Origin of the sequence: Bacillus sp. AG4(2022), from assembly GCF_031844465.1 — a bacterium.
GTDB classification, from domain to species: domain Bacteria; phylum Bacillota; class Bacilli; order Bacillales; family Cytobacillaceae; genus Bacillus_AB; species Bacillus_AB infantis.
In genome coordinates this window covers 454,784-512,454 of sequence record NZ_JAUZVH010000001.1, presented here as the reverse complement: position 1 = coordinate 512,454, position 57,671 = coordinate 454,784, and the positions used below count along the sequence as shown (strand labels likewise).

The following is a 57,671-nucleotide window of genomic DNA, read 5'->3' as shown; positions in this document are numbered from 1 at the left end:
AATATATAGTGGAAGAAGCGAAGCCGGAGAGCTTTGCCGGTGTAGATATCGCATTATTCTCAGCAGGCGGCGGCGTTTCAAAAGAGCTCGCTCCGCATGCTGTTGAGCATGGCGCCATTGTGGTTGATAATACAAGCGCATTCCGCATGTCGGAAAACGTGCCGCTCGTTGTCCCTGAGGTGAATGAAGAAGACCTTAAAAAGCATAATGGGATTATCGCCAATCCGAACTGCTCTACCATTCAGATGGTTGCAGCCCTTGAACCGCTGCGGAAGAAGCATGGCTTGAGCAAGGTCATTGTTTCTACGTATCAGGCTGTTTCCGGTTCTGGCGCTGCGGCAGTTGAAGAGCTGTACAGCCAGACTAAGGCGATCATTAATAATGAAGAGCATGAGCCGAAGATCCTTCCGGTCAAAGGCGACAAAAAGCATTATCAGATTGCCTTTAATGCCATCCCTCAAATTGATATGTTCCAGGATAATGGATTTACATTTGAAGAAATGAAAATGATCAACGAAACAAAAAAAATCATGGATATGCCTGATCTTCAGGTGGCGGCTACCTGTGTCCGCCTGCCTGTAGCAACCGGCCACTCGGAGTCAGTATACTTTGAGCTGGAAGCCGGAGGTGTGGATGCACAGGAAATCAAAGACATCCTTAAGGATGCCCCTGGTGTTGTGCTTCAGGATGATCCTGAAAACCAAATCTACCCGATGCCTGCAGATTGTGTAGGCAAAAACGATATCTTTGTCGGCCGGATCCGCAAGGACCTTGACAATGACAAAGGCTTCCACATGTGGGTAGTCTCTGATAACCTGTTGAAAGGCGCTGCCTGGAATTCTGTGCAGATCGCTGAAAGCTTAATCAAACTGGAATTGGTGAAATAAGTGGAAACGGATATTTTTGAGGTGTTACGATGAAGATAATCGTCCAGAAGTTCGGAGGCACATCCGTACGGGATGACAGCAGCCGGGCGCACGCAAAAAGGCATATTAAAAAAGCTTTGTCGGAAGGCTATAAAGTAGTGGCTGTCGTTTCCGCAATGGGGCGGCAGGGAGATCCGTACGCAACTGATACCCTCTTATCGCTGATCGGCGGGAGCGGCAGCAAAATCAGCAAGCGGGAAAATGATCTTCTTTTATCTTGCGGCGAAACCATTTCGAGCATTGTGTTCACCAATATGCTGAAGGAAGAAGGCATCGAGGCATCCGCATTGACGGGTGCACAGGCCGGCTTCAGGACCAACAGCGATTTCACGAACGCGAAGATCATTGAAATGAAATGCGACAGATTGCTCAGGGAGCTTGAGGAATCCGATGTCGTCGTAGTGGCAGGCTTCCAGGGAGCAGCCAAGAATGGCGATATCACGACCATCGGCAGAGGCGGGAGCGATACATCAGCCGCTGCTCTCGGGGCTGCGCTTCAGGCAGAGTGGATTGATATCTTTACAGATGTAGAAGGCATCATGACGGCCGACCCGCGCATCGCCGAGAATGCAAGGGCGCTTTCAGTGGTCACCTATACAGAGGTCTGCAATCTTGCCTATCAGGGAGCCAAGGTCATCCATCCCCGTGCGGTGGAGATCGCCATGCAGGCCAAGGTGCCGATCAGAATCAGGTCCACTTATTCCGACGGACTTGGAACACTGGTCACAAGCATCAATAAAAACAGCCGCGGCAGCGATATTAAAGAGCGCCCTGTAACCGGCATCGCGCATTTGTCCAATGTGACGCAGATCAAGGTCTTTGCCAAAAAGGACCAGTACAACCTGCAGGCAGAGGTCTTCAAAGCAATGGCCAATGAACAGATCAGCGTCGATTTTATCAATATTTCGCCGAATGGCGTTGTATATACCGTTTCTGAGGATATGGCTGACAAAGCGGTCAAAACGCTTGAGCAGCTGGGCCATGAGCCGGTGCTTGAGCGGCATTGTGCCAAGGTTTCCGTTGTGGGAGCAGGAATGGCGGGAGTACCGGGTGTCACTTCAAAGATTGTCACGGCACTTTCAGAGGAAAGCATCAGAATCCTCCAGTCAGCGGACAGCCATACAACCATCTGGGTGCTGGTCAAGCAGAAGGATCTTGTCAAGGCAGTCAATGCCCTTCATGATGCCTTTCAGCTTGAGCATGAGTCCTTAGAATTCGAACAGACAGATATATAGGCAGGGAGTTGTAAAGAATGGTTCTATTTGGAAGAGTTTCTACAGCAATGGTGACGCCTTTTGATAAAAAAGGCCATGTGGATTTTACAAAAACAACGCAGCTTATCAACCATTTAATCGAGAACGGAACAGATTCCCTCGTGGTTGCCGGCACAACAGGGGAATCGCCGACACTGACAAAAGAAGAAAAGCTGGCTCTGTTCAAGCATGTCGTCAAAGTGGTCGACAAAAGAATCCCTATCATTGCAGGAACAGGCAGCAATGATACGTATGCTTCTGTTGAGATGACAAAGAAAGCGGAGCAGATCGGTGTGGATGCCGTTATGGTCGTTGCTCCGTATTATAATAAACCAAACCAGGAAGGATTGTACCAGCACTTCAAAACGGTTGCTGAAAGCACATCCCTGCCTGTCATGGTTTACAATATCCCGGGAAGGTCTGTAGTCAATATCGCGCCGGAAACAGTGATCAGATTATCACAGATTCCTAACATCAAGGCTGTCAAAGAAGCGAGCGGCGATTTGAACAGCATGACAGCGATCATTGCCGGCACTGATGAAGACTTCCTTCTTTATTCTGGAGACGATGGATTGACGCTTCCAGCGATGGCGATAGGCGCAGCAGGAGTGGTTTCTGTAGCTTCTCATGTGATCGGGATTGAAATGCAGAGCATGATCTCTTCTTTCCTTGAGGGAAATGTCGGAGAAGCTGCTGCCAAGCATCAGAAGCTCCTTCCGCTCATGGAAGGCCTCTTTGCCGCACCAAGTCCGGTCCCAGTCAAGACTGCGCTTCAGCTGAAGGGCATCGACACAGGTTCAGTAAGGCTGCCGCTTGTTCCTCTTACAGAACAGGAAAGAGCCACACTGCTCAACTTGTTCCAAAACTAAATAAAACGATTTCTATCAGGCCGGAGAGCATTGCTCCCGGTCTTTTCCTATAGAGATGACCGCTGCCCCCAATACGAATAAATAAAATTGGTTGTCATAAAATTCATTAATCAAGTATAATGGGTGTAACTGAACTCGTCCGATTATGCAATACATTTTTTGAATATTCTTTCATAGATAAAAGCGGCCTTGAATAGGGGCTGCTTTGCCATAAAGCAGGCCAGCTGTGAGGAAGGCCAGAAACCAGTGTGGGCTGCTCCGGATTCAGGAAGGAAGAGTGATGGCTTATCCTAGGAAATAGGTTTGCCTGTCAGATCCGTTCCTAAGCCGGTCCCGGCTTTAGGCCGCCATCATGCTTTTTTGCTGAACCATGCAGTCAGTATACATAAAAGTTTTGAGGACGTTTTCTGTTTATAAGCGTGTTAAGCTATACAGCTATATATATTAAAAAGGCTCGCCCCTGTCCGGGGCACAGCCGAAACAGCATTGGAGGAGCTTTTAGGTGAATATTAGAAAAAATGAAAGCATCAGGCTGATCGCCCTCGGCGGCGTCGGGGAAATCGGCAAAAATATGTACCTTGCAGAAGTGGATGAAGATCTGTATGTCATCGACGCAGGGCTAATGTTTCCGGAGAACGAAATGCTTGGGATTGATATTGTGATTCCCGATGTTTCCTATCTGGTACAGAATAAAGACAGAATCCGGGGCATTTTCCTGACACATGGACATGAGGACCACATTGGGGCTCTTTCTTATGTGCTTAAAAAGGTATCTGTCCCTGTCTATGGCACAAAGCTGACCCTTGCTTTGGCCAAGGCGAAGATGAAGGAGCAGGACTACAGGGGCAAAGCAGAACTGATTGAAATCAATTCCGATTCAGTGCTTGAATTTGAACATTCGAGTGTATCTTTTTTCCGGACCAATCACAGCATCCCTGATTCAGTCGGAATATGCATCCATACTTCAGAGGGAAGCATCGTCTACACCGGCGACTTTAAGTTTGACCAGGCTGCTCCTGAATTGTACAAAGCGGAGATTGGAAAAATGGCCGGAATCGGCGACAATGGGGTATTATGCCTTCTGTCAGACAGTACAGATGCAGAAAGGCCCGGATACTCAACATCCGAGGCAGTCGTGCAAAAAGCGATGGCACATGCATTCTACAGCGCAAAAGGAAGGGTCATCGCAGCCTGCTTTGCTTCTGATTTAATTCAGATCCAGCATATATTCGATGCGGCAGAGGAAAGCGGCAGGAAAGTTGCCGTGGCAGGGAAGAGCATCCAAAAGGTATATGACCTGGCAGTCCAGCTCGGTTATTTGGCTGTCAAAGATGATATCCTCATACCTTTATCAGAGCTTGGCAGCTTCAGGGACCATGAAGTGGTCATCCTGACGGCCGGCTCCCAGGGCGAGCCGATCGAGGCGCTGCAGAAAATGGCGAAAAGGACCCACAGGCAGGTGACGATCCAGGAAGGTGACACCGTCTACCTCGCTGCTGCCCCGATCAGAGGGGGAGAAGTGTTCATCTATAAGACGATGGATATGCTTTACAGGGCCGGAGCGACCGTGATCACCGGAAAGAACAGTGCCACTGCATCAAGCCATGGAAGCCAGGAAGAATTGAAATTCATGATCAATCTGATGAAGCCGAAACATTTCATCCCTGTGCATGGAGAATATAAAACCCTGAAATCGCATGGAAAGCTAGCAGCAGAATGCGGAATCAGCCAGGACTCGATCCTCATTCCTGAAAAAGGGGATGTCTTTGAAATCAAGGATGGCAGAATCAAGCAAAGCGGCCGGGTGCCGGCTGGAAATGTACTCATTGACGGGATCGGCGTTGGTGATGTCGGGAATATCGTCCTGAGGGACAGAAGGCTGCTTTCACAGGACGGGATCTTGATCGTTGTCGTGACGCTGAACCGCCATGATAAGCAGATAGCGGCAGGGCCTGAAATCATTTCACGCGGTTTTGTATACGTGCGGGAATCTGAAAAGCTGCTGGTTCAGGCAGCCGATATGGTCAAGGAAATCGTCCATCGCGGCTCCCAGAAAGAAAGTTTTGACTGGGCTGCTGTCAAACAGGATATGCGCGATGAGCTCAATCAATTCTTCTACGAAAAAACAAAGCGCCGTCCGATGATCCTGCCGATCATCATGGAAGTGAAGCAATAGATTACAGCATATGTTAAGAGGCTATGAAGCAGCTGCTTCATGGCCTTTATTTTGATTAAAACTGTAAATCCTCCCGCGGGAAAGAATTGCCCGTTTTTTGGCTGTGCCGGAATGAAAAAGGCATTGGCGTCCATACTAACGATATTAAGCCTTGAAAGGAGAATACAGGATGGATGAGAATTTTTTTCAAAATGCCAATGAAGGCGGAGGAAGTCCGGAACAGCCCAAGGAAGATAAACCATCAGCACTGATGGAAAAAATACAGCAGCTGGGCCAGACGAATGTGCCCCAGCTTTCACAGGATACAACCATTCATTGTTTGACGATCGTCGGACAAATCGAAGGGCATCTTCAGCTGCCGCCGCAAAATAAAACGACGAAATATGAGCATCTGATCCCCCAGATTGTAGCAATAGAGCAAAACCCAAAAATTGAAGGGCTGCTGGTGATCCTGAATACAGTGGGGGGAGACGTAGAGGCCGGGCTGGCCATTTCTGAAATGCTTGCTTCCCTTTCTAAGCCGACCGTATCAATCGTACTTGGAGGCGGGCATAGCATCGGTGTTCCGATTGCTGTATCCTGTGACTATAGTTTTATAGCGGAAACGGCAACAATGACGATCCATCCGATCCGCCTGACTGGATTGGTCATCGGGGTCCCGCAGACTTTTGAATATCTGGACAAGATGCAGGATAGGGTCATCAATTTTGTGACAGGGCATTCAAAGGTGTCTGAGCAGCAATTCAAGGACCTGATGTTTGCAAAAGGAAATCTGACCAGGGATATTGGAACGAATGTAGTCGGTGCAGATGCGGTATCCTACGGCTTGATTGATGCAGTCGGCGGTGTCGGGCCGGCCCTTAAGAAGCTGAATGAGCTGATTGACCTGAACAAAGGCAAGGAAGAGGGGCTGGTGCAATGATTTTATACACATCGATGCCCCAGGAGCTGATTTTCCAGCCGGAAGAAAGCGCATTTGCCAGACAAAAATTCCTTTCTTTTGAAGGGATACCTGTGCTTGCCGAAGCTGTCGGTGATATGCCCCAGCAATATACAGTGATAAGGGTCATGAGCACAGACCCGAATCATTTTCTGGATGATAGATGCATGCCCGGTTCTAAAATTACAATAGTATAACCCAAAATCCGGGCTATATGCTATAATATTGTTATACTACTAAGAGCAGCCATATGGCTGCTTTCCTTGTCATGCTGCGGCTTTCAAGGAAGCAGCGGTGCGGCCGGATTGCCGGGATGGAGAAAGGGCAGTTCCGTTTATGCTCCGCCTTTTTAGGGCTCGGCAGTCTGCCGGGTTTTCTTTGTTTTAAGATGAGTGGCGGACGTCTGCCGCATACCGGCTGAGGCAATAATGAATCAGGATAGAAATCTGCAGTACAGGGTGATGAAATGGCAAAAAGAAAAAGAAGGCAATCGAAGAGCAAAGAAAAACTGAAAAAAACTGTGCAATATGAACTGACTGGATTGATAATGATTGCTCTGTCAGTGATTTCAATAGCAAAACTCGGTGCGGTCGGGACATCGATCGTCATGTTCTTCCGTTTTTTCATGGGAGAATGGTACATACTGGGACTTCTGGGGATGGCTGTGTATGGAGGATATCTGATGTGGAAAAGGGAACGGCCGTATCTTTTCCATACTAAGCTGATGGGGCTGTACCTGGTCATCGCGTCCATGCTGCTTCTCAGCCATGTGACACTTTTCCAGCTGCTTTCAAACGGCGGCAAGTTTGAAGATCCAAGCGTCATCGGCAACACATGGGAGCTATTCTGGATGGAGGCAGGCGGCGAAACGAGCACGACCGATCTCGGCGGCGGCATGGTTGGCTCGGTGCTGTTTGCGATGTCTTACTTCTTGTTTGATGAAGCCGGCACAAAGCTGATTGCTGCTTTACTGATTATAATCGGGCTTGTGCTGCTGACCGGAAAGACCTTTGGGGAAGCCGCAGGCAAGCTGTTTATCTCCATTTGGGGCTTCATCAAAAAGCAATGGGAAGCGTTTTTGGAAGATATGAAGGAATCGAAGCGTAAATTCCGTGAAAGAAGCGATGAGCGGAGGCAGAGGCAGGAAGAGCTGCGCCAGTCAGCCGAAGAGCGGGAGCCTGAACCGTCCGCCAATATTTCCCAGCCGCCGCTGCCGGCTGAAGAAGAGCCTTCGCCTGAACCGATCATTTCAAGCTTCGCTGAGCGGGCTTACCAGCAGCAGCCCGAACCCGTGCCGGAAGCAGCAAAACGGAAGTCCAAGCCGGGCGGCGAAGAGGCAGCAGAGGAAGAGTCTGCACCAGCCATCACTTTTACAGAGGTGGAAAATGTGGACTATGAGCTTCCTCCGCTGAGCCTTCTTACTCTGCCGAGGCAGGCGGATCAAAGCGGTGAGTATGAACAGATACATGCCAATGCCGCCAAGCTTGAGCGCACCTTCCAGAGCTTCGGGGTCAAGGCCCGGGTTACTCAGGTCCATTTAGGGCCGGCAGTAACCAAGTATGAGGTCCATCCCGATGTGGGCGTGAAGGTAAGCAAAATCGTAAGTTTAAGTGATGACCTGGCCCTTGCCCTTGCAGCAAAGGGAATCAGGATCGAGGCCCCGATCCCTGGCAAATCGGCGGTGGGGATTGAAGTGCCGAATACAGAGGTTGCCATGGTGTCTCTGCGTGAAGTGCTGGAGTCCAAACAGAACGACAGGCCGGACAGCAAGCTGATGATCGGCCTTGGCCGCGATATCACAGGTGAAGCTGTCCTGGCTGAGCTGAATAAGATGCCCCATCTGCTTGTTGCCGGGGCAACGGGCAGCGGGAAAAGTGTCTGCATCAATGGCATTATCACAAGCATCCTGATGCGCGCCAAGCCGCATGAAGTGAAATTGATGATGATCGACCCGAAAATGGTCGAGCTAAATGTGTATAACGGTGCGCCCCATCTGCTGGCACCTGTTGTCACCGATCCAAAGAAAGCGTCACAGGCGCTGAAAAAAGTGGTCAGTGAGATGGAAAGGCGCTACGAATTATTTTCCCATACAGGGACCCGGAACATTGAAGGCTATAATGAGCATGTTAAACGGCATAATGCAGAAGAAGAGGCACAGCAGCCCCTCCTGCCTTATATCGTCGTCATTGTGGACGAGCTGGCAGACCTGATGATGGTGGCATCCTCGGACGTTGAGGATGCCATTACAAGGCTCGCACAGATGGCGAGGGCCGCAGGGATCCATTTGATCATCGCGACCCAGCGTCCATCTGTAGATGTCATCACAGGTGTCATCAAGGCGAATATTCCTTCAAGGATCGCTTTTGCAGTATCCTCCATGACTGATTCCAGGACCATCCTGGACATGGGAGGAGCAGAAAAGCTCCTTGGACGGGGGGATATGCTGTTCCTTCCTGTTGGCGCTTCTAAGCCGGTCAGGGTCCAGGGCGCTTTTCTTTCCGACGAAGAAGTTGAAGAGGTAGTCGATTTCGTCATTTCCCAGCAGAAAGCGCAGTATCAGGAAGAGATGATCCCCGATGATGTGCCGGAAACGGCGTCAGAGGTTGATGACGACCTTTACGAAGAAGCGGTGGAGCTAATAGTGGAGATGCAGACTGCATCCGTCAGCATGCTTCAGAGGCGCTTCAGGATCGGCTATACCCGGGCGGCAAGGCTCATTGATGAAATGGAGCTGAGGGGGATTGTAGGACCATACGAAGGCAGCAAGCCTAGGGCGGTCCTGGTTGCCAAGGCATCAGAGGAAGCAAGTTCATAATCGGAAGAAAACCGGTCCAGGGAGACCGGTTTTTTTTTGAGCTGAAAAAAAGATAGCAGAACAGAAGTGAATAAGGTTATACTATTAAAAGCGCTTTCATAGTATTGGAGGGCCGGCACTATTTTTATAGTCAGCGAGTCTTGCGTTATGGAAGGATTTTCAATTTAGTTAGGGAATAAATAACAGGAAAGCGCTTAAAAAAGAATGGTTTTCCCTAGTATTTCCGTTTCTGAATCGGGTGATTTTTAAGTGTTTTCTGATAAAGGGATCTAAACCACCTTTTTTCGACAAATTCTCGAAATTCTATTTATTTATTAAATAAAAAGTGTTATAGTATTTTCGATTAGTAGGAATCATTAAACATCAGAGGTCTGATGTCTTGAGAAAAAAGGTTGGAGGAACCCTGCATGTCAATTAAGTCAGATAACCGGCATCTATACCTGCAAGTCATCGATCGATTAAAGCAGGACATTGAAGAAGGGCTCTATAAAGAAAGAGAAAAGCTTCCTTCTGAATTTGACCTTGCAAAGCAGCTTGGAGTAAGCAGAGCTACACTGCGTGAAGCGCTCCGTATTCTTGAAGAAGAAAACGTGATTATCCGCAGGCATGGTGTAGGAACCTTTGTGAATGCAAAGCCTCTCTTCACTTCAGGAATCGAGCAGCTTAACAGCGTGACCAATATGATTCTGCAGGCAGGGATGAAACCAGGAACCGTATTCTTAAGCTCAGTCACTCAGGGGCCGACCGAAGAGGATGTGCGCCGTTTCTCATGTTCCGCGGAGGAAGGGATTGTGGTTATCGAAAGGGTCAGGACAGCGAATGGGGAGCCTGTAGTCTACTGTGTGGACAAGCTGCCGGAAAAGATACTCCCGGAAAGCTTCACGCATGACCAGGAATCGATTTTTAATGTGCTCGAAGAAGAAGCCAATAAAAAAATCACCTATGCCGTTGCCCAGATTGAACCGATCGGCTACCACGAGAAGATTTCCCCGATTCTTGAATGTGAACCGGAAACTGCACTGCTTGTGTTAAAGCAGATGCATTACGACGAAATGGATGAACCAGTCCTTTACTCGGTGAATTATTTTAAGGCCGACAAGTTCAGCTTCCATGTCCTTCGCAGGAGAATATAATTTTTTTGCGGAAGTGAAAGCGAAAACAAATCTGTTTTTCAGAATATTCCTGCTAAAATTTCAAACAAATTCCTTGGGGGGTACAAACCTTGAAAAAGCGTAAATTTGGTTTGGCGCTGTCACTTGTTCTTGCAGCCGGCACGATTCTTGGTGCTTGCGGAAACAGTGAAGAAAAAGACGATGCAGCTGGTGAAGGCGGCACAGACAAAGAAAAAGCATTCTCTGTTGCAATGGTAACTGATGTCGGCGGTGTTGATGATAAATCATTCAACCAATCTGCCTGGGAAGGTCTTCAGGCATTTGGTGAAGAAAACGGCCTGGAAAAAGGCAAAGGCGGCTTTGACTATCTTCAGTCACAATCAGACGCTGACTACGCAACAAACCTGAACAACCTTGTTCGCCAGGACTTTGATGTTGTGTTCGGTATTGGATTCATGATGCAGGGAGCTGTTGATGAAATCGCTCAGCAGCAGAAAGATGCCCACTTCGCGATCGTTGATGCAGAAGTACAGCAGCCTAACGTTGCAAGCATCCTTTTCAAAGAGCAGGAAGCTTCTTTCCTTGCTGGGATTGCAGCTGGTCTAACAACTAAATCAAACAAAATCGGCTTCATCGGCGGTATTGAAGGAGCAGTTATCGAGCGCTTCGAATCCGGCTTCCTTGCAGGTGTACAGGCGATCAACCCTGAAGCACAAGTAGATGTACAGTACGCTGGCGCATTTGATAAAGCTGAACTTGGCCAGACAATTGCTGCTAAGATGTACTCTTCTGGAGCAGATGTTATTTTCCACGCTGCCGGAGGAACTGGTAACGGACTATTCAAAGAAGCACGCGACCTTAAGCAGAAAGATCCTTCTAAAGAAATCTGGGCAATCGGCGTTGACTCCGACCAGACAGCTGAAGGTGTTGTCGGCGACCATAACGTCATCATCACTTCTGCACTTAAGCGCGTTGACAATGCAGTGAAAGACCTTTCAACAAAAGCTATGGATGGCAACTTCCCTGGCGGCGAAATCACTACTTACGGTTTAGCTGAAGACGGTGTAGGCCTTGCAGAAATCAATGACGAAGTTTCTGTGAAATCCGACATCGAAGCTGCTGTAACTGAGTGGCAGGATAAAATCAAGAGCGGCGATGTTGTTGTACCTGGTACAAGAGCTGAGCTTGAAAACTTCAAGGCTGAATAATACAAAAAGGGAATAAGGGGGTTGTAAGGCCCACTTATTCCTTTTTAATGCAAATTGCGGCTGGAACATTAATTGAAGAGCAGAATGATTCTGCCTTTCACTTAGTGTTTTAGATATCTTCTCTGAAATATAGATGTTTAAGAAACCTTGAAAACCGGAATGCAAAGCCGCAGGCCGGAGGAATCGGCACCTGCCGGATTTTTTTACAGCTTCTAAGGTATGACCTCTTACTACTATATTTTCTATTAATTTGTGCGAGGAGTGGAAGAATGGAATACGTTATTGAAATGCTCAATATCCGCAAAGAATTTCCGGGCATCGTCGCAAACGACAATATTACTCTTCAATTGAAGAAGGGTGAGATCCACGCTCTCTTAGGTGAGAACGGGGCAGGAAAATCAACGCTGATGAACGTGCTGTTTGGCCTGTATCAGCCTGAAAAAGGTGAAATCCGCGTCAACGGAAAGCCGGTCAGCATCACTAACCCGAACATAGCCAATGACCTTGGCATCGGCATGGTCCATCAGCACTTCATGCTGGTCGACACGTTTACTGTCACTGAAAATATCATTCTCGGAAAAGAAACAACAACCGCCGGGAGAATCGATATTAAAAAAGCTGAACAGGAAGTAAGGGAAATCTCTGAGCGCTACGGCTTATCCGTAGATCCCCAGGCAAAGATATCCGATATTTCTGTAGGGATGCAGCAGCGTGTTGAAATCCTGAAGACGTTATACAGGGGAGCTGAAATCCTGATTTTTGATGAGCCGACCGCTGTTCTGACTCCGCAGGAAATCGGCGAGCTGATCCAGATTTTCCGGACATTGATCAAAGAAGGCAAATCGATTATCCTGATCACGCACAAGCTGAAAGAGATCATGGAGGTCTGCGACAGGGTTACAGTCATCCGCAAAGGTGTCGGCATCGGAACAGTCAACGTAAGCGAGACAGACCCGAATGCGCTGGCAAGCCTGATGGTCGGACGTGAAGTCACGTTCAAGACAGATAAGAAGGCTGCAGATCCAAAAGAGGTTGCATTTGAAATCAATGGGCTTACGGTTAAAGATTCGAGGGGCGTCCCTGTTGTAAACAATCTCAATTTAAAGATAAAAGCAGGCGAAATTGTCGGAATTGCCGGTGTTGACGGCAATGGACAAACAGAGCTGATCGAAGCGATCACCGGACTGAGAAAAGCAGAGGACGGCACCATCAGCCTGAACGGCAAAAATATCAGAAATCTGTCTCCAAGGAAAATCACTGAAAGCGGGATCGGCCATATTCCTCAGGACAGGCATAAGCATGGACTGGTGCTCGATTTTCCGATTGGCGACAATATCGTGCTGCAGACATACTACAAAAAGCCTTTCTCCAGGTATGGTGTATTAAACTTTAAAGAGATTTACGATAAGGCCCGCAAGCTGATAAAAGAATATGATGTCAGAACGCCGACTGAGTATACAGAGGCAAGGGCATTGTCAGGCGGAAACCAGCAAAAAGCGATCATCGGCCGTGAAATTGACCGCGACCCTGATTTGCTCATCGCTGCCCAGCCGACAAGGGGCCTTGATGTAGGGGCCATTGAATTCATCCATAAGCGCCTGATTGAGCAGCGTGATAACGGCAAAGCCGTTCTGCTTCTTTCTTTCGAGCTGGATGAAATCATGAATGTCAGCGACCGGATTGCCGTTATTTATGAAGGTGAGATTGTAGCGGTCGTAGATCCGGCTGAAACGACAGAGCAGGAACTGGGGCTGCTGATGGCAGGGTCGAAAAGAAAGGAAGCGGGTGAAAAGTCTAATGTCTAGTCGTTTGAAAAATATAATGATTCCTTTAATAGCGGTTCTGCTGGGAGTTATTGTCGGCACCATCATCATGATTGCGACAGGCTATGATGCGGTTGCCGGTTATACAGCATTGTGGAACGGAGCATTTGGCGAAGTGTATTACACTGGTGAGGTCGTCCGCCAGGTAACGCCATATATATTGGCCGGTTTGGCTGTAGCGTTTGCATTCAGGACAGGGCTGTTCAATATAGGTGTCGAAGGGCAGCTGATTGTCGGATGGCTTGCGGCTGTCTGGGTCGGGCTTGCCTTCGATGACCTCCCTAAGTTCATTCATCTTCCGCTTGCTGTACTGGCAGCAGCGGCAGCAGGTGCACTTTGGGCATTCATCCCTGGCTTGCTGAAGGCTAAGTTCAAGGTTCACGAAGTTATCGTGACTATCATGATGAACTATATTGCCTTGCATGTAACAAACTATATTGTTCGTTCAGTATTGACTGACAATGCGGACAGAACTGAAAATATCGCAGAGTCAGCTTCTCTGAGATCACCATTCTTTGAAAGCATCACTGACTATTCAAGGCTTCACTGGGGAATTTTGATTGCACTCGTTTGTGTGTTCATCATGTGGTTCCTGCTGGAGAAGACTTCCAAAGGATATGAACTGAAGGCAGTAGGCTTTAACCAGCATGCATCCCAGTATGCCGGAATGAATGTAAGCTCTAATATTATTTTATCAATGGTCATTTCAGGTGCTTTTGCAGGGCTTGCCGGCGCAATGGAAGGTCTGGGCACCTTTGGCTATGCAGCAATCAAAGGCGGGTTCACCGGCGTCGGTTTTGATGGAATCGCAGTTGCGCTCCTAGGGGCAAACGGTCCGATCGGAATCGTCTTTGCCGCTATCCTGTTCGGCGGCCTTAAAGTAGGGGCACTGAATATGCCTCTTGAGGCCGGCGTGCCGAATGAACTGGTAGATATCATCATCGCGCTGATTGTATTCTTTGTAGCAGCCAGCTACATGATTCGCATCGTCATTGATAAGTTTGGCAAGAAGGGGGTGAAATAAGTGGGCTTTATGGATATTTTGCTGATCATTGTTCCTTCCACGCTATTATGGGCGGCACCGCTTATTTTCACTGCATTGGGCGGAAATTTCTCTGAGCGCTCGGGTGTTGTCAACATCGGACTCGAAGGATTAATGGTTATAGGAGCGTTCACTGCAATCGTATTTAACCTGACATTTGTTGATTCACTGGGAAAAGCAACTCCATGGCTCGCTTTGGTCGCAGCGCTGGTTGTCGGCGGACTGTTCGCCCTCATCCATGCGGTAGCCTCCATCACATTCCGGGCTGATCAGACTGTTTCCGGGGTAGCCATCAACCTGCTGGCAATCGGACTTGCATTATTCCTTGTCAAGTTCATCTATGATAAAGGCCAGACAGATATCATCCAGGTGGGCTTCAGCAAGGTCGATATACCATTATTAAGCGATATACCAATCATAGGGGAAATCCTTTTCTCCAATACCTATTATACATCCTTTGTTGCTATCATCATCGCTTTCATTGCATGGTATGTGATGTTCAAAACGCCATTCGGCCTCCGTCTGAGATCAGTCGGTGAACATCCGATGGCTGCTGATACGATGGGCATCAATGTAACAAGAATGCGTTATATCGGCGTAGTCATATCAGGTGCGCTTGCAGGTGTCGGCGGCGGAGTTTATGCACAGTCGATTTCTTCTGACTTCGGGCACGCTACCATCAGCGGGCAGGGCTTTATGGCTTTGGCAGCACTGATCTTCGGTAAATGGCATCCGCTTGGAGCAATGGGCGCTGCTTTGTTCTTCGGCTTTGCCCAGAGCTTGAGCATTGTAGGCTCCAGCCTGCCGCTGCTTGAGAACATTCCGAATGTTTATCTGCTGATTGCGCCTTATGTCCTGACCATCCTGGCATTGACAGGCTTCATCGGCCGCGCAGATGCACCGAAGGCACTCGGTACTCCATATATAAAAGGAAAAAGATAATCATATTGAACCCGGTCATGCAGGCCGGGTTTTTCAATTGTTTTGCTAGATTGCCATTTAAGGAAAAAATTAACTGAATAGATTGACTCTTGGAAAAACCTGCCTTAAAATTAAATAGTTAATATTCTATCATTTCTGATCGGGGCCGTCATATGCCAAAATCCTTGTTTTTCGATGATTATCATACAGATAAGATTGTTTCCTATAGCAGATGGTTCTTTCTCCTTCTGGTCCTCTTCATAAGCCATTCACCAGCTGCTCCATTTCAGGCAGAGAAGACAGCGCTTCCGGCAGTCCTTGCCGTATTTTCCTTCATCTATATTTCAGCTGCCCATATATGTACAAGCTTTATAAAAAACGGAAAAGCAAGCAGGCGCCTTGCGGCTGTATGGACTGGCTGCGACCATATTGCTGCAGCTGTCCTGTTTATGATTTCTGGAGACGGGGCTGCCGTCTTTTATCCGCTGGCCATCCTGCTTACCGTGACTGCAGCCATCAGGATGCGCACTAAAGGTGCACTGTTTTCAGCATTGTTCTTTTCAGCTTCTATTCTGGCCGGGACAGATTTAGGGCAAGATGCAGAACACCTTCTTCTTCCATTGGGGAGCCTCTGGATAACCGGAATTCTGGCCGGTGGTGCCGCTGTCAGGGAAACGAGGCAAAAGTCTCAGATCGAAAAATTAAAAAGAATGGTGTACACAGATTTCCTAACCGGGCTTGCCAATAGAAGAGCATTCCATGAGCAGCTGAACCTTATAGAAAAAACAGCGGAACCCTGCTTCATCCTTTTAGCTGATGTAGATAATTTCAAAGGTATCAACGACTATTACGGCCATCTTGAAGGCGATGAAGTGCTGAAAAAGCTGGGCCGCACTTTCATGAGGGCTGAAAAGCTGAACGGCTGCAGAATTTACCGCTATGGAGGAGAAGAATTTGCCTTCCTTATCCCTGGGAACCGCGAGGAAAAGGTCATTAACATCCTGACGGGCCTTCTGGACAGTGTGGCTCAGGAGGTTATGGCCGGAGGGAAACAGCCTGTCACAATGAGCTTTGGCGCCAGTTTCTTAAGCAGCGGAAATACAAAGCTTGCACTTGAAGAAGCCGATGCCCTGCTTTACCAGGCCAAAACCAGCGGGAAAAGCAGGGCCATTTTCAGCAGCGGCCTTATCATGAAGAATACGCTGCCATCAAAAAAAATCATGAGTGCCAATAGCGGATAAGTATAATCAAAGAGCAGTCTCCATAAAAGGGGCTGCTTTGTTTATCACAAAAATACCCTCTTTGGCATACCCTCCCTGCGCATCAATCATTTGCTATCTCAATTTAGGAAACGTTATAGTTAGAATATGTTTTATTTTTATGGAGAAGATTAAAAAATAACCTGAGCAGCGTCTACATAAGATAAGAAAAGCGCAAGCGCCTTGCTCACCCCCGACAAGCACAAGACGATCCTCCCGGAAAGGCGTTCTTTGCCTTTTTGGGATGATTGGCTTGTGACCTCGAGGGGGTAGGCGCTGGAGCTAGACAGTAATCAAATTAGAAAAAAATATATTATCTTATCTTTTGGAAAAGCAGGAATTTAGGAGGATGTATATGGCCGTTATGGATGAAATCGTAAAAAAGATGGAAGGGTATGACCTCCATATAGTCAAGACCGGCAAATTCAAAACCAATACACTGATTTGGAAAATGAAAGCTCCTCTTCAAAAAGAAGATGCGACTCTAAGAGCACTTTTCCCTTATGTCCTGCAGAGCAGTTCAAGCAGATTTCCAGCCACAGGGCTTCTCCGCTCGCATCTTGATGATTTATACGGCGCCAGTCTGTATGTGGATTTGGCAAAAAAGGGCGAGTACCATGTTGTTACTTTTTCAATGGATATCGCCAATGAGAAATTTCTTTCGGATCCTGCACCACTGTTAAGGAAGGCTTTTGAATTCCTTGCTGAAATCCTGCTGAAGCCAAATGCGCAGGATGGGAAATTCAATGAGGAAACAGTCAGACAGGAAAAAAGGACGCAAAAGCAGCGGATTCAATCTGTGTTTGATGATAAAATGAGATATTCCAATTTCAGGCTTGTTGAAGAAATGTGCAAAGGGGAGCCTTATGCCCTCCATGTAAACGGAGAAATGGACGAAGTCGACAGCATCACCCCTGAAAAGCTTTACCAATATTATGAACGGGCATTTGCAGAAGATCAGCTCGATTTTTATGTGATCGGTGACGTTGATCCTGGCGAAGTTGAAGCGATGGCAGGGGAGTATCTCAAGTTCTCTCCGAGAGAGCCTAAGCAGCTTCCACGCGGTTCTTCCGCTGAAGCTGGGGATGTAAATGAAGTCAAAGAAATCCAGGATGTAAAACAAGGGAAGCTCAACATAGGCTACCGGACCAATATCCTCTATGGAGATAAAGATTACTACGCCCTCCAGGTTTTCAACGGCATTTTCGGCGGCTTTTCACATTCGAAGCTGTTTATCAATGTCAGGGAAAAAGCAAGCCTTGCCTATTACGTCGCCAGCAGGCTTGAAAGCCATAAAGGATTGATGATGGTCATGTCCGGCATCGATAATAAAAACTATGACCAGGCAGTCGGCATTATAAAAGACCAGATGGAAGCCATGGTAAACGGCGACTTTACGGAAGAAGAAATGGCACAGACAAAGGCAGTGATCAAGAATCAGCTGCTTGAAACGATCGACACTGCCAGGGGAATGACAGAGATCCTTTATCATAACGTAGTTGCCGGCCAGGAAATTTCCCTTGACCTGTGGATGGATGAGATGGACAAAGCCACGAAAGAAGATATTGTCGCCGCAGCAAAAAAAATCAGCATGGATACCGTATATTTCTTAACAGGAACGGAGGCGGGCGAATAAATGGAAACGATCGTTTTTGACCAATTGAAAGAAAAATTATATTACGAAAAAATGGCCAATGGCCTTGATGTCTATATACTGCCAAAGCAGGGCTTTAACAAAACTTATGCCACCTTTACAACCAAATACGGCTCAGTGGACAATCACTTTGTCCCGCTTGGACAGGAGGAGTTTGTGAAGGTACCTGATGGCATCGCCCACTTCCTTGAGCATAAATTGTTTGAAAAAGAGGACGGCGACGTTTTCCAGCAGTTCAGCAAACAGGGCGCTTCTGCCAATGCTTTTACCTCTTTCACAAGGACAGCATATCTGTTTTCCAGCACCTCAGACGTTGAACGGAACCTGGAGACACTGATTGACTTTGTCCAGGATCCTTATTTTACGGAAAAGACCGTAGAAAAGGAGAAAGGCATCATTGGGCAGGAAATCACCATGTATGATGACAATCCGGACTGGCGCCTTTATTTCGGCCTCATCCAGAATATGTATCAGAATCATCCTGTAAAAATTGATATTGCCGGAACAGTGGAATCAATCTCCCATATTACCAAGGATCTATTGTATGAATGCTATAACACCTTCTACCACCCGAGCAATATGCTGCTGTTTGTTACCGGTCCGGTTGATCCTGAAGCGATTATGGGGCAGATCAGGAGCAACCAGGAGAAAAAGGAATATAGTGACCAGCCGGCAATCGAACGCAGGTTTGAGCAGGAAATGACCGGTGTTGCGGAGAAGAAGCAGGTTCTGAAGATGAATGTGCAAAGCTCTAAATGCTTATTGGGCGTCAAAGCGCTTAATGTGAAGCAGGAAGGCGCTGAAATGCTGAAGAATGAGCTGACGCTGAATGTTATGCTGGATATCCTGTTCGGCAAAAGCTCCAAAAATTACGAAACGCTGTACAGGGAAGGGCTTATTGATGAAACCTTCTCGTATGATTATACACAAGAGCAGGGATTCGGCTTTGCGATGCTTGGAGGGGACACAAGCGATCCGGATCAGCTTGCCGGTACATTGAGGAGCATGCTGCTTGAAGCAAAGACTGGCGATGTATTCAGCCAGGAAGCGCTGGACAGAACGAAAAAGAAAAAAATCGGAGCATTCCTCCGTTCCGTCAATTCGCCCGAATATATCGCCAACCAGTTCACCCGTTATGCTTTCAATGAAATGGACCTGTTCGAAGTGGTGCCTGAAATCGAGAAAATCAGTTTAGAACAGCTGAAAGAGACAGCAAATGTTTTTCTGTCCGAGGACAGATTTACTGTCTGCCAGGTTGTTCCCAAATAAAAAGGATAGCGCCGGTTTCCGGCGCTTTCTGTCATTGTGGAAAAGGGAGCGGAACAGAAAATGAAGAAATTTACGTTGGTGACCGGTGCGAGCGGAGGCATAGGAAGGGCAATTGCCCTCAAGCTTGCTGAAGAGGGGCACTCGCTTTACCTGCATTATAACAGGAACATAGAGGCCATAGAGAAGCTGCTGGGAGAGCTTGCACAATTCGAAGGGGAATATATCCCGGTCCAGGGTGATCTGGCAGATCCTCTCGGCTATAAGAAAATCGCCGGCAGCATCTTTTCCCTGGATGCGATTATCCATAATTCCGGGGCAGGCTTTTATGGATTACTGGAAGATACAGACGACCAGATTCTCGAACAGCTGATGCGGGTGCATGTGCTGTCTCCTTATGCGCTTACCAGGGAGCTGCTGCCCAAATTGATCCAAAAGCGCCAGGGCAGCATAATCATGGTTTCGTCCATCTGGGGCCAGGCAGGTGCCGCCTGTGAAACAGCCTATTCAGCAGCAAAAGGTGCGCAGATCGCGTTTGTGAAAGCCTTGAGCAAGGAGGTCGCCCTAAATGGGGTGAGAGTGAATGCGATAGCCCCTGGTGCTGTAAAAACACCGATGATGGAATCATTCAGTGAATCGGAAATAATGGAGATAGAGGAAGAAATACCGATGGGGCGGATGGCAGCACCAGAAGAGGTTGCGAATGCAGCAGCTTTCCTGCTTTCTGAAGGGTCTTCCTATATCACTGGCCAGGTGCTGGGAATCAATGGCGGCTGGTATACGTAAAATTACAGACAGATGCATATTTTGCCCCTCCTGTAAGCAAAATAACTTTGTACTATACTACAAGGAGGTACGAACAATGTCTGTATTGGATAACTGGAATCATTGGAAGGATTTCTTGGGAGACCGTCTTCACCATGCCCAGAATGAAGGCATGAACAAAGATGTAGTCAATGACCTTGCTTATCAGATTGGCGACTATCTTGCAAAACAGGTTGATCCGCAAAATGATCAGGAAAAGGTGTTGGCTGATCTATGGTCAGTGGCAAGCCAGGAAGAGCAGCATGCCATTGCCAATATGATGGTCAAGCTAGTTCAGAACGACGGAACACAGCAGCAATAGAACTTTCCATACAGGTTCATTCCAAAGAGAGGCCAACCCTCTCTTTTTTTCTTTGCAGTCAATGAAAAAATTGAGGAATGATTCGAAAGACATTGGTTTTTTCTTTCATCTTCAGGGAAAATCATTTATTATAGAAGCTAGACAAAATTATGCAGGAAAATGTCGGATTTGGCACGATCTGGGAGGTTTACCTATGGAAAAAACGGAATGGTACCTGGAATATGAAATTCAAAAAAACCGGCCTGGGCTGCTTGGTGACATTTCTTCGCTCCTTGGAATGCTTTCCATTAATATCGTCACCATCAATGGAGTGGATGAAGGGCGAAGGGGATTGCTGATCCTTGCAAAAGATCATGAACAAATCCAAAGACTAGAGTCTATTTTACATACAATGGACACAATAAAGGTAATAAAGCTCAGGGAACCGAAGCTGAGGGACAGGCTGGCGGTGCGCCATGGCCGATACATACAGAGGGACGCAGACGATAAGAAAACGTTCCGTTTCGTCCGGGATGAGCTGGGGCTGCTCGTCGATTTCCTGGCAGAGCTGTTCAAGCAGGAAGGACATAAGCTGATTGGCATCAGGGGCATGCCTCGCGTCGGCAAAACAGAATCGATCGTGGCATCAAGTGTCTGCGCCAACAAGAGATGGCTGTTTATGTCATCGACATTGCTTAAGCAGACGATCCGGAATCAGCTGATTCAGGATGAATACAACGAAAATAATCTGTTTATCATTGATGGGATCGTTTCAACCAGAAGGGCAAATGAAAGGCATTGGCAGCTGGTGAGGGAGATCATGCGCCTTCCGGCAGTCAAGGTCGTTGAGCATCCGGATATTTTTGTGCAGAATACAGAATATTCGATGGAGGATTTTGATTATATTATTGAACTGCGCCATGATCACAATGAAGAGATCAAGTATGATGTGGTTGAGAATAATGATATGTTCTCCGGGACTGATTTTGGAGGATTTGATTTTTAGTAAGGTGGAAGGTGTTTGTATTGACAGAACTAGGCAATCATTTAAAAGAGGCGAGGATCGAAAGAGGCATGAGCCTTGATGATCTTCAGACAGCCACAAAGATTCAGAAGCGCTATCTCGTAGGCATTGAAGAAGGAAACTACAGCATGATGCCGGGCAAATTCTATGTCCGGGCATTCATCAAGCAATATGCCGAGGCTGTCGGCATAGACCCGGAAGAACTTTTTGAGCAGTATAAGAATGACATCCCTGTCACCGCTGCAAGTGATGACATACCGGAAAAGCTATCAAGGGTTCAGACCAGGAAAAATATTTCAGGCAGCAGCTCCAAGCTGGCGGACCTGCTCCCGAAAATACTGATTGGCGTCTTTGTTGTCGGCGTTATTGCGCTTCTCTATTATTTCATCGTTATGGCAAACAACGGGAAAGATGAGGGTGAGCCGGCCGATAATGGCAATACGCAGGGTGTTGAGTATGGCCAGTCGGATGATCTTGCAAAAGAAGAGCCTAAGGAAGAGGAAGGCCAGGAAGAAGGCGGCGGTGCTGCTGAGGAAGAAGAGCCGGCTGAAGAAGAAAAGCCGGAACCGCCTGCACAGGAAGTCGCTGTCGTCGAGTCAGCTGGCAATGATACCGTATATGAAGTGAAAAATGCTGATCAATTCGTGCTGAAAGTGGTCAGCACGGGCGAAACCTGGGTGAGCATCAAGAATGGCAAAGGCTATTCTTTCTTCGAGGGAATGCTTTTAAAAGGTTCTGCCGAAAGCCAGACAATTGATTTGTCGAAAGAGCCTGAGGCTGTACTCGTAGTAGGAAACACCTCCCAGACTGAATTGTATATCAATGACCAGAAGCTGGAATATGCTATTCCTTCTTCCCAGAGTGTAAAGCAGGATATTACCATCCGCTACACAAAAACGACAGAATAGCCATCCGTGTGATGGCTATTTTTTCTCCCGGCGGCCAAAGAAACAAGGTTCAGCCCGATAAAAAAGTGAAAAAATTGCTATATTTATTTTTTTGCTGTAAAACTATAGAGTAAGACTTTTCTGGGGGCATGGATGTTTTCTCCGCCTTTAGCGCAAGTCTGCCGAAACTACATAGCTTTTTGGAGGTACATAATGAACTTGCCTAATAAAATTACCGTATCAAGGATCTTCTTGATTCCGCTTTTTTTAATTGTGATGCTTGTTCCCTTCTCATGGGGGGAGGCAGCCTTTTTAGGGGCTGAAATGCCTGTCACGCATCTTGTCGGGGCCTTGATTTTCATCATTGCTTCTGCGACAGACTGGGTTGATGGCTATTACGCAAGGAAGCTGAACATGGTCACCAATCTCGGAAAGTTCCTTGATCCGCTCGCAGATAAGCTGCTTGTATCAGCAGCCTTGATCGTCCTGGTCGACCTTGAACTGGCAGCTTCCTGGATTGTCATTGTGATTATCAGCCGTGAGTTCGCGGTTACAGGCCTAAGGCTTGTCCTTGCAGGCGAAGGGGAAGTTGTGGCAGCCAATATGCTTGGCAAGGTGAAAACATGGGCGCAGATCGTCGCCATTTCGGCACTCTTGCTGCATAACATCATCTTTGAATTGATTTCCGTGCCATTCGATGACATTGCGCTTTGGGTGGCGATGATCTTTACAATCTGGTCAGGCTGGGATTATTTTTATAAAAATAGAGCAGCTTTCATCAATTCCAAGTAATAGGCAAGTGATGTAAGATGAGGCGTCAACAGGAGGGGACAAAGGAAATGAATGCAGAAATCATTGCGGTGGGTTCAGAGCTTTTGCTAGGACAAATCAACAATACAAACGCCAGATTCCTCTCCAGGCAGCTGGCGGATATCGGCATCAATGTGTTTTACCATACGGTTGTTGGAGACAATCCTTCCAGGCTCAAAGCGGCCATCGGGATAGCCGAGGAGCGCTCTGACCTGGTCATCTTCACAGGGGGCCTCGGCCCGACCAAGGATGATCTGACAAAAGAGGCCATTGCAGAGCATCTGGGCGCCGAGCTTGTCCACAATGAAGAGGCGCTCCGCCAAATCGAGCTTTATTTCGAAAGGACCGGCCGGGTGATGACAGAGAACAACCGGAAGCAGGCGATTGTACTTAAAGGCTCTGAAGTGCTTCCGAATGACCATGGCATGGCACCTGGAATGGTATATACAAAAGGTACTAAAACGTATATGCTCCTTCCCGGCCCTCCAAAGGAAATGGAGCCGATGTTCCTCGCATACGGCCACCCCGCACTGCTTGCCAGGATGGATTCTCAGGACAAAATCCTCTCCAGGGTGCTCCGGTTCTTCGGGATCGGGGAAGCTATGCTTGAGACAGAAATCGAGGACCTGATTGACAGCCAGTCCAATCCAACGATAGCGCCCCTCGCTGCAGACGGGGAAGTGACCCTGAGGCTGACAGCCAAGCATCAAAGCCTTGACGCGGCACTGCGGCTGATAGAAGAGGCAGAAGAGAAGATACTCAGCAGGACAGGTGAATTCTTCTATGGGTATGATGAAACCTCCTTAATGAATGAGCTGACAAAGCGTCTGAAGGAAAAAGGGCTGACGATCGGCTGTGCGGAAAGTCTGACAGGCGGGATGTTCCAGCAGGAATTCACTTCCATACCTGGAGCGGGAAGCCTTCTTAAGGGCGGAGTTGTCTGCTATACGAACGAAGTGAAGGAAAAAGTCCTGAAGGTAAAAAAGGAAACCATTGAAAAAGATGGTGTTGTCAGCAAAGCCTGTGCCGCAGAACTGGCTGAAAATGCAGCTTCCCTGACAGGCGCCGACATTGGGATCAGCTTTACCGGGGTTGCCGGACCGGATGAGCTTGAAGGCAAACCTGTCGGCACGGTCTACATCGGGATAGCCATCAAAGGCAGGCCGGTACATGTGGAGAAGCTGAACCTCGGCGGATCGCGTGCAGCCAACCGATCACGATCCGTGAAGTACGGCTGCCATTTCTTAATGAAAGAGCTGGAAGAGATATAAAGGAAACGGGCCGTTGGACTATGGCCTGTTTTCTATTTTTCTGGCATAAAGATCTACTTTGGACGGTCCTGTTCATATTCAATTAAAGCAACATTAAGAAAAGCAGTTTAAGAGCAAGTTTTTTCTTCTCTCCCATCCATAAAAGAGCGGAGGACCATCCCGGATCTTTATGAGGGAATCCGTGACAGGTTGAAAAAAAGCGGAGAAATTTCCCCAAACACTCTAAAACAGCTCAAAGAGACGGAGAATGTCCGGCTATCATCTCAAAAAACAGGAAAATGGCCAACTTCAATCTGCTTAACCGGAGATTTTCCGCTTATTTACACCCAGCCGGGCCATATTCAGCAGTAAACTTGAGAAACTCCGTTTATTTTATGGCTTGCCGGCCATTCAAATAAAGGATAAGTCTGCCTGTTATTAAAACCATTCCTTTACGATCTCCCCGCTAGTCAGATAACTGATCTGGCAATTTGGCAAACTGCGAAACTCCGTAACTTCCCTTTCAATATTCAGAAAGCTTTCCGTTTTGCCGTTTCAGTATGAAAGGAGGCGGCTGAAAAGAGTTTTCTCTTGAGGGAATCGGGGTATTTACCCATCAATATCCCTCTCAAAAAAAACGAATGAATGTTCGACTTTTTGCTCGACAAACAAGCGGAAAAAGTATATAGTAAAGATAGGTTCTTTGAGATAGATTTTGTAATATGCAATGCATATTTTTCTTTATATATAAAGGAGGAAATCACTAGTGAGTGAACGTCAAGCTGCATTAGATATGGCTTTAAAGCAAATAGAAAAACAATTTGGTAAAGGTTCGATCATGAAGCTTGGAGAGCAGACAGACCGCAAAATTTCAACTTCTCCGAGCGGCTCCCTGGCGCTGGATGTTGCGCTTGGTGTCGGAGGCTACCCTAAGGGGCGCATAGTCGAAATCTATGGTCCGGAAAGCTCAGGTAAAACGACTGTTGCCCTTCATGCGATTGCTGAGGTGCAGGCAAATGGCGGACAAGCTGCCTTTATCGATGCTGAGCATGCCCTTGATCCTGTATATGCCCAAAAGCTGGGCGTAAACATTGATGAATTGCTGCTTTCCCAGCCTGATACCGGGGAACAGGCGCTAGAAATTGCTGAAGCCCTTGTGCGAAGCGGTGCCATTGATATCCTTGTCATCGACTCAGTAGCGGCACTTGTACCGAAAGCAGAGATTGAAGGAGAAATGGGTGACTCCCATGTCGGTCTCCAGGCCCGCCTTATGTCCCAGGCCCTTCGTAAATTATCTGGTGCGATCAATAAATCAAGGACGCTCGCCATCTTTATCAACCAGATCCGTGAAAAAGTCGGAGTCATGTTCGGAAATCCTGAAACCACTCCAGGCGGCCGTGCTCTTAAGTTCTACTCTTCCGTACGTCTGGAAGTGCGCCGTGCTGAAACGTTAAAGCAGGGCAATGAAATGGTCGGAAACAAGACAAAAATCAAGGTCGTCAAAAACAAGGTTGCTCCTCCATTCCGTGTCGCAGAAGTTGACATCATGTACGGGGAAGGCATCTCAAAAGAAGGCGAAATCATTGATATGGGCTCTGAACTGGATATTGTCCAGAAGAGCGGCTCCTGGTATTCATACAATGAAGAGAGACTGGGCCAAGGGCGTGAGAATGCGAAACAGTTCCTTAAGGAGAACCCTGATTTAAGGCTGACTATCCAAAAGCAGATCCGCGACCACTATGGTCTTGATGAGGAGAAGTTATTAGATGAAAACCAGGATCAGGATCAGGAGCATTTCGAACTGATTGACTGATCACTTGAGGCAAAGCCACAGGCTTTGCCTTTTGCTTTTATGGAGGTTAGAATGAAACAAAGGGCAGCTCATTTGGCATGGAATACGTCAAATGGAGATACATCCGGCGCAGTTGCCAGACTTGTCCGAAATATTAAAAAAAGCCGCAAGGACAAACCCTTGACAATAAAAATCCACAGCTTTACAATTATATTGTATATTTTACATTTTTATGAGTATTTGAAAACGTTTAAAGCCTTAGTGCTGTATGTTGATCCTAAACAATGTACATGCCGACACTTTAGAAACGTAACACAAAAAAGTTCATAGCAAGAGGAGGTGAAATGATGGATATTTTATTAGTCATCTCCATTTTGCTTGCCCTAGTCGTCGGTGCAGTTGTTGGCTATTTTATTCGCAAATCGATTGCCGAAGCAAAAATTGCAGGAGCTAAGAACGCTGCTGAGCAAATCCTTGAGGATGCAAGGCGTGAAGCTGATGCTTCAAAGAAGGAAGCCCTGCTGGAAGCAAAAGATGAAATTCACAAGCTTCGGACTGAAGCTGAACAAGAAGTTCGTGATCGAAGAAATGAGCTGCAAAAACAAGAAAATCGTTTACTGCAAAAAGAGGAGAATCTTGACCGGAAAGATGAATCGCTTGATAAGCGTGAATCAATCCTGGAAAAAAGAGACGATTCTCTTAACAAAAAACAACAGCATATTGAAGAGATGGAAAGCAAAGTGGACGAGATGGTACGAGCACAGCAATCTGAGCTGGAACGCATCTCAGGCTTAACTCGTGAAGAGGCAAAATCCATCATTTTAGATCGGGTCGAGCAGGAAGTTGCTCACGATATTGCCATAATGGTGAAGGAAACGGAAAACCGCGCGAAGGAAGAGGCAGACAAGAAGGCGAAGGAAGTATTGTCATTGGCCATTCAGCGCTGCGCTGCAGACCATGTTGCAGAAACGACCGTATCAGTGGTCAATCTGCCTAACGATGAAATGAAGGGACGTATCATCGGCCGTGAAGGACGGAATATACGTACACTCGAAACGCTTACCGGAATTGATCTTATCATCGATGATACTCCGGAAGCAGTCATTTTATCCGGGTTTGATCCAATCCGCCGTGAGACAGCAAGGCTTGCTCTCGAAAAATTAGTTCAGGATGGACGCATTCACCCGGCGAGGATTGAGGAAATGGTGGATAAAGCGCGCCGCGAAGTGGACGAGCATATCCGTGAAATCGGTGAGCAGACGACCTTTGAGGTCGGCGTACACGGACTTCACCCGGACCTTATCAAAATTCTCGGCCGCCTGAAGTTCCGTACCAGCTACGGACAGAATGTGCTGAAACACTCAATGGAAGTTGCCCAGCTTTCAGGGCTGCTGGCTGCTGAGCTTGGCGAAGATGAAACGCTTGCCCGCCGCGCCGGCCTGCTTCATGATATCGGTAAAGCAATCGACCATGAAGTAGAAGGAAGCCATGTTGAAATCGGTGTTGAGCTTGCTACTAAGTACAAAGAGCATCCGGTTGTCATCAACAGCATTGCTTCCCACCATGGCGATACTGAGCCTACATCCATTATCGCTGTACTTGTTGCTGCAGCAGATGCTTTATCAGCAGCAAGGCCTGGAGCGAGAAGGGAAACGCTTGAAAATTATATCCGCCGTCTGGAAAAACTGGAGGAGATTTCCGAATCCTATGATGGGGTCGAGAAATCATTTGCCATCCAGGCCGGAAGGGAAATCAGGATTATGGTTAAGCCAGATCAGATTGATGACCTTGAGTCACACAGGCTCGCAAGGGATATACGCAAAAAGATTGAAGAAGAGCTTGATTATCCAGGACATATCAAGGTTACGGTCATCCGTGAAACGAGAGCCGTTGAATACGCAAAATAAAGCAGTGCTTCGGCGCTGCTTTATTTTTTTGGCATTACAATACGAATGGGAATCCTCCTTTTTGTGTTACAATGATAAAAGTGAAGAAATTGAAGTTAGAAAGGGTTTGCTGAATGAATATTTTGTTTGTTGGAGATGTAGTTGGTTCTCCCGGGCGTGATATGGTAAAAGAATATCTGCCCAAACTGAAAGATAAGTACCGTCCACAGGTGACCATTATTAATGGTGAAAATGCTGCAGGCGGAAAAGGAATTACGGAAAAGATTTACCGGGGGTTTTTGGAAGCAGGCGCGCAGGCGGTGACCCTTGGCAATCATACATGGGATAACAGAGAGATTTTTGAGTTTATTGAGAGTGCGAAATATCTGATCAGGCCTGCGAACTTCCCGGATAATAACCCTGGCAAAGGCATTGTCTATTTAAAGGTGAACAATGATGAAGTGGCTGTTATTAACCTTCAGGGCAGGACCTTTTTGCAGCCGTCCGACTGTCCGTTTAAAAAAGCGGATGAGCTCATCGAGGAAGCCCGGCAGCGCACTCCCTTCATCTTTGTCGATTTTCATGCGGAAGCGACAAGCGAAAAGCAGGCCATGGGCTGGTATCTTGATGGAAAGGCATCTGCTGTCGTTGGTACGCACACACATGTCCAGACGGCAGATAACCGGATCCTTCCTGACGGGACTGCCTTCATAACTGATGTAGGCATGACCGGCCCTTATGACGGAATCCTGGGCGTTGAGAAGGAAGCCGTATTGAAAAGGTTCATGACAAACCTTCCTGTCCGTTTTGAGGTGCCGAAGGAAGGCAGGGACCAGCTTAGCGCTGTATCGGTCGAACTGGACCGGAAAACAGGGCTTGCCAGGAAAATAGAAAGAATTCTGATCAACGAAGATCATCCTTTTTTCAGCTGAATAACAGGGGCTGCCTTTCCATGGGCAGTCTCTTTTTGTTTATGTGAATCCGTAAAGTACGGAATTTTCCAATATTTTGTCCAAGCTGGAATATGTTTTTTATCCTCTGAATATAGTAGCAATGGAATGATATACCTGATGTGCCCGGGGCATTAATCCCGAGGGCATGCAGGAGGGGATAAACAAGGAGGAGCTAGGAATGGAAATATTAAAAGTTTCAGCAAAGTCTAATCCTAATTCTGTAGCTGGTGCGCTTGCTGGTGTTCTGCGTGAAAGAGGCGGCGCAGAGATCCAGGCAATTGGTGCGGGTGCATTGAACCAAGCGGTTAAAGCAGTAGCGATCGCCCGAGGATTCGTAGCGCCTAGCGGAGTGGATTTGATCTGCATTCCTGCTTTCACCGATATTAAGATTGACGGTGAAGAGCGGACAGCGATCAAGCTGATTGTTGAGCCAAGATAACAAAAGGGAAAAGTAGAGGCATACAAAATATAGCGGCCCTTTGCTTCGGGCAATAAATAGCCGGCAGTACATCATTTTTGCCTGTTTGCTTAAAAAGAGCAAACAGGCTTTTTTCCATTCATGCATGTGCTGCTCCATTTTTATTTTATGATCAGTGCAGTCTGAATAAAGGAATTGAAATAGCATCCATCGAATATAGTTGCTATCCAGATATATTGAAAGGGGAGGAAAACATGAACATTTTTGATTCTCACTGCGACGTCCTTTATAAAATGTTTATTGATCCTTCAATTGATTTCAGGAGCAGCAGCCGGCTGCATATTGATTACGAGAAGCTTGTAAAAGCAGGCTCCAAGGTTCAATGCTTTGCCGTCTATGTCCCGGAATCGGTCCATCCGAACATGAAGTTTCATGCTGCGCTGTATATGATTGAGCTTTTTTACGATAGGGTGCTGAAGCCGTTCCCGAAGATGAAGCACATCAGGGATAGAGGGCAGGCATACCAGCTGAAGGAGGACGAAATCGGCGCAGTCCTGACTCTTGAAGGGTGCGACTGCATCGGAGATGACCTTCTTAAGCTGAAAACCCTGATAAGGCTTGGCGTATCTTCTGTCGGGCTCACCTGGAATTACAGCAATTATGCAGCAGACGGCGCCCTTGAGGAAAGGGGGGCAGGACTATCTTCATTTGGAAAAAAAGCGGTCGGGATCCTGAATGAAAAGCAGTGCTTATGCGATGTATCCCACCTCTCTGAGAAAGGGTTCTGGGATGTGATGGAGCTGGCAGAATTACCTTTTGCCTCCCATTCCAACTGCCATGCCCTCTGCCCTGTGCCAAGGAATTTGAACGACAATCAGCTGAAGGCGCTGATTGAGCGGGACAGCGTCATCGGACTGACATTTGTTCCGGAATTTTTGACAGGAACCAAAGAATCCGCGATTTCTGACATCCTTAAGCATGTAGAACATGTCTGTTCCCTGGGAGGAGAAGACCATACCGGTTTTGGATCAGATTTTGACGGCATTGATGATACAGTAAAAGGGCTGTCTTCTTTCCAATATTATGGGAACCTAGTAAACGAACTTCAAAAACATTATTCTGAGATACAAGTAGAAAAATTCCTTTTTCGCAATATGGAAAAAAGGCTGCCTCCTGCCTGAAGAAACGAGATTGGCGGATGAAGGACTTCCTTTAAAAAAACCTTTCGCTCAGGGGCTTAGGACAGGACTGTGCAAGCCATTCCTACAAGGGATTTATTCTTTGGAAAGGGTTGCTTTTTTCGGGGGTTCGGTCTAGAATTGAAATCGTTTAGTACCCTTTTGCACCTTTTTTGAAGCTGTTTTCCATTGTTTGATAGGCTGCAGGGGTTAATTAATAGACCATACAATTATACATATATAGAACAATCCGAAGGGGTGTAATGAATGTTAAAGCAGCTTTCTTGGAAAGTAGGCGGACAGCAGGGGGAAGGAATTGAGAGTACAGGGGAAATCTTCTCTATAGCTCTTAACCGCCTCGGCTATTATTTATATGGGTACCGGCATTTTTCTTCGAGGATCAAAGGAGGGCATACGAATAATAAGATCCGGGTCAGCACGTCCCAGATCCGCTCCATTTCCGATGATCTTGATATTTTAGTAGCTTTTGACCAGGAAACGATTGATGTGAACTATAAAGAGCTTCATGATAAAGGCGTTATTATTGCCGATGCGAAATTTGATCCGAAGAAGCCAGAGGATACGAATGCATCGCTGTTTGCTGTACCTTTTACCGAGCTTGCCACTGAGCTGGGGACTTCTTTGATGAAAAATATGGTCGCTGTCGGCGCGACCTGTGCCATTCTTAACCTGGATATCAAAGTTTTTGAGGAAGTTGTCCAGGAGATTTTCGGCAGAAAAGGGCAGCAGGTTGTCGATAAAAATATGGAAGCCATCAAAGCCGGATTTGACCGGATGAAGGAACTGGCTGGCGAAGGCGCAGAACTTATGGAGCTTGAAAAAGCCGATGGGAAAAAGCGCATGTTCATGATCGGGAATGACGCCATCGCACTTGGTGCTCTTGCCGGCGGCTGCCGCTTCATGGCGGCCTATCCGATTACTCCTGCATCCGAGATCATGGAGTACCTGATCAAGAAGCTTCCACCGCTTGGCGGGAGCGTTATCCAGACAGAAGATGAAATTGCGGCTGTTACCATGGCGATCGGCGCCAACTATGGCGGTGTCCGTGCAATGACTGCTTCAGCAGGACCCGGGCTTTCATTGAAGATGGAAGCGATCGGTCTTTCCGGCATTACCGAAACGCCGCTTGTGATTGTAGACACACAGCGCGGAGGACCTTCTACAGGACTGCCTACAAAGCAGGAGCAGTCTGACCTGATGGCGATGATCTATGGAACCCACGGGGAAATCCCTAAGATCGTGTTTGCGCCAAGCACGGTCCAGGAAGCTTTCTATGATGCAGCAGAAGCTTTCAATCTGGCAGAAGAATACCAGTGCCCTGTCATCATGCTTTCTGACCTGCAGCTGTCTCTCGGCAAACAGACAGTCGAACCGCTGGACTTCAGCAAAGTTGAAATCCGCAGGGGCAAGCTAGTGGATGAAGAGCTGCCTGAAATCGAAAACAAAGGTTATTTCAAGCGCTATGAAGTGACAGAAGACGGGGTATCCCCGCGCGTGGTGCCAGGCATGAAGAATGGCATCCACCACGTAACCGGCGTAGAACATGACGAAACTGGAAAGCCTTCTGAATCCGCAGCAAACCGCAGAGATCAGATGAACAAGCGTTTCCGGAAAGTCGAAAATATCAAATTCAGCAATCCGATCCATAAAAATGCGCCGCATGAGGAAGCAGACCTCCTGATAGTCGGCTTCAACTCCACAAGGGGAGCGATAGAAGAGGCTATGGGCCGCCTTGAAAAGGATGGCCTGAAGGTTAATCATGCTCACATCCGCCTGATTCACCCGTTCCCGGCAGAAGAGCTCAGACCTCTGATGGAGTCTGCCAAAAAGGTGGCTGTGATTGAAAACAATGCAACAGGCCAGCTGGCAAACATCATCAAAATGAATGTCGGCCAGCATCAAAAAATCAATAAAATCCTGAAATATGACGGGAATCCGTTCCTGCCTAATGAAATCCATACCACTTGCAAGGAGCTGTTCTAAATGGCCACATTTAAAGATTTTCGCAATAACGTCAAGCCAAACTGGTGCCCTGGATGCGGAGACTTCTCTGTCCAGGCCGCCATCCAGCGGGCAGCTGCCAATGTAGGGCTCGAGCCGGACAGCCTTGCAGTCGTCTCAGGCATTGGATGTTCCGGCAGGATTTCCGGCTATATTAACTCATATGGATTCCACGGCATCCACGGGCGCGCACTCCCGATTGCCCAAGGCCTTAAAATGGCAAACCGCGATCTGACAGTCATCGCTTCCGGCGGTGACGGTGACGGCTTTGCGATCGGGATGGGGCATACCGTCCATTCCATCCGCCGTAATGTCGATATTACCTATATTGTAATGGACAATCAGATTTACGGACTGACAAAAGGGCAGACTTCACCAAGGTCTGCTGCCGGATTCAAAACAAAGTCCACGCCGCACGGCTCTGTCGAGCAAGCCATTTCACCGATGGAAATGGCGCTGACAGCGGGGGCAACGTTTGTGGCCCAAAGCTTTTCAACTGACCTGAAGGACCTGACAGCGCTGATCGAAGCAGGCATCAAGCATAAAGGCTTCTCGCTCATCAACGTTTTCAGCCCCTGCGTGACTTATAATAAAGTGAATACGTACGACTGGTTCAAAGAAAACCTGACAAAGCTCGCCGATGTGGAAGGCTATGACTCTTCAGACCGCTCCATGGCCATGCAGACGCTGATGAAGCATGACGGACTTGTGACAGGCTTGATCTACCAGGATACAGAGCGCAAATCCTATCAGGAAATGCTCCCTGGCTATTCCGAAACACCGCTTGCCCATGCAGACCTGAAGCTCGATGAAGAGCATTTCGGCAAACTGACAGCAGAATTTATGTGAGTTGAAATAACGCTGGGCCGCCCCGCGGAAAGCGAAGCTCCTGGAACGGAAAACAACAGAATTCATGTGAAAGGCAGGGGCCCTGCAAAGAAAATAGTTCAGATAATATGGAGCCAACAGCCTGAACCATACACGTTTTGTAATGGAAATTAATAAACCAAAATAGCCTGGGATATCCCGGGCTATTTTAAATAGGTTGTTCTTATGCCCCATCGCTGGATAATTGAACTGCCGAGTTATTTTTAGTAAAACCTGATGGAGAAAAATAGAGGGAGAAATTCCCCTTATATGAAAAATAGCACTGAAAACCCTTTAAATAGAGGGAGAGATTCCTCTTATTGGACTTGGAAGTATGAAAATAAAGGGCTTTTCTTTTAATAGAGGGAAAAACTCCCCTTATTTTACTCAAAAACCCGCTCTAATCTGCGATTAGCAGTAAAATCTCCCCTTATTTTTCTATCACTGGTTACTCACTCTTCAGCTTTCCATCTGCTGTATCTGCTAAGAGCAAGTATGTACTCAAAGCGGTCTCATATGCCATTTTCAGTGATCTTCCACGGAAAGTGAACTACTTGCCTGCAAAGCCCATGCCTTTTTATCCAGCATCATCCCCAGCTGCCAAAGTACCAATAGAGTCAGTATCCTTACAGGATTTCTATTGTTTTCAGCGTTTTAAACCCTTATACTATTATAATGTGTACAACATTTTAACTGCGCTTACATGATAGAAATGAAAACAGCGATTAGCGTTTGGATAGACAGAAGAAAGGGGTACTTTCTATGAACGAAAAACAGCGGATGGAAGGCCAGCTGGCGGCTGCTGCCAATCCTTCGGACAAAAAATCCGAAAAGGACTACAGCCGATACTTTGAAACCGTATATGCGCCTCCTTCCTTGAAAGATGCAAAAAAACGCGGGAAAGAAGAGGTCCGCTATCATAAAGATTTCAATATTCCGGCTGAATTCCAAGGCATGGGGAATAACCGCAAATTCTATATCAGAACATTCGGCTGCCAGATGAACGAGCATGATACCGAAGTCATGGCCGGCATCTTCCTCAGTCTCGGCTATGAGCCGACTGATACTGTCGAGGATGCAAATGTCATTCTCCTGAACACTTGTGCAATCCGTGAAAATGCGGAAAACAAAGTATTCGGCGAGCTCGGCCATTTGAAGCACCTGAAGAAAGAACGCCCTGACCTGCTGCTCGGCGTATGCGGCTGCATGTCCCAGGAAGAATCTGTCGTGAATAAAATCCTCAAGACCTATGACCAGGTGGATATGATCTTTGGCACGCATAATATCCACAGACTTCCGAACATTCTGCAGGAAGCTTATATGTCTAAAGAGATGGTCGTTGAAGTGTGGTCCAAAGAGGGAGATGTCATTGAAAATCTTCCTAAAGTCCGCAAAGGCAATATCAAGGCCTGGGTCAACATCATGTACGGCTGCGATAAATTCTGCACCTACTGCATTGTTCCTTACACAAGGGGCAAGGAGCGGAGCCGCCGTCCTGAAGAAATCATCCAGGAGGTGCGCCAGCTTGCCGCCCAGGGGTATCAGGAAATCACCCTTCTTGGCCAGAATGTCAATGCGTACGGCAAGGACTTTACAGACCTTCAGTACGGACTTGGCGATCTGATGGATGAAATCAGAAAGATTGATATTCCGAGAATCCGCTTCACTACAAGCCATCCGCGTGATTTTGATGATCATTTGATTGAAGTGCTTGCCAAAGGCGGCAACCTTCTTGAACATATCCACCTTCCAGTCCAGTCAGGCTCAACAGATGTCCTGAAAATCATGGCAAGGAAATATACACGCGAACAGTATTTGGAGCTGGTAAGGAAAATCAGGGCCGCCATTCCGAATGCCACTTTTACAACGGATATTATTGTCGGCTATCCGAATGAGACGGATGAGCAGTTTGAGGAAACTCTCTCCCTCTATAAGGAAGTCGGATACGAGTCTGCCTATACTTTCATCTACTCTCCGCGTGAAGGCACACCAGCGGCCAAGATGAAGGATAATGTGCCGATGGAGGTCAAGAAAGAGCGCCTTCAGCGCCTGAATGCCCTCGTTAATGAAATGTCGGCAGAAGCGATGAAGAAATATCACGGCCAGACTGTTGAAGTCCTGGTTGAAGGCGAAAGCAAAAACAATCCTGAAGTTCTGGCAGGGTATACAAGAAAGAATAAGCTTGTTAACTTTAAAGGGCCAAAGTCAGCGATTGGAAAGATTGTTTCTGTTAAAATAACAGATGCAAAAACATGGTCATTAAATGGAGAAATGGTTGAAGAGCTTCAACCAGCTGAGGTGAAATAATGAGAAAATATACTAAAGACGATATTATCGCACGTGCAAGGGAGCTTGCACAAATCATAGCAGAAACAGAAGAAGTGGACTTCTTCAAAAGAGCGGAAGCTCAGATCCACAGCAATGAAAAGGTCCGCACTGCGATCACCAGCATTAAAGGACTGCAGAAGCAGGCAGTCAATCTGCAGCATTTTGGCAAAGAAGAAGCTTTAAAAAAGACCGAAGCCAAAATCGAGGAGCTTGAGCGCCAGCTTGATGAGATTCCGGTTGTCCAGGAATTCAAGCAATCCCAGGTGGAAGTGAATGAGCTTCTTCAGCTTGTTGCGAACACCATCAGCAATAAAGTCACAGATGAAATCCTCGTTTCAACAGGAGGCAATATCCTGAGCGGTGAAACAGGAGCAGAACTGCAAAACAAAAACAGCTGCCAGCATTAATGCTGCGAATCCCTGCATCCTTTTGGGTGCAGGGGTCTTTTTTTTGCCTATTTTCATTCGAATGGCATCAGTCTCCCTAAGCCGGTGCTCCCCGGTCCGTTTCCATGGCACCAAACCATGGGTATCCGCATAGAATACCGTATATCGCACCCTACAAGAAGCTTTGCATGCACCCTTAAAATTGTAATCACACTAGTCTAATATCCCGCATAGGATGAATTGAAAATGAATGAGGAGGGTTCGCTCGCAATGGGAGAATACAGAGAGATAATTACAAAAGCCGTCGTAGCGAAGGGACGCAAATTCACCCAGTCCAATCATACGATATGCCCGGCACACCACCCGTCAAGCATCCTTGGCTGTTGGATCATCAACCACAAGTATGAGGCGAAAAAGGTCGGCAAGACAGTTGAAATCTGCGGCTATTATGACATTAACGTTTGGTATTCCTATAACGATAACACAAAGACGGAAGTCGTTACTGAACGGGTTGAATATAAAGATGTCATCAAACTTAAATACCGTGATCATGACTGCTTAGATGATCAGGATGTCATTGCCAAAGTACTGCAGCAGCCGAATTGTGTTGAAGCAGTCATTTCCCCGAACGGAAACAAAATCATCGTCCACGTGGAAAGGGAATTCCTTGTGGAAGTAATCGGAGAGACGAAAGTCTGTGTAGCTGTGTACCACGGCGAATGCGATTGCGATGATGACGAAGTATGGGGTCTCGATGTCGAGGATGAGGAATTTGAGGATTTGAATCCCCACTTCCTGGTCGGAACAGAAGAGGAATAATCGTAAACTAGGAAGGTTCCGCTTCCTAGTTTTCTTTTGTTTTCTCCGGAATCAGCCAGTCAAAAAGACGAAGGAGGCCTCCGTCCTTAGGCTGAATCTTCTGCATAGTGTTTCTCTTATAATGAATCTGAAGCAAGACTGGCAGACAAAGGAGAGATTTTTATGCAGATTTACCAGGTTAACCTGCAGTGCTTCCATCTGGAAGAGATGTGCGCCTTTTATACAGAAGTGCTTGAGATGGAGCTGATTCACCAGACTGAGAGATGGTTTTCCGTCAGGGCAGGAAGCACCAGGCTGTTTTTTGAAAAAGGGGAAACAGTCCCTTATTATCATCTTTGCTTCCGGACAGATGCAGCTTATTTTGAACATATTTTCAGCAGGCTTGGAGCAGAAAGCTGCCTGCTTGCCAACGAAGATGGCGAATACAGTATGTTTTGGGAGGGAAAGCAGGCCTATTTCACCGATCCGGACGGCAACATCCTTGAATGCCTTGAGCGGCCAGCATTGCGTTGCCAGGCAGGGGGCTGGCATGATGTCGGGGAAGTTGGTTTCCCTTCGGCTGACGTTGCCGGAATGCAGGCGAAGCTGCAGCCGATTCTTGCTGATAAGCAAGGGGCAGATAACAGTTCATTCGCGTTTTATGGTGATGATGCAGGTGTCCTTGTCCTTGTAAAAGAAGGGCGCTGCTGGTATCCCACAGACCGGAGAGCCGAGATCCATCCGATTAAATTAATCGTCTCAGGCAGCAGGGATGCCCATTATATGGACGATGGCCTTCCGTATGAGATACAGGTCAGAGGGGAATGGCAGCAGCCAGTATCTGCCGTTCAAGTCAGGATTGCCAGGCCGACAAACCAGCTGGAAAAAATAAAGCATTTTTATGGAGAAGGCCTTGGCCTTATAGAGCTGGGGGGATTCCACCATGAAGGATATAAAGGGATTATGTACGGGCTTCCGGACAGGCAATATCATCTTGAATTCACCCAGACGGATGAAAAACAGGAACTCCCTGCACCTGCAAAAGACCATTTGCTCGTCCTTTACATCCCTGACCTTCACAAACTCAATGCGGCTGCTGCCCGGCTTTCAGCCTTGGGCTATCAGGAAGTCGAGCCGGAGAATCCCTACTGGGGAAGGGGCGGTATTACCATTGAAGATCCTGACGGCTGGAGGATTGTGCTGATGAATACAGCAGGGATTTGAGATAAGTTTATATTTTGCCAGAAAAAAAGTAATGCCAGATATCCCCTCTAACTCGTATTTCTGCCTGCTGTCATCATGTCCCTCAGCAAACAACGGGAGCTTCGCTTATGCTATAATAGATAGCTGAAGAGAAATAATGAGAGATGTTGTTTGGAGGATATTATGGCAGCTTACACGCCGATGATACAGCAGTATTTACGAGTAAAAGCAGACTATCCTGATGCCTTTTTATTTTTCAGGCTCGGGGATTTCTATGAAATGTTTTTTGAGGATGCCATCAGGGCGTCCCAGGAGCTTGAGATTACCTTAACAGGCAAGAATGGCGGAGTGGAAGAGAAAATCCCGATGTGCGGGGTTCCCTACCACTCTGCCCAGCAATATATAGAGCAGCTGGTGGAAAGAGGCTATAAAGTAGCCATCTGCGAACAGACAGAGGACCCCCGCCAGGCCAAGGGCGTCGTGAAAAGGGAAGTGGTGCAGCTCGTCACGCCCGGTACCCTGATGGAAGGGCGCGGGCTCAATGAAAAGGAAAATAACTATATTGCATCCATTTCCGCATTTTCAGACGGTTCGTTTGGATTTGCCTGCAATGACCTTTCCACAGGAGAGAACAAAATCACCTTACTTGCCGGCCAGGAAGAAGTTCTGAATGAGCTCTCGATGTCAGGTGCAAAGGAAGTGGTTGTTTCCTCCGGCTTCGACCCGGAAATGGAGCGCAAATTCAGGGAGCGTTCTGTCGCGGCCGTGTCTTATGAACAGGACGCAGGCATATCAGAGATGAGCGCTCCCTTATTGGATGACCTTAATCAGGACAAGCTCAGGGAGACAGCGGCAAGACTGCTGAATTATCTGTTCAGGACACAGAAACGGAGCCTTGACCACCTTCAGCCGTTTGCCACATACCAGGTGCACCAATTCATGAAGATTGACTATTTTTCCAAAAGGAATCTGGAGCTGACTGAAACCATCAGATCGAAAGGGAAAAAAGGTTCGCTTTTATGGCTTCTGGATGAAACAAAGACGGCAATGGGGGCAAGGATGCTGAAGCAGTGGATTGACCGTCCGCTGATCGATAAAGAGGCGATCGGGCGGCGCCATTCGCTTGTCCAGTCCCTTCTGGATGATTATTTTGCCAGGCAGGATCTGCGTGAAAAACTGAAAGAGGTTTACGATCTTGAGCGCCTTGCCGGACGTGTCGCATTCGGGAATGTTAATGCCCGCGATCTGATCCAGCTGAAAAGCTCGCTCCTCCAGGTGCCATTGCTGAAGGAGCTTGTGGGCGGCCTTCAGAATGAGGATGCGAAAGCGCTGGCGGAAAAGCTCGATGCATGTGAGGAAATCACGGATCTTCTTGAAAGCGCGATTGTTGATAATCCGCCGATTTCCGTGAAGGACGGGAATATGATCCGGGATGGCTACCATGATGAGCTGGATCAGTACCGCGACGCGAGCAGGAACGGCAAGACCTGGATTGCCCAGCTTGAGGCCCAGGAGCGGGAACGTACGGGCATCAAGTCTTTAAAAATCGGCTATAACCGGGTATTTGGCTATTATATTGAAGTTACGAAGGCTAATATCCATCTTCTTGAGGAAGGGCGGTATGACCGGAAGCAGACTTTGGCCAATGCCGAGCGGTATATCACCCCTGAGCTGAAGGAGAAGGAAACACTGATCCTTGAAGCGGAAGAGCGCATTACCGAGCTTGAGTATGAGCTGTTTTGCCATGTCCGCGACCATGTGAAGGAATACATCCCGAGGCTGCAGTCACTCGCTAGGACGGTCAGCGAGCTTGATGTGCTTCAGTGCTTTGCGCAGATCAGCGAGGACCGCCACTATGTCCGACCTGTTTTTTCCGGTAATCGGGAAATCAGCGTGAAGGAAGGGCGCCATCCTGTCGTGGAAAAAGTGATGGACAGCCAGGAATATGTCCCGAATGACTGTGTGATGGGTGACGGACGCGAACTGCTCCTGATCACAGGACCGAATATGTCCGGCAAGAGCACCTATATGCGCCAGGTTGCCCTGACTAGCATCCTTGCACAGATCGGCTGCTATGTTCCGGCTTCAGAGGCGGTGCTGCCGATTTTTGACCAGGTGTTCACTAGGATCGGGGCGGCGGATGATCTGATCTCCGGCCAGAGTACCTTTATGGTTGAAATGCTGGAAGCAAAGAATGCAATTGCCAATGCCACACAGAACAGCCTCATCCTTTTCGATGAAATCGGGCGCGGGACTTCCACCTATGATGGAATGGCGCTGGCCCAGGCGATCATTGAGTATATCCATTCACGGATCGGGGCAAAGACCCTGTTCTCGACCCATTATCATGAGCTGACCGTGCTTGCAGAAGAGCTCCCTGATCTGCAGAATATCCATGTCAGTGCCATTGAGCAAAATGGCAAGGTCCTGTTCCTTCATAAAATTAAAGAAGGAGCAGCAGACAAGAGCTATGGAATTCACGTCGCCCAGCTGGCAGAGCTGCCGGCAGAACTGATTGACCGGGCAAATGAAATACTGGAGAAGCTTGAAAAGAAAGAGGGAGAACCCGCTGAAAAGCCTGTCCGCGAAAAAGTAGCGGCAGGCATGCCTGAGCTCACTGCAGCTGACCCGGCCCCAGCTCCAGCTCCAGAAGTTCACGATGCCCAGCTGTCATTCTTTGATGGTCCGGCAGAGCAGAAGAAAGCAAGCTTGAGCCCGGCCGAAAAGAAAATCCTGGACAAGCTGGCCAAGATGGATATTCTTGAAATGACACCGCTTGATGCGATGAATACTTTATATGAACTGCAAAAAACGGCAAAAAGCACAAAGAAATAGTAAGAGGAGGTGTTGCTCGTGGGAAAGATAGTTCAGCTCGATGATGCCCTTTCCAATAAAATTGCCGCAGGTGAGGTGGTCGAACGGCCGGCATCTGTCGTAAAAGAGCTGGTGGAGAATTCCATTGATGCGGGAAGCACCATAATCGAAATTGATGCAGAAGAGGCGGGCCTCGCAAAAATCCGCATCATTGACAACGGGGAAGGCATTGAAGAAGACGATGTGATGACGGCCTTCCAGCGCCATGCCACAAGCAAGATCAAAGATGAAAATGATCTGTTCCGCATCCGGACACTCGGCTTCAGAGGGGAGGCGCTGCCCAGCATCGCCTCTGTCTCCAGGCTGGAGCTGAAGACCTCGACAGGAGATGCAGGCACAAGGATCCTGATTGAAGGCGGAAAGGTTGCGGAATTTGAAAAGGCCGCGAGCCGGAAAGGGACAGATATCACCATTTCCGATCTGTTTTATAATACACCGGCCCGGCTGAAATATATGAAGACGATCCACACGGAGCTTGGCAATATTACCGACGTGGTCAACCGCCTCGCACTTGCTCATCCCGAGGTGTCCTTCCGCCTTGTCCATAATGGCCGGAAGCTCCTGCATACAGCCGGGAACGGAAATGTCCAGCAGGTGCTGGCTTCCATTTATGGCATGAATATTGTCAAGAAAATGATTCCCGTCGAAGCAAGCTCGCTCGATTTCCATGTTCATGGCTATATCGCGCTCCCGGAAATCACCCGCGCTTCGCGCAATTATATTTCAACAATGATCAACGGCCGGTTCATCAAGAATTATCCGCTGGTTAAAGCGATCCAGGAAGGCTATCATACCCTGCTGCCGATCGGGCGTTATCCGATTGTGCTTTTGAATGTACAGATGGATCCGCTGCTTGTGGATGTCAATGTCCACCCTTCCAAAATGGAAGTCAGGCTGAGTAAGGAGCATGAACTGAATGAGCTTGTAGCGGGTACCATTAAAGAGGTCTTCAAGTCACAGGAACTGATTCCTGCCGGCTTTGCCCCGGCAAGGGCTGAAAAACCGAAGTCTGAGCAGACCTTTTTTGAACTTGACCATCTTCCGGAAAAGGAGATGGAATATAAGGAACAGGCTCAGAACAGGCAGAATGACAGCAGGCAGGCCCCATCTGAATCCGGACAGCCGATGTTCATTAAAGAGGAAATAGCTGTCCGGCAACATGAGGAAGCACCGGCATTTAAGCCGCAGGATTTACTGCGGACTGACAGCATGGCATTTCCATTCAAGGCCGAACAGCCTGCGGAAAGCCAAGCCTTTTTGGAAGATGATGAAGAAGAGGTGATCGAGGGGACAGCAGAGCTGGAAGCTGCTGCCGTTCACAGGGTGCCGCCATTATATCCGATCGGCCAGATGCATGGCACCTATATTCTCGCCCAAAATGACCGCGGACTCTATATCATTGACCAGCATGCTGCCCAGGAGCGGATCAAGTACGAGTATTTCAGGGACAAAGTCGGCCAGGTGGAAAGCGAGCTGCAGGAAATGCTCGTTCCGCTGACATTTGAGTACCCTGCAGATGAATATATTAAGATTAATGAGCATATTGCTGAGCTTGAAAAGGTCGGGATCTTCCTGGAACACTTCGGGCAGAACACATTCATTGTCAGGTCCCACCCCCAGTGGTTCCCTAAGGGAGAAGAGCAGCAGATCATAGAGGATATGATTGAACAAGTGCTTTCCATGAAAAAGGCCGATGTGAAAAAGCTGAGGGAAGAAGCAGCCATCATGATGAGCTGCAAAGCTTCTATCAAAGCCAACCACCATTTGCGCAATGATGAGATACAGGCTCTGCTTGATATGCTCCGCAAATCATCAGACCCGTTCACATGCCCGCACGGCCGTCCGATTATCATCCATTATTCTACCTATGAAATGGAAAAGATGTTTAAAAGAGTCATGTAGTTCTGTCATGTCTTACCTATATTTTAAAAGTTTTATGAAATCCTGCAGAAAGCCCTTCCCACAGAGGAAGGGCTTTCTATATGATAGAAAAGGAGGCGAAATGAAATGAAAAGGTATTGGCTTGTGAGACTCAGGAAAAAAAGGAATCTGACCCAGGCAGAAATTGCAGAGCTTATTCATATAGACAGAGCCTATTATTCACAAATTGAATCAGGCTTGAGAAATCCGAGCGAAGAAATCAGCCGATCGATCGGCAGGGTCCTTAACATTGATCCTTTGCTCCTTTTCTCAGATACCAACGCTTTTCAGGATGCATTTTTCCAGACCCAAAGCATCCTTGCCCACAGTGACTTGGACCTCCGCTATACATGGGTCTATAATCCGACCGGCATGGAGAAGGTCCAGCATTTTATCGGTGCCAGGGATGATGAGCTTAATTACACGATTGATGCAAAGAAAATACTCGGCCTGAAAAAGAAGGTCATCGATACTCAAAAGACCGTCTCCGTCTATGACAGCTGTTTCCACAACGGAGAATCTTATAATTATTGCTTTATCGGCTATCCTCTGGTCGATCAGTCAGGCGTATTGATAGGGGTAGGCACCATTGCCATGAGGATGGATAATATGGCAGTGGAAGAATAAATACGATATGCCCTTCTGGCAGGAAGGGCATATCGTGTTTAACGCCCGATTTCCAGTCTTATCTGCTTTCTGTTCTGCACTCTCTTTTGATAAGCTCCTTTTTCAACTCTTCAAACGTGCCGATGAGATGGATAACCTGCTGCAAAAAATAGAAGGTGGAAGCTTCAGCCGGGTTATCCTTCAAATCTTCCCCAGCGTATAGATACACCCGTTTCCCAAAGCCAAGGGCGAGACCAAGCTCAATATGGCTTCCTTTACCTGCCGGAAGGAGAATGACAACAAAGTCAGCTTCCTTCACTGCTGCAAATTCAGCTTCCCCGATTGAGCGGAGCTCCTTCGCATCTTCAGCCCGGCTATTGCTGGTCCAGTCATAGGTTTGCCGAAAACCCTGCTCCTTTAAGATTGCAGCGAGCTCCCGAACCCGAGAAATATTGGAAAAACTTGAGCCGATGTAAAATTTCATCCTATCATCCTTTCAAGTAGTTATTCATAGTGTATAGTGTCAGAACAATTTGTCAATGAGAGCCAGAGTTGAAGGTTATGATAATAATATTATGTTAACAAAGATTCTGATTTCTGCCTGCATCCGTTTTACACACCTTCCAGTATAGTTTCGGCAGAAGGGAAATAAGGCAAGAACAGCGAAATAATGATTGAGAACTGGAAGGGGGAGGATATTGTATGCTGCTCGGCTTAAATCCTGATGAAGTGAGGCTGGCAGACCATTCACCAGGCTGGAAAACAGAATTTCAAAAGGTGCGCAAAAATCTGCTGGAAAACACAAATATCCCTGACAGCCATATTGCACATATTGGCAGCACCGCTATCACAGGCATCCCAGCCAAACCCATCATTGATGTTATGGCAGCTGTTGAAGACCTGGCTGCTATTGATAAACAACTGATTGCCGGATTGAGAACCGCAGGATTTCTTCAATTGAAAGTCAAACGGCCAGAGGAAATGGTTTTTGCCAGATTTGCGGATGAAGATAATAAAATCAAAACCCATTTCCTGCATCTTGTCGAATATGAAGGAGTTTTATGGAAGAATCTCCTTTTCTTCAGGGACTATTTAAACGATAACGAAGATGCAAGAAAAGAATATGTACAGCTGAAGTTTGATTATATTAAGAATACTTCCACAGGCATTAAAGCGTATACAGAGTACAAGGAAAGCTTTGTGAACAGGATTACAGAGCTGAGGGGAACAGAGGAAAAGTGATAGGTGGCCAAAACGGAAAAGCCATTAAACTGAAAAAAGAAGTCCGGTGGATCTTTTTTGATGCGGGCGGTGTACTTTTTGATACACCTGTAAAACTGAGTGAAAGGGTTCAGGAGTTCCTGGTGAAGAAAGGATACAGTCTTTCAGAAATAGAGAAAAGCATTATAGCGGCTAAAGGGATACAGACACCCTTTGTGACGTCTTTTCAGGAAGAAGAGGACTTTTATAAAAGGTTTTATGGGACGATGGCAAGGGAGCTCGGTGATGAGGCACTAGGAGATGAATTGTTTTCTGAAACTCATTATGCAGCCCACTGTGAGCTTTACCCTGAGGTGCCCTGTTTTGGAAGAGCTGAGCAGGAATTATGAACTGGCTGTCATCTCGAATGCGATGCCCAGTATGGACCAGGTGTTCAGCAGGCTGGGGATACGGCCCTATTTTAAAACCATCATTCTCTCTGCTTTTGTACATACCGAAAAGCCGGATCCAGCTATCTATCAAAAAGCCCTTGACTGTATGAATGCTAAAGGTGAGGAAAGCGTCTTTATTGATGACAAGTTGATCAATATTGAAGGAGCCGGCAGGTCTGGGATAAAAGGTTTTCACCTGGACCGGAGCGGAATGGATCTAGCCGCTCTTCTGATGAAATATAACCTGCTGCAAAAAAATCTGTCCGGCTGAAGCCATGACTGGGGGATAAACAAACGGGCAAAGTTCCAGGAAGTCTGTCTTTTAAGGACTTTTTGCTCGTCTGCCAATCCAGTCGGAACAAGCTTTTACCACTATGCCTAAAACAAAAAGTGACAAGAACGAATAGGTATAATTCCATTTATACAAAATGTATAAACGATAATGCACAAACAATGGAATCATGATATACGAGACGAATAGAAAAATGGCCGCACTGGCAATCAGATAGTTTCTCCATTTGCGGAAGAATTGATAGCTTAAAGTGATCATAACCGGAATAACCGCAAAATCAACAGCATTGAAAGAGCGCAGGACGGTTATAAACTGATGCGGATAGGTCCACAGGCCATAAAAATAGCCTAATTCATCCACAATCCCGACAAGGATAAAACTTATAAGGAAAGCAAGGCTCATTTGCATCAGCCGGTAGCGGTCAATCAGAACCAATAACAGAAGTATGAATAATAGATTTAAGATAGTAATGAACCACCAGTGCGGACTGAATAAATCTTCAATCAGCCAGTATTCCAATTCCAGACGGCTGGCTCTTTCATTCAGGTCCTGGACCATCTTGAACATAATGGGTGCCTCCTATTATATTATCTAGTTGTTGATTATATCCAACGAGGCTTAAAATTATTCAGCAGTGGCTGTCCACAAAAAAACAGCCTATAAACGGCATGAAAGACCGTTTATAGGCTGTTTTTTTAAAAAGAAATACACTATCTCACTGCTGTCTGCAGCTTATCAATAAACTTAAGCGCCTTGCCTGTCCCGATTGCTACAGATTCAAGCGGGCTGGACGCGAGGTGGACGGGAACGACGATTTCTTGTGAAAGCCAGTCCTGCATGCCATTCAGCAGTGAGCCGCCTCCTGTGAGGATAACGCCGCGGTCCACTATATCGCCGCTCAGTTCTGCCGGGCTGTCTTCAAGAGTGGCCCGGATCGCTTCAAGGATATGAAGCAGGGATTCTTTCATTGCATCCCTGATCTCATATGAGGTAAGGCTAATGGTCTTCGGCAGTCCTGTTACCAGATCCCTGCCGCGGATATCCATTTTCATTTCCTCATGGTCGATGAGGGCATAGCCGATTTCCATTTTGACCTGTTCGGCTGTTCTTTCCCCGATCAGGACATTGTACTCTTTGCGCACATATTGGATAATATCGTCATCAAGCCTGTCTCCGCCTATGCGGACAGAATGGCAGGCTACCACTCCGCCAAATGAAATGATCGCCACTTCTGTCGATCCCCCGCCGATATCGACGATTACATTCGCGACTGGTTCATCGACCGGAAGCCCTGCCCCGATTGCTGCAGCTACAGGCTCTTCAATCAGGTGAACCTTCTTTGCTCCCGCATTCCGGACAGCATCATGGATGGCCCTTCTTTCAACGCTTGTTGAGCCTGACGGTGTGCAGACCACCACATTCGGCTTGCGGATGGCAAAGCCAAGCTTTTTCGATGCCTGTCTCATGACATGGCGAAGCAGCTCGGTCGTAATATCATAATCAGCAATTACTCCATCCTTCAAAGGACGGATGGCAACAATTTTGCCCGGCGTCTTGCCGATCATTTCCTTTGCTTCCGTGCCGACAGCAAGCACCTTCCTTGTATCTGTGTCAATGGCCACAACAGAAGGTTCGTTAAGGGCGATGCCTTTATTTTTGCTGTACACCAGTATATTAGCAGTTCCTAAGTCAATTCCAATTTCAGAAGTTGAAATCATCCTATCACCTATTCTTTCATTATGATTGCCTAATAATCTTCTGTAACATTAGCACGAAAAAGGGGGTCTTCTGACGAATGTTATCGAATCGTTAAATAAATGTAATGAATGATGAAATTTTTATCATAAATGGTAAAATAAAAGGGAGGAATTGGCTGAATAAAGAAAAACCTTGCTGGCAATACTGCATAGATATTCAACTGCACAGTCAAGTTATGGTAGGATATAGGAAAGCCAAAAGGATCAACAGCCCTTATGGCCCAGAGAATGAAAGATAAAGGCAGTGTGAATGGATTGGATACAAAGCAGAAATTGATCGTGCTGATCGGCCCGACAGCTGTCGGCAAAACCAGGCTCAGCATTGAATTGGCCAAAAGGTTTGATGCTGAAATCATCAGCGGCGACTCTATGCAGATCTATAAAGGCATGGATATAGGGACAGCCAAGATTACAGAGAACGAAATGGATGGGATCCCCCATCATTTGATTGATATTAAAGCGCCAAATGAACCTTTTTCAGCGGCTGAATTCCAGGAGCTCGTCAGAAAGGAAATCGCCTGCATCGCTTCCCGGGGGAAAATGCCTATGATTGTTGGGGGAACAGGCCTTTACATACAATCCGTCATCTATGACTATCAATTTTCCGAAGCCCCGTCAGATGATGCCTTCAGGGGTGAGCTGGAAAAGCGCCTTGAAGCAGAAGGGGCAGAGAGCCTATTCAAGGAACTTTGTGAAATCGATCCTGCCAGTGCCGAAAAAATGCACCCCAATAATACAAGAAGGGTGATCCGCGCGCTTGAGGTATACCATTGTACAGGAAAGACCATGTCCCAGTACCAGGAACAGCAGGTGCCTGAGCTGCTGTATGATACAAGCATCATCGGGCTCTCCATGGACCGGGAAAAGCTGTATGATCGGATCAACAGCCGGGTTGATAAAATGATGGACGATGGCCTTCTGGAAGAAGTCGAAGCTCTTCACAGGCAGGGGCTGAAGGACTGCCAGTCAATCCAGGCAATCGGCTATAAGGAAGTCTATGAATACATAAACGGCCGCATCTCTTTAGAGGGCGCGGTCGAAAATCTGAAGCAAAATTCACGCAGATACGCAAAAAGGCAGCTGACCTGGTTTCGAAACAAGATGAATGTGGAATGGTTTGATATGACACATGTATCCGATCCAGGCTTGCTTGAAAAAAAAATCGCGGAAATTTCTGCGTATATTGAAGGAAAGCTTCAAATAAAATCGAATACATAATATTAGAGACAAAAGAGGAGGATTTATCATGAAACAATCCGTTAATATTCAAGACCAATTTCTTAACCAGCTTCGCAAGGACGGCACAGGGGTGACTGTATTCCTTTTGAACGGATTCCAATTGCGCGGGCAGATCAAAGGGTTTGATAACTTCACGGTGCTGTTTGAATCAGAAGGGAAGCAGCAGCTGGTCTATAAGCATGCCATTTCCACTTTTTCTCCGCAGCGCAACGTCCAGATCGATCTTGAAGGACAGCAATAGTCCATACTATAAACGCAAGTCCGCTTCTTCCTGGGAGCGGACTTTTTATATTGAAGGCTAAGTTAAAGTTCAATGGTGATATTACTTATACTGGCTTATTACACTGACACACTCGATAGTTAAAATTCATCTAAGAGCCATTCCCCGCCCAGCTATAAAAGAGCGGACTTTCACGAGCCTGAATGAGGGAATCAGTGACAGGCTGAGGTGGAAATTAGCGGAGGAACTCCCCTTAACTTCGAAAAAACACTAAAAACAGCTCAAATAGACGGAGAAATTACAACTATCAACTCAGAAAACAGGAAAACGGACACCTTCGCTACCCTTAACCGGAAATTCTCCGCTTATTTATACCTACTCTGGCCAAATTCAGCAGCTTAACAGTAGAATCTCCGCTTATTTTAAGGCTTGGCTGACACTCAATCAAGGATAGGACTTCCTGGTTTATCATTCCATTTAAACATTTATCACCAACAGAGTTTAACAAAGCGATATTGAAAGAACAATTTCCCTTTTCAGCAACTTTCTTTAATGATTTTGGAGGCTTGTGAATATATATAAAAATAACGGTTATTTCTCGGGAAACCGCAGGATATGACATCTGGAAGCTCCTGTATGGAGAAAAATCCGATAATATGTCGCTTCAGCAGTAAATATGGCTTTTTTTCTGCCTGAAAGATAGGCATTTGTCACAAGAGTCAGCTTCAGGGAGTATACTGGTGGGAAATAGTGAGGTGAAAGCTTTGGACCAGCCGATACGCATGAAAAATAATGGCCAGATCAGCATTGTGCTCAATTCGCAGAAAAGGAAGCCATTTACAAAGGAAAGCCCGGACATCCAAGTTGTTCCAAGGGTATTGCCTCAGGAGCATGCAGCACTTAAAGAAATTGAGGAAGAGCTCGCGGCTCTTGTCGGCATGGAAGAAATGAAGCGGATGATAAAAGAAATTTATGCATGGATATATGTGAACAAGAAAAGGGAAGAAACAGGGCTGAAGGCAGGGAAACAGGCTCTGCATATGATGTTCAAGGGAAACCCGGGTACAGGGAAGACGACGGTCGCCAGGCTGATCGGCAAGCTATTCCTCAGGATGAATGTCCTTGCCAAAGGCCATCTGATCGAGGCGGAAAGAGCCGATCTTGTCGGTGAATATATCGGCCACACTGCCCAAAAGACCCGTGACCTTATCAAGAAGGCAATCGGCGGCATTCTTTTCATAGATGAGGCCTATTCACTCGGCAGGGGAGGAGAGAAAGATTTTGGCAAAGAAGCGATAGATACGCTTGTCAAGCATATGGAGGACCGGCAGCACGAGTTCATCCTGATTCTTGCAGGCTACTCAAGGGAAATGGATTATTTCCTCACACTCAATCCCGGCCTTCATTCAAGATTTCCGCTCGTCATCGATTTTCCTGATTATACAATCGAGCAGCTGATGGAAATCGCGCAAAAGATGCTGGTGGAAAAAGAATATTCCCTGAGCCATGAAGCGGAGAAGAAGCTGAGGGAGCATCTTGTGTGGGCAAAATCGGATATCAGCACAACCGCTTTTTCCAATGGGCGCTATATCCGCAATATCCTTGAAAAATCGATCCGTGCACAGGCGATGAGGCTGCTGATGCAAAGCCATTTCGACCGGCATGAGCTGATGACGATCAGAAGCAATGATTTAATGTTTGAAGAAGATATGTAAGAAAAGCGCAAGCGCCTTGCTCACCCTTAAGGAACGCAGACTAAGAACGCCACGTCCTGTGGCAACGTCTGCATAACCCCCATCCTGGGGGCCTCAAGACGATCATCCCGGAAAGGCGTTCTGTGCCTTTTTGGGATGATTGGCTTGTGACCTCGAGGGGGTAGGCGCTGGAGCTAGACAGTAATCAAATTCGTAAAAGTTATATTTTCTTATCTTGTAAGAAAAAAAGCAGGCTGCCGGGCCTGCTTTTCTTTTTCTATAGTATTTACTGCCTGGCTGCGCCAAGCCGCCTCGCCGGAAGCTTCCAGTGATAGGTGTATGACAGCACCCGGAGAAGGGTGATAGACACAAACAGGCTGTATAATGCAACGGCCGAGTCTGCCAGCCCGAGCCCGATGGCAAAGCCGCAGAGAATGGCCCAGACTGCGTAGATTTCCGATCTCAGCACCAGCGGCTTCCTCCCGGCAAGAAGGTCGCGGATGATGCCTCCGCCGCTTCCGGACAGGACAGCAGCCACGATGACAGCGCTGAGCGGATGGCCCATTTCCGAGGCGTAAATCGCACCCTGGATCGCAAAGGCAGAAAGGCCGATTGCATCAAAAAAGTTCCCCCATTTTTGCCAGTGCCTTAACAGATTATTAGGGAACAGAAATACCGCTGTAATGGACAGCAGGGCAATCTGGAAGAACATCCCCTGCTCCCAAAGGGCTGAAACCGGCACCCCGATCAGCAGGTTGCGGATGGCACCTCCGCCAAACGCTGTCACAATCCCGAGTATGTAAACCCCTAAAATATCATATTCTTCTTCCATGGCAATGATCGCGCCGCTTACTGCAAAAGCAATCGTGCCAATCATGCTCAATACTTCCCAAGTCATGGTGCATTTCTCCTCTGGTGAAGGCCGTAGCAGGCCAGCTTTTCATTTATATCAGGCAGGGCGTTTTGCGTATTCCCCTGCATAAAATTCTATTCAAACCAAATATGATTTTAACATGCAAATATGATTTTTCAATCTTTATTTTCCAGCAGCGGAAAAGAATAAGAAACAGAAGGGTTTTAAAGCGCTAAGGCTGGTGAAAATAGTAGGATGGAAAGCATATTTTTGGTATGATATTTGAAGGTCAGCTGTACGTGATTATGTTTGAAGACTTATACAGAAAAGAGGGATTACTTGGAAAATAAAACGGAATTTGAAAGGGTTATTCTCGTAGGCTGCCAGACTGGCGAGGACGACAGGCATTTCCAGTATTCAATGGAAGAGCTTGCCTCATTGACAGAAACAGCCAACGGCAAGGTGCTCGCCGAGCTGTCCCAGAAAAGAGAAAGAATCCATCCTTCTACATATATAGGAAAAGGCAAGGTTGAAGAATTAAAGATGCTTGAGGAAGAGCTTGGAGCAGACCTGATCATCTTTAATGATGAGCTTTCACCAAGCCAGGTCAGGAATGTTTCCAATGAAGTGAACAGCAGGGTCATTGACCGGACTCAGCTGATCCTTGATATTTTCGCACAGCGGGCCAGGTCGAAGGAAGGGAACCTGCAGGTTGAGCTTGCCCAGCTGCAGTATCTGCTCCCAAGGCTTGGCGGGCAGGGTATCCAGCTTTCCAGGCTTGGTGCTGGGATCGGGACAAGGGGGCCGGGGGAAACGAAGCTTGAATCCGACCGCCGCCATATCCGCAGGAAGATTGATGATATTAAGTCCCAGCTGTCTGTCATTGTGCAGCACAGGGACAGATACCGCGAGCGCCGCAAAAAAAATAAAGCGTTCCAGATCGCTCTTGTCGGCTACACAAATGCCGGGAAATCGACCCTTTTCAACCGGCTTGCCGAAGCTGAATCCTTTGAAGAGAACCAGCTCTTTGCGACGCTTGATCCGATGACAAGGAAGCTCATCCTCCCAAGCGGTTATCTGGAGCTTGCAACCGACACGGTCGGGTTCATTCAGGATCTGCCGACAACGCTTGTTGCAGCCTTCAGGTCGACGCTTGAGGAAGTGAGTGAAGCAGATCTGCTGCTACACGTCATCGATTCATCAAATCCGGATTATTTTCAGCATGAAAAGACCGTGAACAAGTTGCTCGAGGATCTTGATATCCAGCACATCCCGCAGCTGGCGGTTTATAATAAAAGTGACCAGGTGCATCCGGATTTCGTTCCATCGGCAAAGACCGAATCCGTTGTGATCAGCGCATTTGCGGATCAGGACCGCAGCATGCTGAAGCGAAAAATCGAGGAGCTTGTCCTGGGCATGATGAAGCCATACCAGGTAGAAATTCCGTCAACTGAAGGCAGATTGCTGTCGCAGCTGAAAAACGAAACCATATTGAGGGAGCTCTCATTCCAGGAAGAGACAGAGGTTTATCTCTGCAAAGGATATGCCCTTGAAGATCACCAGATCACTGGAGAATTAAATAAATACACAGTATAAAAAAGGCCGGAGGGAATGAACCCTCCGGCTCTTGGATTGGAGAACAGCATGTTTCAGCATTTAGAATACGGAAGCCGGATTCAAGAACTGGCTTCACAGGCAGAAGAAAAAATTGCATCCGTTCATAAAAAGATTGACCAAAGAATCGAAGCCAACCAGTTCAGGGTGCTTGAAAGCTTTCAGCATTATAAGGTAAGCGATTCCCATTTCATTCCTTCGACAGGCTATGGGTATGATGATATCGGAAGGGATACACTTGAAGAAATATATGCGAGGGTGTTCGGAGGGGAAGCAGGTCTTGTAAGGCCGCAGATCATCTCAGGAACACACGCCATCTCTACCGCTCTTTTCGGTATCCTCCGCCCAGGGGATGAACTGCTTTATATGACCGGTAAACCTTATGATACCCTTGAAGAAATCGTCGGCATCAGAGGCAAAGGGACAGGCTCTCTGAAGGAATTCGGCATAAGCTACAGCAGCGTTCCGCTCGGTGAGGCTGGCTATGTGGATTTTGAAGCCGTCAGGAGCGCCATTAAGCCGAATACGAAGATGATCGGAATACAGCGGTCTAAAGGCTATGCTGTCAGGCCTTCTTTTACAATTGCCCAGATCAAGGAAATGATTGAGTTTGTAAAAGGAATCAAGCCGGACGCGGTCGTCTTTGTGGACAATTGCTATGGGGAATTCATCGAGGAAATGGAGCCTTGCCATGTTGGCGCTGACCTGATGGCCGGATCCCTCATCAAGAATCCAGGCGGCGGCCTTGCCAAAACCGGCGGCTATATTGTCGGCAAAAAGGAATTGGTTGAGGCTTGCTCTTACAGAATGACATCGCCAGGGATCGGTGCGGAAGCGGGAGCCTCCCTATACAGTCTCCAGGAGATGTACCAGGGATTCTTCCTTGCTCCGCATGTTGCCGGCCAAGCACTGAAAGGGGCAGTATTCACTGCGGCACTGCTTGAAATGCTCGGGATGAATTCTTCGCCAAAATGGGATGCAGAGAGGACAGACCTGATTCAATCCGTCCAGTTCGATGACCGGGATAAAATGGTGGCATTCTGCCAGGCCATTCAATATGCATCTCCGATCAATTCCCATGTAACCCCTTATCCTGCTTATATGCCGGGCTATGAAGATGATGTGATCATGGCGGCAGGCACATTCATCCAGGGTGCGAGCATTGAGCTTACCGCCGATGGACCGACGCGTCCGCCGTATGTGGCCTATGTCCAGGGGGGGCTCACATACTCGCATGTAAAAATTGCCGTATGCACAGCGGTCAACCTTTTAGCAAAAAAGGGTTTAATACAACTTTAATAGGTGAATATATAAAAGGGCAGCAGAGGCTGTCCTTTTTAATTTTTGTCAGGGGGAAAATTTTTTGTGTTTTTAATGTTATAAAACCTTACATAAGGTTGACAACAAATCTGACATTACATATAATAAACACAAGAAATGATTGAAAAGGAGGAGAAATCGGATGAAAGGCAGTGAAATACGCCGTTCCATGCCGCTATTTCCAATTGGGACTGTAATGCAGCTGACTGAGCTGACGGCCAGGCAGATCCGCTATTACGAAGAGCACCAATTGATTTCTCCAGCACGAACTGACGGAAATAGACGGCTTTTTTCCTTAAATGATATTGATAAGCTCCTGGAGATCAAGGATTTGATCGATCAGGGAGTCAATATGGCGGGAATCAAGCAATTATTCGCCATGCAGGAACAAACATTATCAGCTGAAGTACAGCAGCAAGCAGAAAAAGTAAGGCGCGATTTGTCTGATGATGAATTGAGAAAGCTCCTGAGGCAGGAAATGATGCAGGCCGGCCGATTCAACCGGCATTCACTCCGCCAGGGAGATATGTCCCGCTTTTTCCATTAAATAAAATTGATGTGTCCTAAGGGAGGAAAAACTAATGGCTAACTACACTAAAGATGACATTAAACGTATTGCTGAAGAAGAAAACGTAAAATTTATCCGCCTTCAATTTACGGATATCCTCGGAACAATCAAAAACGTGGAAATCCCGATTTCCCAGCTTGAAAAAGCGCTGGACAACAAAATGATGTTCGACGGCTCTTCCATCGAAGGCTTCGTCCGCATTGAAGAATCAGATATGCTTCTGTATCCTGACCTCAGCACTTGGGTTGTATTCCCTTGGACAGCTGAAAAGGGCAAGGTTGCCCGCCTGATCTGCGATATCTACAACCCGGATATGACTCCATTTGATGGTGATCCGCGCAACAACCTGAGAAGAATCCTTGATGAGATGAAGGATTTAGGCTTCACAGACTTCAACCTCGGACCTGAGCCGGAGTTCTTCCTGTTCAAGCTTGACCAGCAGGGCGAACCTACTCTTGAACTGAACGATAACGGAGGCTACTTCGACCTTGCGCCGACAGACCTTGGCGAAAACTGCCGCCGCGACATCGTGCTTGAGCTTGAAGAAATGGGCTTTGAAATTGAAGCTTCCCACCACGAAGTGGCTCCAGGACAACATGAAATCGACTTTAAATATGCTGATGCGCTGACTGCATGCGACCAGATCCAGACATTCAAGCTTGTTGTTAAAACAATCGCCCGCAAGCACGGCCTGCACGCAACATTCATGCCAAAGCCATTGTTCGGCGTAAACGGATCAGGGATGCACTGCAATATGTCCCTGTTCAATGAAGGCAAGAACTCATTCTATGATACTACTGGAAACCTTGAGCTAAGCGATACTGCCCGCCAGTTCATCGCCGGCATCATCAAGCACGCTCCGGCTTTCACAGCTGTAACGAACCCGACTGTCAACTCTTATAAGCGCCTTGTTCCCGGCTATGAAGCACCTTGCTATGTGGCATGGTCTGCAAGGAACCGTTCACCGCTTATCCGCATCCCGGCATCACGTGGCATGAGCACACGTGTTGAGGTCCGCAGCGTTGACCCGGCAGCCAACCCATACCTGGCTATGGCAGTGCTATTAAAAGCAGGGCTTGATGGAATCAAGAACAAACTGACTCCTCCTGCACCGGTTGACCGCAATATCTATGTGATGAACAAAGAAGAGCGCGTAGCAGAAGGCATTGAAGACCTTCCTGCAACACTTGCCCAGGCTCTTGACCAGCTGAAGAGCAATGAAATCATGGTTTCAGCCCTTGGCGAGCATATCTTCGAACACTTCATCGAAGCGAAGGAAATTGAGTGGGATATGTTCCGCACACAAGTTCACCCTTGGGAGCGCGAGCAGTACCTGCAGATGTATTAATAGATTTAGCCCCTTGATACCATTGGTATTGAGGGGTTTTTGTATTTTGGGCATTTAGTTTGATTTTCATTGCCCGATTTAGGCCTGGATTTTTGGGCACATGTGGTAGTGGAGCTAGAGATTGAAGGGAATGAGTGAAAAATAACATACGAATTTTAATAAAGACATCTGATAATACTTACTCGTAGATAAAAGGAAGGCATTTTACTTTCTTGTTTTAATTTGATTTTTTTGTCACAAAGTAGTAATTTCTGGGGTAAACATGCTTTCTGTCCAATCCTTTCTAAGTGTTTTTCATAGTATGTGGGTAGACTCTGAACTATAAATTTATCCATAAGCTAATTCAGATGAAGGGAAGTTAAGCATGGCGATTTTATCTACTGGCCCAATATCTAATCCCCTTATAGGCGGATCTAGATTAACAAGGACTGTGTTAGTCAAAATAGATAATAGACACAATGCAAATTCTTCTACAGTTTTAATACAAGGAAACAGATTGAACGGGACAAGAACTATTTATGCCCTGGAGAAAGTGGATCTCGCCCCAAATCAAGTACAGACACGAGAATATTTTGCGGATTTTGATGGCTTTGAGTTTGTGTTCGGTATAAGCGGATTTGCTGAAGCGAGGACGCAAATATCTGTTTGGGGTATCGATGTTTCGGGCCAGCTAGTGGCGTCGCACAGGCTGGTTTCAGATGAGCTGTTAGGATCTAATCAAGGCGCTCAAGGCCCAGAGGGTGTACCCGGAGTTCAAGGTTCTCAAGGACCGATAGGTGCGCAGGGATCACAGGGTCCTCAAGGGGCAACTGGGTCACAAGGATTGCAGGGTCCTCAAGGGGCAACTGGGTCACAAGGATTGCAAGGTCCTCAAGGGGCAACTGGATCACAAGGAGAGCAGGGTCCTCAAGGGGCAACTGGATCACAAGGATTGCAGGGTCCCCAAGGGGCAGCTGGACCACAAGGAGAGCAGGGTCCTCAAGGGGCTGCTGGACCACAAGGAGTCCAGGGGCCGCAAGGTGCGACCGGACCACAAGGTGAAAAAGGCCCTCAAGGGACCTTTAGTGTTTATGCTAATCAAAATACAACTTCTTTGCCAATTACTTTACCATCTCAAGATATTACCCTATCTTTACCGCCTATCTCTGTCGGGATTAACCAGGGGGTTAAAATTAATGCTTCTGCATATGCTAGTTTTATTTCAGACACTCTAGCCCCTGGGTTTTCTTGGAGATTTGCACTTTTTCTTAGACGAGGCGGTAATAACTTATTCAGTCAAGTTGAAGAGAGAACGAATATCTTAAAATTTGCACCAATACAGATCGGTACGAAAATAGCAAGCAATTCTTTGAATTATTTTGATCAGCCCCCACCCGGAACTTATTCCTATGAACTCTTAATTAGTCTTTCAATGGCAAACGGATCAACAATTAATCTAAATGATAGATCAATGATTGCAACATTGATAAATTTGTAAAGGCTCAAGAAAGAAAAAGGAACTTATAAACAAGCGAGATAAATAGAAATAGCCTATTTCAGGTAA

General features: G+C 47.2%; 51 protein-coding genes and 1 pseudogene (1 of these 52 cut by a window edge). 47 read left to right on the top strand and 5 right to left on the bottom strand.

The features are described from left to right. The 36 genes and pseudogenes from asd to Q9R36_RS02375 form a co-directional block, all read left to right on the top strand. Positions 1–887 carry the 3' portion of an aspartate-semialdehyde dehydrogenase gene (asd, locus tag Q9R36_RS02545; RefSeq protein ID WP_009791642.1) on the top strand. Its footprint begins 163 nt before the window's first position, so 887 of the gene's 1,050 nt are visible here — the last part of the coding sequence; the start codon falls outside the window, past its left edge; its stop codon occupies positions 885–887. Positions 888–916: 29 nt separating this feature from the next. Further along, a complete protein-coding gene (gene dapG / locus Q9R36_RS02540) occupies positions 917–2,161 on the top strand; it encodes an aspartate kinase (RefSeq protein ID WP_009791641.1) in 1,245 nt (414 codons plus the stop codon). A 17-nt stretch (positions 2,162–2,178) separates the two neighbouring features. Next, the gene (dapA, locus tag Q9R36_RS02535; protein WP_311224508.1) at positions 2,179–3,048 is read left to right on the top strand and encodes a 4-hydroxy-tetrahydrodipicolinate synthase; all 870 of its coding nucleotides are present in this window, start codon (positions 2,179–2,181) and stop codon (positions 3,046–3,048) included. 502 nt (positions 3,049–3,550) lie between these two features. Continuing rightward, positions 3,551–5,224 carry a ribonuclease J gene (locus Q9R36_RS02530; protein WP_101547509.1) on the top strand — a complete coding sequence of 558 codons (1,674 nt, stop codon included), beginning with the start codon at positions 3,551–3,553 and terminating at the stop codon, positions 5,222–5,224. A gap of 169 nt (positions 5,225–5,393) precedes the next feature. Further along, positions 5,394–6,146, top strand: a complete 753-nt coding sequence (locus Q9R36_RS02525) for a ClpP family protease (protein ID WP_022543728.1) — start codon at positions 5,394–5,396, stop codon at positions 6,144–6,146. Beyond that, entirely contained in the window at positions 6,143–6,361 is a 219-nt protein-coding gene (locus Q9R36_RS02520; protein WP_009791636.1) for a YlzJ-like family protein, read from the top strand. The genes Q9R36_RS02525 and Q9R36_RS02520 overlap by 4 nt, the downstream gene beginning before the upstream one ends. 269 nt (positions 6,362–6,630) lie before the next feature. Further along, positions 6,631–8,979, top strand: coding sequence for a DNA translocase FtsK (locus Q9R36_RS02515; RefSeq protein WP_224952340.1), 2,349 nt, complete (start codon positions 6,631–6,633; stop codon positions 8,977–8,979). 407 nt (positions 8,980–9,386) lie between these two features. Beyond that, positions 9,387–10,112: a GntR family transcriptional regulator gene (locus Q9R36_RS02510; protein ID WP_009791684.1), complete on the top strand. Its 726-nt coding sequence runs from the start codon at positions 9,387–9,389 to the stop codon at positions 10,110–10,112. Positions 10,113–10,201: 89 nt separating this feature from the next. Further along, entirely contained in the window at positions 10,202–11,299 is a 1,098-nt protein-coding gene (locus Q9R36_RS02505; protein ID WP_311224507.1) for a BMP family lipoprotein, read from the top strand. Positions 11,300–11,568: 269 nt separating this feature from the next. Beyond that, positions 11,569–13,104: an ABC transporter ATP-binding protein gene (locus tag Q9R36_RS02500; protein ID WP_094767421.1), complete on the top strand. Its 1,536-nt coding sequence runs from the start codon at positions 11,569–11,571 to the stop codon at positions 13,102–13,104. Beyond that, complete coding sequence (locus Q9R36_RS02495) at positions 13,097–14,146, top strand: ABC transporter permease (RefSeq protein ID WP_094767420.1); 1,050 nt, start codon at positions 13,097–13,099, stop codon at positions 14,144–14,146. Before Q9R36_RS02500 ends, Q9R36_RS02495 begins: the two co-directional genes overlap by 8 nt. Next, positions 14,147–15,106 (top strand): ABC transporter permease, encoded by a 960-nt coding sequence (locus tag Q9R36_RS02490; protein WP_009791679.1) that lies wholly within the window; start codon positions 14,147–14,149, stop codon positions 15,104–15,106. A 152-nt stretch (positions 15,107–15,258) separates the two neighbouring features. Next, positions 15,259–16,326 (top strand): GGDEF domain-containing protein, encoded by a 1,068-nt coding sequence (locus Q9R36_RS02485; RefSeq protein WP_311224506.1) that lies wholly within the window; start codon positions 15,259–15,261, stop codon positions 16,324–16,326. A gap of 373 nt (positions 16,327–16,699) precedes the next feature. Then, positions 16,700–17,980 (top strand): EF-P 5-aminopentanol modification-associated protein YfmF, encoded by a 1,281-nt coding sequence (yfmF, locus tag Q9R36_RS02480; protein WP_022543731.1) that lies wholly within the window; start codon positions 16,700–16,702, stop codon positions 17,978–17,980. Beyond that, positions 17,981–19,267, top strand: a complete 1,287-nt coding sequence (yfmH, locus tag Q9R36_RS02475) for an EF-P 5-aminopentanol modification-associated protein YfmH (RefSeq protein ID WP_009791676.1) — start codon at positions 17,981–17,983, stop codon at positions 19,265–19,267. Positions 19,268–19,327: 60 nt separating this feature from the next. Then, positions 19,328–20,050 carry an elongation factor P 5-aminopentanone reductase gene (gene ymfI / locus Q9R36_RS02470; RefSeq protein ID WP_094767526.1) on the top strand — a complete coding sequence of 241 codons (723 nt, stop codon included), beginning with the start codon at positions 19,328–19,330 and terminating at the stop codon, positions 20,048–20,050. 76 nt (positions 20,051–20,126) lie between these two features. Next, on the top strand, positions 20,127–20,390 hold the full coding sequence (locus tag Q9R36_RS02465; RefSeq protein WP_094767417.1) for a DUF3243 domain-containing protein: 264 nt from the start codon (positions 20,127–20,129) through the stop codon (positions 20,388–20,390). A 193-nt stretch (positions 20,391–20,583) separates the two neighbouring features. After that, positions 20,584–21,375, top strand: a complete 792-nt coding sequence (locus tag Q9R36_RS02460; protein WP_022543732.1) for a YmfK family protein — start codon at positions 20,584–20,586, stop codon at positions 21,373–21,375. A gap of 20 nt (positions 21,376–21,395) precedes the next feature. Further along, the gene (locus tag Q9R36_RS02455) at positions 21,396–22,301 is read left to right on the top strand and encodes a helix-turn-helix domain-containing protein (RefSeq protein WP_148950265.1); all 906 of its coding nucleotides are present in this window, start codon (positions 21,396–21,398) and stop codon (positions 22,299–22,301) included. Positions 22,302–22,493: 192 nt separating this feature from the next. After that, on the top strand, positions 22,494–23,072 hold the full coding sequence (gene pgsA, locus Q9R36_RS02450) for a CDP-diacylglycerol--glycerol-3-phosphate 3-phosphatidyltransferase (RefSeq protein WP_009791529.1): 579 nt from the start codon (positions 22,494–22,496) through the stop codon (positions 23,070–23,072). 47 nt (positions 23,073–23,119) lie between these two features. Further along, a complete protein-coding gene (locus Q9R36_RS02445) occupies positions 23,120–24,361 on the top strand; it encodes a competence/damage-inducible protein A (RefSeq protein ID WP_101547516.1) in 1,242 nt (413 codons plus the stop codon). 745 nt (positions 24,362–25,106) lie between these two features. Further along, positions 25,107–26,153 (top strand): recombinase RecA, encoded by a 1,047-nt coding sequence (recA, locus tag Q9R36_RS02440; RefSeq protein WP_022543735.1) that lies wholly within the window; start codon positions 25,107–25,109, stop codon positions 26,151–26,153. A gap of 323 nt (positions 26,154–26,476) precedes the next feature. Further along, a complete protein-coding gene (rny, locus tag Q9R36_RS02435) occupies positions 26,477–28,039 on the top strand; it encodes a ribonuclease Y (RefSeq protein WP_009791524.1) in 1,563 nt (520 codons plus the stop codon). Between the two features lie 113 nt (positions 28,040–28,152). Next, positions 28,153–28,950 (top strand): TIGR00282 family metallophosphoesterase, encoded by a 798-nt coding sequence (locus tag Q9R36_RS02430; protein WP_009791523.1) that lies wholly within the window; start codon positions 28,153–28,155, stop codon positions 28,948–28,950. Positions 28,951–29,149: 199 nt separating this feature from the next. After that, complete coding sequence (spoVS, locus tag Q9R36_RS02425) at positions 29,150–29,410, top strand: stage V sporulation protein SpoVS (RefSeq protein ID WP_009791522.1); 261 nt, start codon at positions 29,150–29,152, stop codon at positions 29,408–29,410. Between the two features lie 233 nt (positions 29,411–29,643). Further along, positions 29,644–30,570 carry a dipeptidase gene (locus tag Q9R36_RS02420; protein WP_148950266.1) on the top strand — a complete coding sequence of 309 codons (927 nt, stop codon included), beginning with the start codon at positions 29,644–29,646 and terminating at the stop codon, positions 30,568–30,570. A gap of 264 nt (positions 30,571–30,834) precedes the next feature. Beyond that, a complete protein-coding gene (locus Q9R36_RS02415) occupies positions 30,835–32,571 on the top strand; it encodes a 2-oxoacid:acceptor oxidoreductase subunit alpha (protein WP_224952330.1) in 1,737 nt (578 codons plus the stop codon). Then, a complete protein-coding gene (locus tag Q9R36_RS02410; RefSeq protein WP_009791518.1) occupies positions 32,572–33,438 on the top strand; it encodes a 2-oxoacid:ferredoxin oxidoreductase subunit beta in 867 nt (288 codons plus the stop codon). Between the two features lie 780 nt (positions 33,439–34,218). Further along, entirely contained in the window at positions 34,219–35,763 is a 1,545-nt protein-coding gene (miaB, locus tag Q9R36_RS02405; protein ID WP_009791517.1) for a tRNA (N6-isopentenyl adenosine(37)-C2)-methylthiotransferase MiaB, read from the top strand. Next, positions 35,763–36,191, top strand: coding sequence for a YlbF/YmcA family competence regulator (locus Q9R36_RS02400; RefSeq protein ID WP_311224504.1), 429 nt, complete (start codon positions 35,763–35,765; stop codon positions 36,189–36,191). Before miaB ends, Q9R36_RS02400 begins: the two co-directional genes overlap by 1 nt. Positions 36,192–36,440: 249 nt before the next feature. Next, on the top strand, positions 36,441–36,989 hold the full coding sequence (locus Q9R36_RS02395; protein WP_009791515.1) for an outer spore coat protein CotE: 549 nt from the start codon (positions 36,441–36,443) through the stop codon (positions 36,987–36,989). Between the two features lie 162 nt (positions 36,990–37,151). Next, positions 37,152–37,463, top strand: a pseudogene (locus Q9R36_RS26105) (VOC family protein); the annotation flags it as partial. Between the two features lie 288 nt (positions 37,464–37,751). Beyond that, positions 37,752–38,192 carry a VOC family protein gene (locus tag Q9R36_RS26100; RefSeq protein ID WP_224952342.1) on the top strand — a complete coding sequence of 147 codons (441 nt, stop codon included), beginning with the start codon at positions 37,752–37,754 and terminating at the stop codon, positions 38,190–38,192. 162 nt (positions 38,193–38,354) lie between these two features. Continuing rightward, positions 38,355–41,006 carry a DNA mismatch repair protein MutS gene (gene mutS / locus Q9R36_RS02385; RefSeq protein WP_311224503.1) on the top strand — a complete coding sequence of 884 codons (2,652 nt, stop codon included), beginning with the start codon at positions 38,355–38,357 and terminating at the stop codon, positions 41,004–41,006. An 18-nt stretch (positions 41,007–41,024) separates the two neighbouring features. Further along, complete coding sequence (gene mutL / locus Q9R36_RS02380) at positions 41,025–42,947, top strand: DNA mismatch repair endonuclease MutL (RefSeq protein WP_311224502.1); 1,923 nt, start codon at positions 41,025–41,027, stop codon at positions 42,945–42,947. 105 nt (positions 42,948–43,052) lie between these two features. After that, complete coding sequence (locus Q9R36_RS02375) at positions 43,053–43,592, top strand: helix-turn-helix domain-containing protein (protein ID WP_311224501.1); 540 nt, start codon at positions 43,053–43,055, stop codon at positions 43,590–43,592. A 58-nt stretch (positions 43,593–43,650) separates the two neighbouring features. Here Q9R36_RS02375 and Q9R36_RS02370 read toward each other — a convergent pair whose 3' ends face one another. Further along, the gene (locus tag Q9R36_RS02370) at positions 43,651–44,055 is read right to left on the bottom strand and encodes a nucleoside 2-deoxyribosyltransferase (RefSeq protein WP_311224500.1); all 405 of its coding nucleotides are present in this window, start codon (positions 44,053–44,055) and stop codon (positions 43,651–43,653) included. A 218-nt stretch (positions 44,056–44,273) separates the two neighbouring features. Between Q9R36_RS02370 and Q9R36_RS02365 the strand changes: the two genes are divergently transcribed. From Q9R36_RS02365 to Q9R36_RS02355, 3 genes are read left to right on the top strand one after another with little or no spacing between them, the layout of a single operon-like run. Further along, positions 44,274–44,813, top strand: coding sequence for a GrpB family protein (locus tag Q9R36_RS02365; RefSeq protein ID WP_311224499.1), 540 nt, complete (start codon positions 44,274–44,276; stop codon positions 44,811–44,813). Continuing rightward, the gene (locus Q9R36_RS02360; RefSeq protein WP_311224498.1) at positions 44,810–45,181 is read left to right on the top strand and encodes an HAD family hydrolase; all 372 of its coding nucleotides are present in this window, start codon (positions 44,810–44,812) and stop codon (positions 45,179–45,181) included. The genes Q9R36_RS02365 and Q9R36_RS02360 overlap by 4 nt, the downstream gene beginning before the upstream one ends. Next, positions 45,156–45,494, top strand: coding sequence for an HAD family hydrolase (locus Q9R36_RS02355; protein ID WP_311224497.1), 339 nt, complete (start codon positions 45,156–45,158; stop codon positions 45,492–45,494). The genes Q9R36_RS02360 and Q9R36_RS02355 overlap by 26 nt, the downstream gene beginning before the upstream one ends. A gap of 51 nt (positions 45,495–45,545) precedes the next feature. Here Q9R36_RS02355 and Q9R36_RS02350 read toward each other — a convergent pair whose 3' ends face one another. Both Q9R36_RS02350 and mreBH read right to left on the bottom strand, forming a co-directional pair. Continuing rightward, on the bottom strand, positions 45,546–46,082 hold the full coding sequence (locus tag Q9R36_RS02350) for a CBO0543 family protein (RefSeq protein ID WP_009791506.1): 537 nt from the start codon (positions 46,080–46,082) through the stop codon (positions 45,546–45,548). 143 nt (positions 46,083–46,225) lie between these two features. After that, positions 46,226–47,233: a rod-share determining protein MreBH gene (gene mreBH, locus Q9R36_RS02345; protein ID WP_129611745.1), complete on the bottom strand. Its 1,008-nt coding sequence runs from the start codon at positions 47,231–47,233 to the stop codon at positions 46,226–46,228. A 255-nt stretch (positions 47,234–47,488) separates the two neighbouring features. On the opposite strand from mreBH, the gene miaA reads away from it, so the two are divergent. Together miaA and hfq are read left to right on the top strand one after the other, a co-directional pair. Next, entirely contained in the window at positions 47,489–48,490 is a 1,002-nt protein-coding gene (gene miaA, locus Q9R36_RS02340) for a tRNA (adenosine(37)-N6)-dimethylallyltransferase MiaA (protein ID WP_249276770.1), read from the top strand. A 28-nt stretch (positions 48,491–48,518) separates the two neighbouring features. After that, a complete protein-coding gene (gene hfq, locus Q9R36_RS02335; RefSeq protein WP_022543740.1) occupies positions 48,519–48,752 on the top strand; it encodes an RNA chaperone Hfq in 234 nt (77 codons plus the stop codon). Between the two features lie 325 nt (positions 48,753–49,077). Here the strand turns inward: hfq and Q9R36_RS02330 are convergent, their stop codons facing one another. Further along, complete coding sequence (locus Q9R36_RS02330) at positions 49,078–49,353, bottom strand: hypothetical protein (protein WP_022543741.1); 276 nt, start codon at positions 49,351–49,353, stop codon at positions 49,078–49,080. Between the two features lie 142 nt (positions 49,354–49,495). Between Q9R36_RS02330 and spoVK the strand changes: the two genes are divergently transcribed. After that, a complete protein-coding gene (gene spoVK, locus Q9R36_RS02325) occupies positions 49,496–50,446 on the top strand; it encodes a stage V sporulation protein K (RefSeq protein WP_094767522.1) in 951 nt (316 codons plus the stop codon). A gap of 265 nt (positions 50,447–50,711) precedes the next feature. On the opposite strand, the gene Q9R36_RS02320 is transcribed toward spoVK, so the two are convergent. After that, positions 50,712–51,323: a trimeric intracellular cation channel family protein gene (locus tag Q9R36_RS02320; RefSeq protein ID WP_311224496.1), complete on the bottom strand. Its 612-nt coding sequence runs from the start codon at positions 51,321–51,323 to the stop codon at positions 50,712–50,714. Positions 51,324–51,617: 294 nt separating this feature from the next. Between Q9R36_RS02320 and hflX the strand changes: the two genes are divergently transcribed. From hflX to Q9R36_RS02295, 5 genes are all read left to right on the top strand, one after another. Continuing rightward, positions 51,618–52,874, top strand: coding sequence for a GTPase HflX (gene hflX / locus Q9R36_RS02315; RefSeq protein WP_311224495.1), 1,257 nt, complete (start codon positions 51,618–51,620; stop codon positions 52,872–52,874). Between the two features lie 48 nt (positions 52,875–52,922). After that, positions 52,923–54,191 carry a methionine gamma-lyase family protein gene (locus Q9R36_RS02310; RefSeq protein WP_311224494.1) on the top strand — a complete coding sequence of 423 codons (1,269 nt, stop codon included), beginning with the start codon at positions 52,923–52,925 and terminating at the stop codon, positions 54,189–54,191. A gap of 163 nt (positions 54,192–54,354) precedes the next feature. Further along, a complete protein-coding gene (locus Q9R36_RS02305; RefSeq protein WP_009791586.1) occupies positions 54,355–54,759 on the top strand; it encodes a MerR family transcriptional regulator in 405 nt (134 codons plus the stop codon). Positions 54,760–54,793: 34 nt separating this feature from the next. Beyond that, the gene (gene glnA / locus Q9R36_RS02300; protein ID WP_094767402.1) at positions 54,794–56,128 is read left to right on the top strand and encodes a type I glutamate--ammonia ligase; all 1,335 of its coding nucleotides are present in this window, start codon (positions 54,794–54,796) and stop codon (positions 56,126–56,128) included. 364 nt (positions 56,129–56,492) lie between these two features. Continuing rightward, a complete protein-coding gene (locus tag Q9R36_RS02295; protein ID WP_311224493.1) occupies positions 56,493–57,605 on the top strand; it encodes a collagen-like domain-containing protein in 1,113 nt (370 codons plus the stop codon). The last annotated feature ends 66 nt before the right edge of the window (positions 57,606–57,671 follow it).

Coding starts and splice junctions, on each gene's coding strand:
- Q9R36_RS02420 (WP_148950266.1), top strand. CDS start 29,644: ATGAACATTTTTGATTCTCACTGCGACGTCCTTTATAAAATGTTTATT.
- Q9R36_RS02375 (WP_311224501.1), top strand. CDS start 43,053: ATGAAAAGGTATTGGCTTGTGAGACTCAGGAAAAAAAGGAATCTGACC.
- Q9R36_RS02395 (WP_009791515.1), top strand. CDS start 36,441: ATGGGAGAATACAGAGAGATAATTACAAAAGCCGTCGTAGCGAAGGGA.
- miaB (WP_009791517.1), top strand. CDS start 34,219: ATGAACGAAAAACAGCGGATGGAAGGCCAGCTGGCGGCTGCTGCCAAT.
- ymfI (WP_094767526.1), top strand. CDS start 19,328: ATGAAGAAATTTACGTTGGTGACCGGTGCGAGCGGAGGCATAGGAAGG.
- pgsA (WP_009791529.1), top strand. CDS start 22,494: ATGAACTTGCCTAATAAAATTACCGTATCAAGGATCTTCTTGATTCCG.
- Q9R36_RS02415 (WP_224952330.1), top strand. CDS start 30,835: ATGTTAAAGCAGCTTTCTTGGAAAGTAGGCGGACAGCAGGGGGAAGGA.
- Q9R36_RS02460 (WP_022543732.1), top strand. CDS start 20,584: ATGGAAAAAACGGAATGGTACCTGGAATATGAAATTCAAAAAAACCGG.
- Q9R36_RS02400 (WP_311224504.1), top strand. CDS start 35,763: ATGAGAAAATATACTAAAGACGATATTATCGCACGTGCAAGGGAGCTT.
- Q9R36_RS02320 (WP_311224496.1), bottom strand. CDS start 51,323: ATGACTTGGGAAGTATTGAGCATGATTGGCACGATTGCTTTTGCAGTA.
- mreBH (WP_129611745.1), bottom strand. CDS start 47,233: ATGATTTCAACTTCTGAAATTGGAATTGACTTAGGAACTGCTAATATA.
- Q9R36_RS02365 (WP_311224499.1), top strand. CDS start 44,274: ATGCTGCTCGGCTTAAATCCTGATGAAGTGAGGCTGGCAGACCATTCA.
- Q9R36_RS02485 (WP_311224506.1), top strand. CDS start 15,259: ATGCCAAAATCCTTGTTTTTCGATGATTATCATACAGATAAGATTGTT.
- Q9R36_RS02525 (WP_022543728.1), top strand. CDS start 5,394: ATGGATGAGAATTTTTTTCAAAATGCCAATGAAGGCGGAGGAAGTCCG.
- Q9R36_RS02310 (WP_311224494.1), top strand. CDS start 52,923: ATGTTTCAGCATTTAGAATACGGAAGCCGGATTCAAGAACTGGCTTCA.
- glnA (WP_094767402.1), top strand. CDS start 54,794: ATGGCTAACTACACTAAAGATGACATTAAACGTATTGCTGAAGAAGAA.
- yfmH (WP_009791676.1), top strand. CDS start 17,981: ATGGAAACGATCGTTTTTGACCAATTGAAAGAAAAATTATATTACGAA.
- rny (WP_009791524.1), top strand. CDS start 26,477: ATGATGGATATTTTATTAGTCATCTCCATTTTGCTTGCCCTAGTCGTC.
- Q9R36_RS02370 (WP_311224500.1), bottom strand. CDS start 44,055: ATGAAATTTTACATCGGCTCAAGTTTTTCCAATATTTCTCGGGTTCGG.
- Q9R36_RS02445 (WP_101547516.1), top strand. CDS start 23,120: ATGAATGCAGAAATCATTGCGGTGGGTTCAGAGCTTTTGCTAGGACAA.
- yfmF (WP_022543731.1), top strand. CDS start 16,700: ATGGCCGTTATGGATGAAATCGTAAAAAAGATGGAAGGGTATGACCTC.
- mutS (WP_311224503.1), top strand. CDS start 38,355: ATGGCAGCTTACACGCCGATGATACAGCAGTATTTACGAGTAAAAGCA.
- hfq (WP_022543740.1), top strand. CDS start 48,519: ATGAAACAATCCGTTAATATTCAAGACCAATTTCTTAACCAGCTTCGC.
- Q9R36_RS02410 (WP_009791518.1), top strand. CDS start 32,572: ATGGCCACATTTAAAGATTTTCGCAATAACGTCAAGCCAAACTGGTGC.
- Q9R36_RS02520 (WP_009791636.1), top strand. CDS start 6,143: ATGATTTTATACACATCGATGCCCCAGGAGCTGATTTTCCAGCCGGAA.
- Q9R36_RS02495 (WP_094767420.1), top strand. CDS start 13,097: ATGTCTAGTCGTTTGAAAAATATAATGATTCCTTTAATAGCGGTTCTG.
- spoVS (WP_009791522.1), top strand. CDS start 29,150: ATGGAAATATTAAAAGTTTCAGCAAAGTCTAATCCTAATTCTGTAGCT.
- Q9R36_RS02510 (WP_009791684.1), top strand. CDS start 9,387: ATGTCAATTAAGTCAGATAACCGGCATCTATACCTGCAAGTCATCGAT.
- Q9R36_RS02350 (WP_009791506.1), bottom strand. CDS start 46,082: ATGTTCAAGATGGTCCAGGACCTGAATGAAAGAGCCAGCCGTCTGGAA.
- dapA (WP_311224508.1), top strand. CDS start 2,179: ATGGTTCTATTTGGAAGAGTTTCTACAGCAATGGTGACGCCTTTTGAT.
- Q9R36_RS02515 (WP_224952340.1), top strand. CDS start 6,631: ATGGCAAAAAGAAAAAGAAGGCAATCGAAGAGCAAAGAAAAACTGAAA.
- Q9R36_RS02430 (WP_009791523.1), top strand. CDS start 28,153: ATGAATATTTTGTTTGTTGGAGATGTAGTTGGTTCTCCCGGGCGTGAT.
- Q9R36_RS02500 (WP_094767421.1), top strand. CDS start 11,569: ATGGAATACGTTATTGAAATGCTCAATATCCGCAAAGAATTTCCGGGC.
- miaA (WP_249276770.1), top strand. CDS start 47,489: ATGGCCCAGAGAATGAAAGATAAAGGCAGTGTGAATGGATTGGATACA.
- Q9R36_RS02305 (WP_009791586.1), top strand. CDS start 54,355: ATGAAAGGCAGTGAAATACGCCGTTCCATGCCGCTATTTCCAATTGGG.
- Q9R36_RS02465 (WP_094767417.1), top strand. CDS start 20,127: ATGTCTGTATTGGATAACTGGAATCATTGGAAGGATTTCTTGGGAGAC.
- dapG (WP_009791641.1), top strand. CDS start 917: ATGAAGATAATCGTCCAGAAGTTCGGAGGCACATCCGTACGGGATGAC.
- Q9R36_RS02330 (WP_022543741.1), bottom strand. CDS start 49,353: ATGTCATATCCTGCGGTTTCCCGAGAAATAACCGTTATTTTTATATAT.
- Q9R36_RS02295 (WP_311224493.1), top strand. CDS start 56,493: ATGGCGATTTTATCTACTGGCCCAATATCTAATCCCCTTATAGGCGGA.
- Q9R36_RS26100 (WP_224952342.1), top strand. CDS start 37,752: ATGGACGATGGCCTTCCGTATGAGATACAGGTCAGAGGGGAATGGCAG.